Origin of the sequence: Trinickia sp. EG282A, assembly GCF_040965455.1 — a bacterium.
GTDB classification, from domain to species: Bacteria; Pseudomonadota; Gammaproteobacteria; order Burkholderiales; family Burkholderiaceae; genus Trinickia; species Trinickia symbiotica.
The window spans coordinates 57672-113588 of record NZ_JBFRCC010000008.1; the positions used below are offsets into that span (position 1 = coordinate 57672).

A 55917-nucleotide genomic window follows, 5' to 3' on the forward strand; every position below is an offset into this window, starting at 1 on the left:
AGGAGGAGGAAGCGTTCAAGAAGCCGATCCGCGACCAATACGAGCACCAGGGACACCCCTATTACGCGAGCGCGCGCCTCTGGGACGATGGGGTCATCGATCCAGCCCACACGCGCGACGTGCTCGGACTCGGTTTATCGGCCGCGATGAATGCGCCGATCGAGGAGACGCGCTTCGGCGTATTCAGAATGTGATGCCGGCGGCGCACTGGACAGTGCAGATGCAGTAAAAACGGCATTCGAACCACAGGACGTCAACGGCTGACGAATTCGGCAGGAGAGAATCGATGCAGTACGCCATGCTGGAAGTCGCGCTTTCCGAGCGCGTAGCGACGGTAACGCTCAACCGCCCCGACGTGCGCAACGCTTTCAACGAGGCGATGATTGCGGAACTGACCGACGCGTTCAGGCAACTCGACGCGCGCGACGACGTGCGAGCCATCGTGCTGGCGGCAAACGGCGCGGCCTTTTGCGCGGGCGCCGATCTCAACTGGATGAAGAAGATGGCGAGTTTCTCCGATGAGGAGAATCGCACCGACGCGAGGCGGCTCGCCGACATGCTCGCTGTCATCTATTGCTCGTCGAAGCCGGTCATTGCGCGGGTATCGGGGGACGCGTATGCAGGCGGCGTTGGCCTCATTGCCGCGAGCGACATCGTCGTTGCCGTCGATAGCGCCCGGTTTTGCCTTTCCGAGGCAAGGCTCGGTCTCATTGCGGCGACGATTGCGCCCTACGTCGTTCGCGCACTCGGCGAGCGCGCATCGCGTCGCTATTTCACGACGGCGGAGCAATTCGATTGCGCGACGGCGCTTCGCTTAGGCCTCGTTCACGAAGCCGCCACGACGGAGACGCTCGATGCAACGGTGCGGAAAATCGCCGCGACGCTTTGCGCGAACGGCCCACAGGCGGTGCGCGAATCGAAGCGGCTCGTGCAGGACATCGCGGGTCATGCGCTCGACGAAGCGCTGATCGACGATACGGCCGGACGCATCGCGCGCATCCGTGCGAGCGCCGAGGGGCGGGAAGGCGTGGCCTCGTTTTTGGAAAAACGCGCGCCTTCTTGGCGCGATTGATCCGAGACATCTCATGTTCAACAAGATCCTGATCGCGAACCGCGGGGAAATCGCCTGCCGCGTTGCCGCAACCTGCAAGCGGCTCGGTATCGCGAGCGTCGCCGTCTATTCCGACGCCGATGCGAATGCCAAGCATGTCGCCGCCTGCGATGAAGCGGTCCACATCGGCGGCTCGGCGGCCGCGGACAGCTATTTGCGCATCGAACGCATCATCGAGGCCGCGTTGCGGACGGGCGCGCAAGCCGTCCATCCCGGCTACGGCTTTCTTTCGGAGAACGAAGATTTTGCGCATGCGTGCGAAACGGCGGGGCTCGTCTTCATCGGCCCGCCCGTTTCGGCGATTGCGGCGATGGGGTCAAAGGCCGCGGCGAAGGCTTTGATGCATGCGGCGGCGGTACCGCTCGTGCCCGGCTACCACGGCGACGATCAGGACGCCGAACTATTGCGGGGCGAGGCCGACGAGATCGGCTATCCGGTGCTGCTGAAGGCGAGCGCGGGCGGCGGGGGAAAGGGGATGCGCGTCGTCGAGCGCGGTGAGGATTTCGCGGCGGCGCTGGCTTCGTGCAAGCGCGAAGCGGCGAGCAGTTTCGGCAACGACCGTGTGCTCATCGAAAAGTATCTGACGCGACCGCGCCACGTCGAGGTGCAGGTATTCGCCGATACGCATGGCGGCGCCGTGTACTTGTTCGACCGCGACTGTTCGGTGCAGCGTCGCCATCAGAAAGTGCTCGAGGAGGCGCCGGCGCCGGGCTTGTCCGACGAGCTGCGCCGCGCGATGGGCGAGGCCGCGGTGGCGGCGGCGCGCGCCGTCGAGTACGTGGGAGCGGGCACCGTCGAATTCATCATGGCGGACGGCCAGTTCTACTTCATGGAGATGAATACGCGGCTGCAGGTCGAGCATCCGGTCACCGAGATGATCACCGGACAGGACCTCGTCGAGTGGCAGTTGCGCGTTGCGGCAGGCGAGCCGCTGCCTTTGAGCCAAGATGAGCTCAGGATCCGAGGCCATGCGATCGAGGCGCGCATCTACGCGGAGAATCCATCGCGCGGCTTTTTGCCGTCCACGGGTACGCTCAAGTATCTGCGCATGCCGCAAGCCGTCGAGTTCACGATTGGCACGCCGACGCGAGCACCCGTGCGGATCGACAGCGGCGTACGCGAAGGCGACACGATCACGCCGTTCTACGATCCGATGATCGCCAAGCTGATCGTGCATGGCGTGGACCGGGACGAAGCGCTGGCGCGTCTTGCGCATGCGCTCAAGGATTGTGAGGCGGTTGGTCCGCAGACGAACGTCGAGTTCTTGCGGCGCGTCGTGGCAAGCGAGCCATTCGCCCGCGCGGACCTCGATACGGGCCTCATCGAGCGGCATCGCGACGCGCTTTTCGCACCCGCGTCGAGGCCGTTCAAGGAAGCGCTCGCGCTGGCGTGCGCCGCGTTGTTGACGCGCGAGGGCGGTCTGGCTCACGGCGCGTCGCCGTGGGATGCGTTGTCGCATTGGCGGCTCAATGGCCCGTACCGACAATCGATCGACTGGCGCGATGTCGAGCGAGACGAGGCGTTTGGTGTGGTCTACGTGCGCGACGGCGATGCTCGTTCGCTCGAGCATGCGCAATGGACCGAGCCGTTCGATTGGTGGCGCGGCAGCGAGCCGCATGCGTTCGGCGCGCATATCGGCGATAGCCGCGTGACGGGGCGCGTATTCGTCGACGATGACGTGTTTCATGTGTTTTGCCTGGGCACGTCGCTCGCGTTCGAATGGACGAACCTGCTCGCGCATGCGGCCGATGCGGAGCACGGCGAGGGACGCCTGACCGCTCCGATGCCGGGCAAAGTGATCGCGGTGCTCGTCGAGCCCGGCGCTGTGGTGGAGAAGGGCGCGCCGCTCATCGTCATGGAAGCGATGAAGATGGAGCATACGATCGGCGCGCCGGCCGCCGGCAAGATCGCGGAAGTGCTCTTCGCGGTAGGCGATCAGGTTGCCGATGGTGCGCAGTTGCTCGTCATGGAGATGGGCGAGTGAGTATCGAAATTAATCGCTGGCCAGCTGCTTCATCGGGGGCACGCCCCGCTTTGGCGATGTAGTCCTTAGCGGTCATGCTCATACGGGAATCCCTTCCCGAAGAATGTTCTTGATGAGAGCCGGGTTGCTGAAAAGCTCGGGGTGATCCCTCTCGTCTTCCCAAAGCGGCAGCGCCTAAAGCTACGGGCCGCGGCGCCGCAATCGCTCACCCCGCCACCAACCCGCGCTTTTCCAGCCATTCGCGATTGAACAACCGCGCAAAGTAAAGGCTCCCCCGGTCGCACAGCAACGTGACGATCGTATGCCCGGGGCCCATTTCGCGGGCAAGTTCGACCGCCGCGGCGACGTTGATGCCCGTGGATCCCCCCATGTACAACCCTTCTTCGCGCAGGAGGCGATAGACCATCGTCACGCAGGTCTGATCGTCCACGCGAATCGCGTCGTCGATCGGCGTGCCCTCGAGGTTCGCGGTGATTCGACTCGAGCCGATGCCCTCTGTGATCGAGTTCCCTTCCACCTTGATCTCGCCGGTCTTGACGAAGCTATAGAGCCCGCTGCCGTGCGGATCGGCAAGCACCGTCCTGATCGCCGCGTTTTGCTCCTTGAGGAACCGAGCGACGCCCGCGAGCGTGCCGCCAGTCCCCGTTGCGCAAACGAAGGCGTCTACCTTTCCGCCCGCGTCGCGCCATATCTCCGGCCCCGTCGTTTCGTAGTGCGCCTGACGGTTGACCACGTTATCGAACTGATTGGCCCAAATCGCGTTTTCCGTTTCGTCGGCCAAGCGACCCGCAATCTTCTGGTAATTGTTCGGATCTTTATAGGGCACCGCCGGCACGGGACGCACTTCAGCGCCAAGCACGCGCAGCAGGTCCATCTTCTCTTGCGATTGCGTTTCGGGAATGACGATGATGCACCGATAGCCACGTGCCGCGCAGATGTGAGCGAGGCCGATACCGGTGTTGCCGGCAGTACCCTCGATGACGGTGCCGCCCGGCTTCAGCGTGCCGCGACGCTCGGCATCTTCAATGATGAAGCGCGCCGCACGATCCTTGACCGAGCCGCCCGGGTTCATGAATTCGGCCTTGCCGAGGATCTCGCAGCCTGTTTCGGCGCTCAATTTCGCGAGGCGGATCAGCGGCGTATTGCCGACGGCGCCAACAAACCCATCGAGTACTGGCATGTGCGCTCTCCTTCCTTGAAGCCGATGAGGACCCTTCCAGAATAGGCCGGCTCCGGCGTCATTTGTAATGCTGCAAAAGCACGCCCAACGCCGCGAGCACGGCGAGAATCACGATGATGACCGGCGTGTTCAGCCGGCCCGCGATGAACGGCGCAGCGTGCCTGCGAATCGCTTTTACAGTGACGGGAATCCTCACGATAGCCTCCGATTACGGACGGGTGGGTGCGCTACCTGCTAGGCAAAAACCTCATATGCCCATCGCCCCATTAGAGGAGCCCCCACTATGCTGACACAGAAGACGAAAGATATCGTCAAGTCCACTGCACCGGTGCTTGCCGAGCATGGCTTTCCGATCATCCAGCGATTCTACGAGCGTCTGTTCGAGGCCCATCCCGAACTGAAGAACGTGTTCAACATGGCGCATCAGGAACAAGGGCAGCAACAGCAGGCGCTCGCTCGCGCCGTGTATGGCTACGCCGAAAATATCGAGGACGCGAGCAGTCTTACCGCCGTGCTGAAAAACATTGCAAACAAGCACGCAAGCCTCGGGGTGCGGCCCGAGCACTACCCGATCGTCGGCGAGCATCTGCTCGGGGCGATCAAGGACGTCTTGGCGAATGCCGCAACGGACGAAATCATTTCGGCGTGGGCGCAGGCGTACGGCAATCTCGCCGACATCCTGATGGGCATGGAAGCGGAGCTCTACGAGCGCTCCGGAACGCAAGTTGGCGGCTGGACCGGCTGGCGCACATTCGTCGTGCGTGAGAAGCGCCCTGAAAGCACCGTCATTACTTCATTCGTGCTCGAGCCTTCCGATGGCGGTGCAGTGATCAACTTCGAGCCTGGGCAGTACATCAGCGTCGCCGTCGAGGTTCCTTCCCTGGGGCTCCAGCAGATACGTCAGTACAGCCTCTCCGATATGCCGAACGGCCACACCTACCGCATTTCGGTGAAGCGGGAAAGCGGCGGCTCGAAGCCGCCGGGCTACGTGTCGAATTTATTGCACGATCATGTCAACGTCGGCGACAAAATCAAGCTGGCAGCACCGTACGGCAACTTCCATATCGATGTCGACGCGAAAACGCCCATCGTGCTGATCAGCGGCGGCGTCGGATTGACGCCGATGATCAGCATGCTAAAGAGGGCAATACAGGATCCTCATCGCCAGGTCGTCTTCGTGCACGGCGCGCGGAACAGCGGTGTCCACGCGATGCGCGACCGGCTGCGCGAGACAGCGAGGACCTACAGCAACTTCAGCTTGATCGTGTTCTACGACGATCCATTGCCGCAGGACGTCCAGGGAAAAGATTACGACTGGCCGGGGCTTGTGAACGTCGATTCCATCAAGAACGCGATCCTGTTGCCCGATGCGGACTACTACATCTGCGGCCCGATTCCGTTCATGCGGATGCAGCACGATGCGCTAAAGGGATTGAATATCCCGGAGGCTCGCATCCACTACGAAGTCTTCGGGCCGGATCTCTTCGCCGAGTAGAACGAAACTTTCAGCGATCAGGCGGACCAGCCAGTTCATGCCGACACTCGAGCTCGCCGGCCGGTCCTGCGACGCTCAGCCGAGCCTTTCCTTCAGGAAGGCGACCAGGTATGGCGTCGCGGCTGCCGCTACCGTCGAGGCGGTGGACGGGTCTATCCCCATTCTTTCGGCCAGGGACTCGGCGACACGCCCGGTGAGGACACCTTCTCCGCCTTCCATCAGCGATTTGAAGACGCCGTCGCCGCGGACGAGGCCCGCCGCAAATGCCGCGAAAAAGCTCTTGCCCGCATGCTCGCCCATCAATCCGCCGCTTTGCTCTTCGACGTGAGCGTGCGCCGTTTCGGCCGCTTGACTAAGCATTTGCTGCGCATCGTCGGCGTTGATACCCTGCGCCGTCAGCGCCTGGGTCGCCTGGCTTCCGTGCTCGGAAGAAAGAAACTCGGAAATCAGCTGCTGTGCGTCCATGGATCGCTCTCCTTTTGAGTTCGGCTTTAGGGCAGTGTCCGTGTCGGGGCAGCGGACAAGCGCAAGTATGCTACCAGCCGCGCATGCGTGAGCACAGCCGGCGGGACTCGACCTAACAAAAATTGACGATTTGCCAGCGTCGACACTGTCACGGGCCGATGAAGTAGACCTGCACCTCGACGTCGCCAGCCCATCCCCGAACATCCTGGTCATGGGCGCCGCCGCCAAATCACCGTCTGATGGAACGAACGACGCCGGAACAGGAACGCCGACTGCTACCGCTCGCATCGGTGAGTAGTTTTTCGTCATCCTCGGCGAGACGGGCATGCATCAACGGCAAAATGCAATGAGACCATGAGTTACGGAACGTTTCCGCACTGGCTATTCGGCCTTTCGATCGCGTCCATCCTGCTCGGTACGGCTTGTGCCATTGTCATCGTGGTCGACGAATGCAAGCGGCCGCAGAAAATGTGGATCATGAACGTCGTTTGGCCGCTGACCGCGCTGTTCGGCAGCGTCGTGTGGCTGGCGGCCTATTACGCCTGGGGGCGGCACGTATCGAGGAGCAACCACGGACGTGCCAAGCCCCCGTTTCCGGCCATGGTACTGAAGGGAACCAGCCACTGCGGCGCCGGCTGCACACTTGGAGACATCATTGCCGAATGGGCCGCTTTTCTGTTTCCGGTTCTGGCGGTCTGGTTAGGCTGGCACAGCGTGTTTGCGGAAAAGATGTTCGCAGTGTGGATCGCCGACTTCATCGTCGCGTTTTTGCTTGGAGTCCTTTTTCAGTACTTTACGATTCAGCCGATGCGCGATCTATCTCCCTGGCAGGGGCTACTTGCCGCCCTGAAGGCGGACATCGCGTCGATTACGGCATGGCAACTGGGTATGTACGGGTTGATGGCGATCATCCAGCTTTTATGGTTCATGCCGAGCTATGGGGGCATCGCCAAAGTCGCGAGCCCTGAATTCTGGTTCGCGATGCAGCTTGCCATGCTCGCGGGGTTCGCCACCAGTTATCCCGTGAACTGGTGGTTGATCCGCTCGGGCGTGAAGGAAAAGATGTGAGTCATAGCGCCCGCGAGCGCGCGGCGCGATACCTCGATGCAGTGAACGGCCAGGCGGCCTCTCGGTCGCTCAAGAAGCGGCGTTCAACAGCGCTCGCATGACGCGAACCACTCCGTCCACGACCTGCTGGACGTCGAGACCCAGTTGATTGCCGATCACGACTACTGGGGTGATCAATATCAAAGCGACGAGGAACTCTTTCATCGCTGCGCTCCGGTGCCACGCGTACGCCCGTCTGAAAAACGGGTGGTGCGCTAACGAGATAAAAACAGCTTTACCGATCGCGAGATCGAGTAAATCCCGCGAATCCGAAATTCAAGTAACGTATGAGAATGACGTTTTCAGCCGATGTCGCTGCGCACGAGCGCGATCGATTGTTTCGATCAGGACTCCTTAAAGCGTGGCCGTAAAACAGCATGAACCGTGCCATCGCCCCGGGATCGAGGCGCGGTCGACATTGGTCGCGATCCTGCCGCACGGGTGCGTGGGCTGCGCATCCAAGACGCTTCTGTTTTGAAACGTACAGAGCGGTGCTTCGAGTCGGGACTTTGGATCGCCTTGCCGCAGCGTGCTCCGGCCGGGGCATCAGAGCGGCGATGCAAGGAAAACGTATCGAACCTGAAACGGACATCCTTGGCCGTTTCTTCAAAAAAGCGCGCGTGCCATATTCAACCTACGGTATAAGTTATCGCTTTTACGACCAGCGCCACTCACGAAGGTGTTGAACCGAAAACGTCATGCTGACCACGCTCGCTATTTCCAACTACCGTTCACTGCGCGAATTGATCGTGCCGCTCGGCGCACTCAATGTCATCACTGGCCCGAACGGCAGCGGAAAATCGAACCTCTATCGGGCACTGCGTCTTCTGGCGCTGACGGCCAAAGGCGGACTCATCCCGTCACTCGCGCGCGAGGGCGGACTGCCGTCGACGCTGTGGGCCGGGCCCGAGCGGTTTTCACGCGCCATGCTCGCAGGCGAGCAGCCGGTCCAGGGGACGCGCCGCAAGGACCCCGTCAGTTTGCGCCTGGGCTTCGCGGGGGCTTCGTTCGGCTACGCAGTCGATCTCGGCTTGCCGATGCCGAGCAGTTCTCAGTTCTCGCTGGACCCCGTCATCAAGCGGGAGTGCATCTGGAGCGGACCGATCTTACGCCCGTCGGCTTTGCTCGTGGACAGGCAAGGCGCGACGATCCGTACACGCGATCAAAGCGGAGAATGGTTCACGGTTCCTCAGCCAGTCGCCAGCTTCGACAGCATGATGACCGAGTTCATGGACCCGAAAACCGCGCCGGAGATGATTGCCGTGCGCGAGCAGATCCGGTCGTGGCGCTTTTACGATCACTTCCGTACTGATGAGCAAGCGCCTACGCGTTTGCCTCAGATTGGCACCCATACCCCCGTACTTGGCGACGACGGCTCGGACCTCGCGGCCGCACTGCAGACGATTCGCGAGATCGGCGATGGCGCCGCGCTCGATGCATCGATCGACGATGCGTTCCCGGGCGCGCGCATCGGAGTGACCAACCACGAGGGCCGCTTCGAAATAACGATGCGTCAGCATGGGCTTTTGCGCGAGCTGAGAGGCGCTGAGCTTTCGGACGGCACGCTGCGCTATCTGCTGCTCGTCGCCGCGTTACTGACGCCACGGCCGCCGACGCTGCTCGTGTTGAATGAACCGGAAACGAGCCTCCACCCCGATCTTCTTCCGGCGTTGGCGCGCCTTATCGCGCAGGCGTCGGTACGGTCTCAGGTGCTGGTCGTTTCGCACGCCACGCGGCTCGTAGCCGCGCTCGAGCGCGAAAGCGAGTGCAGATCGATCGTGCTCGAGAAAGAGCTCGGCGCCACGCGCATCGTCGATATCGACGCGTTCGACTTGCCGCCATGGAAGTGGCCGTCGCGATAAACGGCGCCAACGGGCTGCGTTATGGCTCGTTCTCGGCCACCTTGCACTGATGATCGAGCAGCACTTCGGCCGAGCCCGTGCCACCGTCGATATCGGTGCCGCTATTCACGATCAGCCATCCGTCGTGCTGCGCCGAAGGTCCTGCGCCCGTGACGAGAATGGTCTGCGCGGCCATCGCATCGGGCCCTTGCTTGTCGCGCGCGACGATGTCGAACGGGTTGACGTCGAACGTCGGCCCGCTGACTCGCATGATGCGATAACGCGCACCTTCGATCGTGTCCCAGGCCCATCGATTCGGCGCATCGTTGCGATGACGCTCCAACGCCTCGATCGCGCTCGCACGCATGCAATCGATGTGAATGTGCAACTGTTCCTGCGAGCGCCGATAGGCGGAATTGATTTCGAGGCCGAGTCGATCGTCCGCGAGCGTTTCGCGATGAGCCGCTGTCAGCGAGGCTTCGACGAAGCCGCGGGACTTCCATGCGTCGGCCCAGTAGTTCGGCGCGTCCGGCGCGAGCACGAGCGGACTTTCCACGCCGGATATGCGATCGGTCGGTATCAGCAAGTGCTGCGCGATGCCGTTCCGGTCCTTGAGGATCGCATAGCGATGGCTGAGATCGACGCTCGAGCAGACGCCGGTCTTGTCCGTCGTTCGCGCGGCCGGCGCACAATCGAAATGAACGATCTGCCAAAGCGCGTTGGGGTCCGCCGCGGCAAGCGTCTCGCAGCCCGCAATCAGCAACGTGGCGCATAGCGCCAAGCGGCCGGCGCATGCGCGCACCCGTTCGTGCAAGCCGCGCATGCTATTTCCTCAGTATCCGCAGTGCGAACTTAGCGAGCCGCGGCACGAAGGTCGGGCGAAGCAGGCGCGCGTCATAGCCGCTCATGCGTTGTTCGTTTTCTTCGAGGCAGAGCTCGATGAGCTTGCGCGGAGTGATTGCTTCGCCCACCGCGGCGGCGCCCGTCGCCGCAAAATTGGCGTCGTGCGCGACACCTTCGGCGTCGATGCCTTTCGCGATGGCCACGCGCTCCCAGACGAGCAGAAACCAGACGCCGACGACGCGGGCAAAAAACCAGGGCCGTTTCCACCACGGCAGGTTGCGTCGATGCCAGGCAACCCAGTTCACGAAGAAGAGGATATGCCGCGCCTCTTCCTGAATGACGGGCTCGAACGTCTCGACGAGCGCATCGGGGAAAAAACCGGAAAGCTGGGCGGACCGGAACAGTCCGAATGCGAAAAAGCTGTCGATGCATTCGCTGAATCCTGTGACCATCCAGGCCCACTCCGCATCGCGCGGTGCGGGGTATTCGGGTTCCGGGGCGAGCTCGATGCCGTAAGCGCCGACGAGCTTCGACAACACGACTTTGTGACGCGCCTCTTCGGCGCCGCCGAGTTCAAGCGCCTCGCGCAAAAGCGGATCGCGCACGCTTGCCGCGTAGGTGGCAACCCGGACAGAGGCGCGGCCCTCGGTTTGGACCGCGATGTCCCAGATCGGCAGCGATGTGACGCGCGCCAGCGCGTCGGGCGGCAGTTCGGGCCAGGCGATTACGGCGGGCTTGTAAGGATTGTGCGTCTCGAGCAGCATGCGGCAAAACATCCGCTTGTGGGCCTGTGAGCCCAGCTTGATCGGTACCTTGTCGCCGACGCTCCAATGGCGCATCGCATAGTCGGCTGCTTCTTGTTCTTCGAGCGTGTCAGACATGGTTTTCGCGGAATGACAAGTGGCAAAAACGCGGCCATTTTGTCATAGAACGACTGTCGACGCCGGTCGGGCGGCCACCGGCACCGGCGCGGGTGGGAGCCGCCGGAAGGGCACGCGGCGCCTGCCGCCGCGCGGAACGGACGCGAATCTGTCGAATCGCGACACAGACGAGCCAGGCGCCAGACGTCGCAATACGCGAGTAAAGCCGCAAAGCCTTGCCAGGCGGCGCTCCCAGCCATTCGACCACGACCACGCTTGTCCGGACGTGTCGCATTTTCGCAAGCGTGCGTCGGAATTCGTCGGCTAAGTGGGGATTTTTCTAGCAACTATGTATGCACACTTTGCAGGTTCGCGCCTGCCGCAAGGAGACGGTAAAGATGAGTTCACCCAAGGTGCTGGTCGAAGGCCTCTTCAAGGTGTTCGGCAACAACCCGGGAGCCGCCCTGGACATGCTCAGCCAAGGTGCGACGAAGGATGAAATCTTCGCGCGCACGGGTCAGGTCGTCGGCGTTCACAACGTGTCGTTCGAAGTTCAGGAGGGCGAGATCTTCGTCCTGATGGGCTTGTCCGGTTCCGGCAAATCGACGCTGATTCGCCTGATCAATCGGCTCGTCGATCCCACGGCCGGAAAGATCGTCATCGACGGGCGCAATATCGCGACCGTGCGACGTTCCGAACTCACTGCGCTGCGCCGCAGAGATATGAGCATGGTATTCCAATCCTTCGCGCTGATGCCGCAGCGCACCGTGCTCTCCAACGCCGCCTTCGGGCTCGAGGTGGCGGGCGTCGGGCGCAAGGAGCGCGAGGCGAAGGCAATGGTGGTGCTCGAGCAAGTCGGTCTTGCCCCGTTCGCGCACAAGCTGCCGGCCGAGCTGTCGGGCGGCATGCAGCAGCGTGTCGGCCTTGCTCGCGCGCTCGCCGTCAACCCATCGCTGATGATCATGGACGAAGCATTCTCGGCGCTCGATCCGTTGAAGCGCAAGGAGATGCAGAACGTCCTGCTGCAACTGCAGAAGGACCAGCGCCGCACCATCATGTTCGTCTCGCACGATCTCGAAGAGGCGTTCAGGATTGGCAACCGCATCGCGATCATGGAGGGCGGCAGGCTCGTGCAGCTCGGAACGCCCCAGGAAATCGTCAGCAGTCCTGCCGATGACTACGTCCGCGCGTTCTTCGAGGGCGTCGATACGAGCCGCTACCTGACGGCGGGCGACCTGATGCAGACCGACGCCGTGCCGCTCGTGCGGCAGCTCGATACGGCCAGCGTGGCCGCATCGATGAATGGCAGCGCCGACTATGCGTTCGTGCTCGATGGCGAACGCAAGATTCGCGGCTTCGTGACGCGCGACGCGCTCGCCACGGCCGCGCCGAGTCTCGCGCAGATCGAAAGCATCCCGCGCGCCGCATCGCTCGAGCAGGTCGTCTCGCGCGTCATGGCGTATCCGCGCGCGCTGCCCGTCGTCGACGACGACGGTTGTTATTGCGGCTCGGTCGATCGTGCCGTCGTTCTTCAAGCGCTGACGCGCATGCGAGGTTCCCATGTCTGAACTGATTCCGCTCGGCAGCTGGGTCGATCAGTCTGTCCACTATCTGCTCGATCACGACAGCCGCGTCTTCGACGCGGTCGGCCGTGGCATCGACGGCCTCGCGGCGCTCGTCGAGCATGGCTTGCAGGCGATTCCGATGCCGGCGCTGATGGCCATTTTCATCGCTGTGGCGCTATGGCGCGTGGGCTGGCGCTTCGCGATCTTCACGACGCTTTCGCTGTTGCTGATTTTTGCTACCGGGTTCTGGGATCAGACCGTCGTGACGCTCGGGCTGACGCTCTCGTCGACCATCATCAGTCTCGTGCTCGGTATTCCACTCGGAATCTGGACGGCGAAGAGCAAGCATGTCGCGCTCATCGTGCGGCCGATCCTCGACCTCATGCAGACGATGCCGGCTTTCGTCTACCTGATTCCGGCCGCCATGCTGTTCGGGCTCGGCCGCGTGCCCGGCATCATTTCGACGGTTGTGTTCGCGATGCCGCCGGCCGTGCGCCTCACGAGCCTCGGCATCAGGCATGTGAACCGCGAGATCGTCGAGGCAGGGCAGGCCTTCGGCTGCACGCCGTGGCAGCTGCTCTACAAGGTCCAGGTTCCCAATGCGTTGCCGTCGATCATGCAGGGCGTCAACCAGACGATCATGATGGCGCTCTCGATGGTCATCATCGCTTCGATGGTCGGCGCGGGCGGGCTCGGCAACGACGTGCTCGCGAGCATTCAGCGGCTCGACATCGGTCTCGGCTTCGAAAGCGGCTTGTCGGTGGTGCTGCTCGCGATCATTCTCGACCGTATTACCGAGAGCTTCGGCCGCACGCCCGGCACGGCGCCCGCGCCTCGCTTCAAGGGATTGCGCAGCGTGATGCGCCTGCGCCCCGCGCAATCGCAACAGCCCGCGGCTTGAGCCCGAGCACGGACGGAGCAAGCATGACGCCGGAGAACCTCATCGCGGACGAAGCGGAAGCGCAAGCCGAAGCCCAAGCAGAGGCGGCGAAGCCGGCCACCGTGCATTTCGGTTTTCTGACGCTGCCGAGCTTCTCGATGATCGCTTTTACGAGCGCCGTCGAAGTGCTCAGGATGACTAACTATGTCAGCCGGCGGACGCACTACCGCTGGTCCGTGATCTCGCCCGACGGCGTGCCCGTCTCGGCGAGCAACGGGGTGACGGTGACGCCGACGCAGACGCTCGAGCAAGCGGGTGTTCCCGACGTGCTGATCGTATGCGGCGGCACGCAGATCCGGCAGTCGGTGGATCAGCGCGTGCGCAGCCTGCTCGCGTATCTTGCGGCGCGCGAGGTTCCGCTCGGCGCGATCTGTACCGGCGCCTACGCGCTGCTGAGCGCCGGATTGCTCGACGGCTATCGCTGCACCGTACATTGGGAGGACATGTCGGCGCTGCACGCCGAGTTTCCGAACGTGAAGTTCAGCGACGAGCTGTTCGTGATCGACCGCGATCGCTTGACCTGCACGGGCGGCACGGCGCCGCTCGACCTCATGCTCCATCTGGTCGGCCAGCGGCTCGGCCAGAATCTCGCCGCGCAAGTCTCGGCCCAATTCATCCTCGAGCGAATTCGCAGTGCGTCCGATCATCAGCCGATTCCGGTCGATGCGCGCATCGGCTTCTCGCGCGCGGAGCTGATCGAAGTCGTACGGCTGATGGAGGCGAACATCGAAGAGCCGCTGTCGCTAGAGGAGCTCGCTCGCCTCGTGCAGCTCTCGCAGCGTCATCTGCAGCGGATGTTCAAGCTCTATCTCGACGTCTCACCGACGCATTACTACCTGTCGCTGCGGCTGCGTCGCGCGCGCGATCTGTTGCGGACGACGGATGCTTCGATCGCCGAGGTCACGAGCGTCTGTGGTTTTCAATCGGCGTGCCATTTCAGCAAGGCCTATCGCGCCCAGTTCGGCCATGCGCCGAGCCGCGAGCGTCGGCAGGAGCACTGAGTTTAAAGAGCCGCTGCGACGCGTCGGATGCGAGGACGAGGACCGCTATTGCGGGATCGCGTCGGCCGCGGCGTCGTCCAATCCCGCTTCGGTGAAGCCTTCGGCATCGCCAACCGCGACGCCGGCACGTTGCTCGCGATACATCACGGGCGGCATCCCGAACTGCTTGCGGAATTCGCGTCCGAGGTGAGAGGCGTCGGAAAAACCGCAACTCGACGCGATGTCGGCCACCGTCCGGTCCGAGCTCGTCAATAGCCAGGCTGCCGTGCGCAGCCGGACGTGCTTGGCAAACGTCTGAGGACTCTTTCCCGTTTCCGCCTTGAAAAGACGCTCGAGCTGTCGCGGCGAAAGGTCGAGCTTGGATGCCAGCTCGTCTAGCGGCAGCGCGCGCCCGACATACTGTTCCATGAGCAGGATCGCGCGCTTGACCTTGGGGTGCGTGGCGGGTGCGATGCCGGGCGGGTGGGGCTGCGGCGCGTTGCCCTTTTGCATTTCGCCAACGAGCAGAATGCGCAGCGCCTTTTGCACAGTGGCGTGGTCGAGGTGCCGCAGCAGGATCGCGGCCGCGACGTCGATCGACGCGCGCCCGCCCGAACACGTGATCCGCCGCCGATCGATCACGAAGAGCCGATCGGCGACGAGCGCATCGGCATCGGCGTTCGGGAAGCGCTCGATGAAATCCCAGTAGTGGAACCAGCTCACGCAGACTCGGTGACCGTCGAGCACGCCGGCCCGCATGAGCGCAAAGACGCCGGTGCAGATGCCGACGATCGTCGTATTGCCGCGCGCGGCGCGACGGATGAATTCGAGCGTTTCGTCGTCGGCTTGCGGAACCGAATGCAGGAGGCCGCCCACGACGACGACGTAATCGAACGGCTCCGCTTCGTCGTACGTTTCCCACGGCGTCACCTGGATCCCGCAGCTCGCGCGCACGGGCGCAAGCGTCTTGCCGACCACGCTCCAGGCGCAGCGGACGGGCTTGCTGAAGTCGCTGTCGTCGGCGGACAGCCGCAGCATGTCGACGAAACCCGAAAACGCCGTCAACGTGAAATTCGGCATCAACACGATGCCGAAGCGAATGCGCGCCTTCGGGACAGGGGAGGAAATCGTCGGTGACGGATCGACAGCGTTCATGTGATGCAAAAAATTCGGGCGGTAAGTGTGCCGTGGAGATGAGCGTCGCCGATCGCGCTTCCCCGGATTTGCGGTTTTCCGTCGCGGATCATAGCGAAAGCGGCCGCGATCGGCCATTGGCGACGCTCTTGGCGACGGCATCCCACGGCGATGCCGTTTTTGTTCTATCTGGCCATTCTACGCTTTGGTGTACTTGAGTCCATCGGTGATGGCGATGGCGGTCGAGGCGGAAGGAGACTCTTCGATCGTCCGAGCCGGCAGCCGCCATCACACCCTTCAAGGACCGTGCGTCAAGTACGTCAAGAGAGGCAGTCCCCCATGAACGTCAGCGTTTTCGACCTCTTCAAGATCGGCATCGGGCCGTCGAGCTCGCATACGGTCGGGCCGATGATCGCCGCCTGCCGCTTCGTCTCGCACGTCGAGGATGCGAATCTGCTCGGCTATGTGCGCCGCGTCAAGGCGGAGCTCTATGGATCGCTCGGTGCCACCGGCAAAGGTCACGGCACGGACAAGGCCGTCCTGCTCGGGCTCGAAGGCCATTTGCCCGATGCGATCGATCCGGACCTGATCGAGCCGCGCCTCGCCGAAATTCGTCGGACGAAGTCGCTTCGCCTGCTGAACCGCGTGGATATCCGCTTCGACGAGAAGGAGGACGTCGCGTTCTACCGGCGCCTGCTGGGCGGCACGAACGTCGTTCACTCGAATGGCATGCGGTTTCAGGCATTCGATGAGCACGGTCAACTGCTCGTCGAGAAAGAGTATTACTCGATCGGCGGCGGGTTCGTCGTCAATCGGGACGGCGATCGCGTCAATGGTGTGCGCGCCGCGGCGGAGTCGCCGTACCCGTTCCGGACCGGCGACGATCTGATGCGCGCTTGCCGCGAAAGCGGATTGTCGATCGCGCAGGTCACGCTGCGCAACGAGTGCGCGACGCGCACGCCGGCCGAAGTCCGCGAAGGCTTGTTGACGATCTGGCGCACGATGGCGCGCTGCGTCGAGCGCGGTTGCCAGATCGAGGGCGAGTTGCCGGGGCCTATGCGCGTCAAGCGCCGCGCGGCCGAGCTCTCGAAGCATCTGCGCGCGCGCACCGAGGAATCGCTGCGCGATCCGCTGTCGATGCTGGACTGGGTCAACCTCTACGCAATGGCCGTCAACGAGGAAAACGCCGCGGGCGGGCGCGTCGTCACGGCGCCGACCAACGGGGCGGCAGGGGTCATTCCGGCTGTCTTGCACTACTACGTGAAGTTCGTGCCGGGCGCCAACGAGGACGGCATCGTCGAGTTCCTGCTGACCGCCGCGGCGATCGGAATCATCTACAAGGAGACGGCCTCGATATCGGGGGCCGAAGTCGGCTGCCAGGGCGAAGTCGGCGTGGCCTGTTCGATGGCCGCGGCGGCGCTCGCGGCGGTCATGGGCGGCACGCCGCAGCAGGTCGAGAATGCCGCCGAAATCGGCATGGAGCACAACCTCGGCATGACCTGCGATCCCGTCGGCGGCCTCGTGCAGATTCCCTGCATCGAGCGCAATGCGATGGGGGCGATCAAGGCGCTCAACGCATCACGGATGGCGTTGAAGGGAGACGGCCATCACTATGTCTCGCTCGATTCCGTCATCAAGACGATGCGCGAGACGGGAGCCGATATGAAAACCAAATACAAAGAGACGTCGCGCGGCGGGCTCGCCGTCAACGTCATCGAATGCTAAGCAGTGCGTAGGACCTGAGAGATACGAATCACACACGCAACGACGAAACGTCGCTGTATCGACACAAGGACGAACGGAACCCATCGCCATGAGCCGCTTTTCGATATTCAGCCTGGTGCGCAACGGCATGTCATACCACGAGAACTGGGATCGCCAATGGCGCAGCCCGGAGCCGAAGCGCGAATACGACGTGGTGATCGTCGGCGGCGGCGGGCATGGGCTCGCGACCGCCTACTACCTCGCCAAGGAGCATGGTCTGCGCAACGTCGCCGTCCTCGAGAAAGGGTGGCTCGGCGGCGGCAATACCGCTCGCAATACCACGATCATCCGCTCGAACTACCTGTGGGACGAATCGGCGGCGCTCTACGAAAAGGCGATGAAGCTCTGGGAAGGCCTCTCCCAGGACCTCAACTACAACGTGATGTTCAGCCAGCGCGGCGTGATGAACCTCGCGCATACGCTGCAGGACGTGCGCGATACGCAACGGCGCATCAACGCGAACCGGCTCAACGGCGTCGACGCGGAGTGGCTCACGCCCGCGCAGATCAAGGAAATCGAGCCGACCATTAACCTGAATAGCCGCTACCCCGTGCTCGGCGCATCGTTCCAGCGGCGCGGCGGCGTTGCGCGTCACGATGCGGTGGCATGGGGCTTCGCGCGCGGCGCGGATGCGCGCGGCGTCGACATCATTCAGAACTGCCAGGTCACGGGCATTCGACGAGAAGGCGGCGCGGTCGTCGGCGTCGATACGGTCAAGGGCTTCATCAAGGCGAAGAAGGTCGCCGTAGTGGCGGCCGGCAACACGACGACGCTCGCCGATATGGCCGGCATTCGCCTGCCGATCGAAAGTCATCCGCTGCAGGCACTCGTGTCGGAGCCGATCAAGCCCGTCGTCAATACAGTCGTGATGTCGAACGCGGTGCATGCGTACATCAGCCAATCCGACAAGGGCGATCTCGTCATCGGCGCCGGCATCGACCAATACACGGGCTTCGGCCAGCGCGGCAGCTTCCACATCATCGAAGGCACGTTGCAGGCGATCGTCGAGATGTTCCCCGTCTTCTCGCGCGTGCGGATGAACCGGCAGTGGGGCGGCATCGTCGATGTGTCGCCCGATGCCTGCCCGATCATCAGCAAGACGGACGTGAAGGGGCTTTACTTCAACTGCGGATGGGGAACCGGCGGCTTCAAGGCGACGCCGGGCTCGGGCTGGGCCTTCGCTCACACGATCGCGAACGATGCGCCGCATCCGCTCAATGCGCCGTTTGCGCTGGACCGGTTCTACACGGGCCACCTTATCGACGAGCACGGCGCAGCCGCCGTCGCTCACTGATGCACTAGGAGACCGAAATGTTGCTGATCGAATGTCCGTGGTGCGGTCCCCGTGCCGAATCCGAGTTCTCGTGCGGCGGTGAAGCCGATATCGTGCGTCCGGCCGAGCCCGACAAGCTCTCCGATCGCGAGTGGGGCGATTACCTGTTCATGCGCAAGAATCCGCGCGGCGTGCACCGCGAGCAATGGATGCATGCGCAAGGATGTCGCCGCTGGTTCATGGCCACGCGCGATACGGTCACCTACGCGTTCCAGGGATATGAGACGTTCGGCGGCGCGAGCGCCGGGCACGCCGCAAAAGAGGGCAAGCAATCATGAGCAGTCAGAAAGACCGCCTCGGCGCCGGCGGCCGGATCAATCGCGCCATCCCGCTGACCTTCACGTTCAACGGCCGCACTTACCAGGGTTTTCAGGGCGACACGCTCGCGTCGGCGCTGCTCGCGAACGGCGTTCACTTCGTCGCGCGGAGCTGGAAGTATCACCGGCCGCGCGGCATCGTGACGGCCGGGGTCGAAGAGCCGAATGCCATCGTGCAGCTCGAGCGAGGCGCCTATACGGTACCGAACGCACGCGCGACGGAGGTCGAGCTCTATCAAGGGCTCGTAGCCACGACGGTCAATGCGGAGCCCTCGCTCGAGAACGACCGCATGGCGGTCAATCAGAAGTTCGCGCGATTCATTCCCGCGGGGTTCTACTACAAGACCTTCATGTGGCCGCGCAAATGGTGGCCGAAGTACGAGGAAAAAATCCGCGCCGCGGCAGGTCTCGGCAAAGCGCCTGACACGCTCGACGCCGATCGCTACGACAAGTGCTTCGCGCATTGCGACGTGCTCGTCGTGGGCGGCGGGCCGACGGGCCTCGCGGCGGCGCACGCGGCGGGTCTTTCCGGCGCTCGCGTCATTCTGGTCGACGACCAGCGCGAGCTCGGCGCAAGCCTGCTGTCGTGCCGCGCGCAGATCGACGGCAAACCGGCGACGCAATGGGTCGAGAAAATCGAGGCCGCGCTTGCGCAGATGCCCGACGTGAAGGTGCTTTCGGGCGCCACGGCGTTCGGCTACCAGGACCACAACCTCGTGACGGTCGCGCAGCGCTTGACCGACCATCTGCCCGTATCGATGCGCAAGGGCACGCGCGAGTTGGTCTGGAAGATCCGGGCCAAGCGCGTGATTCTCGCCACGGGCGCCCATGAGCGTCCGCTCGTTTTCGGCAACAACGACTTGCCCGGCATCATGCTGGCGTCGGCCGTGTCGACCTATATCCATCGATATGGCGTGCTGCCGGGGCGCGAAGCCGTCGTCTTCACGAACAACGACGACGGCTATCAAAGCGCGCTCGACCTGGCGGCCAGCGGGGCGAAGGTGACGGTCGTCGATCCTCGCGCGAAAACCGACGGCTCGCTGCCGGCGACGGCGCGGCGTCACGGCCTGAAGGTCATGAGCGGTGCCGTCGTCGTCGCGGCGCATGGGAATCGGCGCGTGGCGTCGGTCGATGTCGCTTCGTTTGCCAACGGCACCGTCGGCGCCCAGGTGGCTACGCTCGCATGCGATCTCGTTGCCGTGTCGGGCGGATGGAGCCCGGTGCTCCACCTTTTCGCGCAATCGGGCGGCAAGGCTCACTGGAACGACGAGAAGGCGTGCTTCGTGCCGGGACGCGGCGTTCAAGCTCAGGTCAGCGTCGGCGCCGCGGCGGGCGAATTCAGTCTCGCACGCGGTCTGCGCTTTGCGATCGACGCGGGCATCGAAGCCGTGCAATCGCTCGGATTGAAGAGCGCGCGCCCCACGGCACCGCAGATCGCAGAGATCAAGGAGACGCCAATATTGCCGCTCTGGCTCGTCGGCAATCGCGAGCAAGCGACGCGCGGCCCGAAGCAGTTCGTCGATTTCCAGAACGACGTATCGGCGGCCGACATTCTGCTCGCCGTGCGCGAGGGCTTCGAATCGGTCGAGCACGTGAAGCGCTATACGGCGATGGGCTTCGGCACCGACCAGGGCAAGCTCGGCAACATCAACGGCATGGCGATCCTCGCGAGCGCGCTCGGAAAGACGATTCCGGAGACGGGCACGACGACGTTCCGCCCGAACTACACGCCCGTCACTTTCGGCGCGATCGCGGGCCGCGAGATCGGCGACTTCATCGATCCAATCCGCAAGACCTGCATTCACGAATGGCACGTCGAGCATGGCGCGGCATTCGAGGACGTCGGCAACTGGAAGCGGCCCTGGTATTACCCGCAGGCCGGCGAAGACCTGCACGCGGCCGTGGCGCGCGAATGCCTTGCTGTGCGTAACGGCGTGGGCATCCTCGACGCATCGACGCTCGGCAAGATCGACATCCAGGGGCCGGACGCGGCGAAGCTGCTGAACTGGGTCTATACCAATCCGTGGTCGAAGCTGGAAGTCGGCAAGTGCCGCTATGGCCTCATGCTCGACGAAAACGGCATGGTGTTCGACGACGGCGTGACGGTGCGTCTCGGCGAGCAGCATTACATGATGACGACGACGACGGGCGGCGCCGCGCGCGTGCTGACGTGGCTGGAGCGCTGGCTGCAGACGGAATGGCCCGACATGAAGGTGCGGCTCGCATCGGTGACCGACCATTGGGCGACCTTCGCAGTCGTCGGGCCCAAGAGCCGCAAGGTGCTGAAGAAAGTCTGCCAGGACATCGACTTCGCGAACGAGGCGTTTCCGTTCATGAGCTATCGCGACGGCACAGTCGCGGGCGTCAAGGCGCGCGTGATGCGCATCAGCTTCTCGGGCGAGCTCGCCTACGAAGTCAACGTGCCGGCCAACGCGGGCCGTGGCGTGTGGGAAGCGTTGATGAGCGCGGGCGAGGAGTTCGGCATCACGCCTTACGGCACCGAGACGATGCACGTGTTGCGCGCGGAGAAGGGGTACATCATCGTGGGCCAGGATACGGACGGCTCGATCACGCCATTCGATCTCGGCATGGGCGGGCTCGTTGCGAAGTCGAAGGACTGTCTCGGCAAGCGCTCACTCACGCGTTCCGATACCGTCCGCGAAGATCGCAAGCAACTCGTAGGACTCCTGACCGATGACGCTTCGTGCGTGCTGCCCGAAGGCGGCCAAATCGTGGCGGCGGGCGTGAGGACGCCGCCGGCGGAACAGGTGGCGCACGAGCCGGTGCCGATGCTCGGTCACGTCACGTCGAGTTACCACAGCCCGATCCTCAAGCGTTCGATCGCACTCGCGGTCGTGAAGGGAGGGCTGGGCAAAATCGGGCAGAAGGTGTCGATCGATCTGAACGGCAAGACCGTCGAGGCGACGATTTCGAGCCCCGTGTTTTACGACACCGAAGGAGTGCGTCAGCATGTGGAATGAGAACAGGAACGATGCGGTCGCGCTCGAAGGGCGCACGCGGCTCGAGTCGCCGCTCGTGGGCGCACAGGATCTGCTCGCCGCGCATCAGGCGTTGAAATCGAAAGCGTTTCGTCTGCGCGAGCGGCCGTTTCTCGAGCTCGTGAACGTGCGCGGCGACGCGGGCGACGCCGCGTTCGCGAGCGCCTTCGAGAAGGTGATCGGCACGCGCTTGCCGGTGAAGTCCAATACGGTGGCGCAGGCGAGCGACTACGACGTCCTCTGGCTCGGCCCAGACGAATGGCTCGTGCGCTCGATCGAGCCGCGCGCGTCCGATCTCGAGGCCAGGCTCGAGGCCGCGTTCGTCGGTACATTCGCGACGGCCGTCGACGTCGGCAGCGGCTATACGGTCCTCGAAGCGAGCGGCGAGCGTGTGCGCGACGTCATTTCGCGCGGATGCCCGCTCGATCTGCACCCGCGTGTGCTCGCGCGCGGCCAGTGCGCGCAGAGCCACTACTTCAAGGCGTCGATCGTGCTCGTGCCGACGGCGGATGACACGTTCGAGATCGTCGTGCGCCGCAGCTTCGCCGATTACTTCTGCCGCATCGTGCTCGACGCCGCGCAGCCGCTGCTTTAATCAAGACGGCGCGACCCGTCCATCGTTGCGGACTCCGAAGCACGCGCGCGAGATGACGATTATCCTTTGAGATTCAGCCCGACGAGGGCTGCATCTCGGAGGAGTCGTCATGGAATATTGCAAGCTCGGCCGCACTGGCCTGACTGTTTCGCGCCTGTGTCTCGGCACGATGACCTTCGGCTTTCAAGTCGAAGAGGAGATGGCCGGCCGAATCATGCAGACGGCCGCCGACGCGGGCGTGACGTTCTTCGACACGGCCGATGTCTATCCGCTCGGCGGCGGCGAGTCGCGCGTCGGCGCGACCGAACAGGTCGTCGGGCGCTGGCTGAAAGGAAAGCGTCATCGCTTCATCCTGGCCACGAAAGCGGTCGGCGCAATGGGGCCATCCCCTTGGGACAAAGGCGCGTCGCGCAAGCATCTGCTCGATGCGATCGACGCGTCGTTGCAGCGGCTCGGCACCGATTACGTCGATCTCTACCAACTCCATTCCGACGATCGCGAAACGCCGCTCGACGAGACGCTCGAAGCGCTCGATACGATCGTGCGCTCGGGCCGCGCCCGCTATATCGGCGTATCGAACTTTCTGGCGTACCGGCTCGCATTGGCGCTCGGACGCGCCGACACGCTGCGGCTCGCGCGCTTCGTCTCGGTGCAGCCGCGCTATAACCTGCTCTTTCGCCAGATCGAGCGCGAACTGCTGCCGCTCGCCGAGGAGGAAGGGCTCGGCGTCATTCCTTACAACCCGCTTGCGGGTGGCTTGCTGACGGGCAAGCACAAGCGCGAGGGGGCACCGCCCGAAGGAAGGTTTACGCTCGGCACCGCTGGAAAGATGTATCAAGAGCGTTACTGGCACGAGCGCGAGTTCGCGACGGTCGAGGCTTTTCAGCAGGCGGCGCGGGAGGCGAACGTTTCTCCGGTAACAGCCGCCGTGTCCTGGGTTCTCTCGAACCCCGCGATCACTTCGGCGATCATCGGAGCGAGCCGGCCCGAACAATTGGGCGATTCGCTCGCGGCGGCCGATCATAAACTCGATCCGGCGTTCAAGGAGAAGCTCGACGAGCTTTCGCACGAATATCGCTTTGGCGACGCATCGCGTTGAACGCGTCGCGTGCCGATGGGTGAGCGGCGCGGCGTAGGCGCCGCGCTCGTTCGCTCACTCACTCACTCACTCACTCACTCACTCAGCGGTTACATACTGCTGTCTGCGTTCGGTGGAATCGGGCCGCGGTGTTTCAGCCGCCACCGACCGCATGCGCCGCGCCTCATCGATCGGGCTCAAGCCGAAGAAGCGCTTGAACTCGCGGCTGAACTGCGAGGCGCTTTCATATCCCACGTGCGCCGCCGCGGTACTGACATTGAGACCATCTTGCGCCATCAGAAGGCGCGCGTGGTGGAGCCGGGTCGTCTTCAGATACTGCATCGGCGAGGTCGCCGTCACGGCCTTGAACTGCGCATGAAACACGGCAAGACTCATCCCGGCTTCGCGCGCCAGGGTCTCGACGTCGAGATCGTTGCGGTAATCCGAATGAATGCGCCGCAACGCTTTCGCGATGCGCCCAAAATGATTCTGCTGCGTAAGCGCGATCCGAATCACGTCGCCTTGCGGGCCCGTCAGCACGCGATAACAAATCTCGCGCAGGATCGAGGGGCCGAGAATGCGCCCATCCGACGGTGAAGCGAGCGCTTCGAGCAATCGGAGGACGGCATCGCCGAGCGGCGGGTCGATCGGCGTAGCGTAGAAGGCGCGCGGCTCGCCGTGCAGCGGACCGCGCATATCGTTGAGCGCGATCAGCAATTCGGCGACGACGGTCAAATCGATCTTGATCGAGATTCCGAGCAGCGGCTCCGCTTCGCTTGCCTCCGTTTCGCATTCGAATGGCAGCGGCACCGCCATGACGAGGTAATGCCGCGCATCGTATACGAACGTCTGTTCGCCAACGAATCCGCGTTTGCGGCCCTGGCAGATGATGACGATGCACGGGTCGTACATCACGGGGTTGCGCGCAAGGGGATGGTTCACGCGCATGAACCTCACGCCGTCGACGTCCGATTGCGTGAAGCCCTCGGCCGGCGCCAGCTTGCCGAGCAGCTCGATCACGCGGGGTTGAGCCATATCGACGAGACCCATGTCAGAAGAGGAATGGTTCATGTCCGGCAGCCTGCCTTACAAGAGGATCAGGCTCGAAATCTAGCACCAAACGCATGGCCATGCAGAAACGGCAGAGAAACAGGCAAGCCTTCGATAGGTTCGGGTATTCCCGAGGCGGGGTCGACTTGCCTAGCATGGGAGTTCTTTTGCTGAACCCTTCATTCCGAGGACTGATCATGTACAAGACCTATGGATACGCCGCCAGCGACGCCCGCTCGCCGCTCGCTCCGTTCGAATTCGAGCGCCGCGCGCTGCGCGAATACGACGTGCATATCGACGTGATGTATTGCGGCGTTTGCCATTCCGATCTCCATCAGGCGCGCAACGAATGGAGCAATTCCATTTATCCGGTCGTGCCAGGTCATGAGATCGTCGGCCGCGTCAAGGAAGTCGGCCCCGGCGTCACGCGCTACAAGGTTGGCGACCTCGTCGGCGTAGGTTGTCTCGTCGACTCCTGCCGCACCTGCGCGAGCTGTGCCGAAGGATTGGAGCAGTATTGCGAGAACGGTTGGGTGGGCACTTACAACGGAGCCGACCGCGTCACGGGCGAGATCACGTTCGGCGGCTACTCCACGAAGATCGTCGTCGATGAGGCTTTCGTGCTGCGCATCCCCGACAATCTCGACCCGGCCGCTGCCGCACCACTTCTGTGCGCGGGCATCACCACGTACTCACCGCTGCGCACCTGGGGCACTGGGCCCGGCAAGAAGGTAGGCGTCATCGGCCTCGGCGGGCTTGGTCATATGGGCGTGAAGCTTGCCAGCGCGATGGGCGCGCACGTGGTACTGTTCACGACGTCGCCGTCGAAGATCGAGGATGCGAAGCGTCTCGGCGCGCATGAAGTGGTGATCTCGAAGGATCCCGAGCAAATGCGCGCGCATCTGAACAGCTTCGATTTCCTGCTGAATACGGTCGCCGCGCAGCACGATCTGAATCCGTTCATCGAGCTGCTCAAACGCGACGGCACCATGACGCTCGTCGGCGCGCCGGAGCACGATCATCCGTCGCCGCAGGTGTTCGGCCTCATCATGAAGCGCCGGCGAATCGCGGGCTCGTTGATCGGCGGCATCGCCGAGACGCAGGAAATGCTCGATTTTTGTGGCAAGCACGGAATTACTTCGGACATCGAAACGATTCCTATGCAGAAGATCAACGAGGCGTACAGCCGCATGTTGAAGAGCGACGTCAAGTATCGCTTCGTGATCGACCTCGATTCGTTACGACAATAGGGCGGGAAACCACATGGCGACATTGAACATCAACGGCCAGGTTCACAAGCTCGAGGTGCCGGACGATATGCCGCTGCTGTGGGTGCTCCGAGACGTCGTCGGGCTCACCGGTACGAAGTTCGGCTGCGGCATCGCCCAGTGCGGCGCGTGCACCGTTCATCTCGACGGCACCGCGGTGCGCTCGTGTGTGTTGCCCGTATCGGCCGTCGCGGGCAAGAAGGTCACGACGATCGAAGCCGTCGGCGCGACTCCCGCGGGCCGGAAGATCCAGGCGGCCTGGCGTGAACTCGATGTCGTCCAATGCGGTTATTGTCAGTCGGGCCAGGTGATGTCGGCGGCATCGCTGCTCGCGCAAAATCCAAAGCCGAGCGATGCGGATATCGATACGGCCATGTCGGGCAACATCTGCCGCTGCGGTACATACCCCCGGATTCGTGCCGCCATCAAGCATGCGGCGCAGGAGGTCTGACATGTCTCGAGGATTGCTCGAAGCGTTCAATTCGAACATTGCTAGTCCGCAGGCAGGTCAGGAAGGCGAGGGGGCAGTGTCGGATCGACAGACGGGGATCTCGCGCCGTTCGTTTCTGAAGTTCGGCGTGACGATAAGCGCAGCCGCAGGCGGCGGGATGCTGTTGGGTTTCAGTCTTCCTGCGGTCGCGGCCGAAGGGAACGCGGGCTGGGCACGGAAGTCGGTGATCGGCGGCGACGCATCCGACGAGCCGAAGGGCGGCGTCTTCGCGCCCAATGCGTTCATTCGCATCGACCGCAACGGGATGGTGACGCTCGTCATGCCGAAGGCCGATATGGGGCAGGGCGTCTATACCTCCATCCCGATGCTGCTCGCCGAAGAGCTCGAGGTACCGCTTTCGAGCGTGACGCTCGACCATGCGCCGCCCGACGACAAGCTCTATGGCGACCCGCTGCTCGGCGGCGGGCAGATCACGGGCGGCTCGACGTCGATACGCTATGCATGGCAGCCGATGAGGCAGGCTGGGGCGACAGCGCGCGTCCTGCTGGTCGCGGCCGCGGCCGAACGTTGGCGCGTCGATCCGGCGTCGTGCCACGCTCAGGCCGGCCAGGTCGTGCATACGGCGACGGGCCGCCGCATCGGCTACGGCAAGCTCGTGGATGCGGCGGCGAAGCTGCCGCCGCCGCGCGACGCGCCGCTCAAGAAGCCCGAGGCGTTCACGCTGGTCGGTAAGCCGACCGACCGGCTGGATTCGGCCGAGAAGGTGGACGGTGTCGCGCGTTTCGGTATCGATACGCGCTTGCCGGGCATGCGATACGCGGTGATCGTCAACAGTCCCGTGCTCGGCGGTACGCTCCAAAACGTCGACGATACGCGCGCGAGGAAGGTGCCGGGCGTGCAAGACGTCGTGAAGATCGACAACGCTGTCGCCGTCGTCGGTGCGCATACATGGGCCGGCAAACAAGGCGCGGCGGCGCTCGACATCAAGTGGAACGACGGGCCGGCCGCCAAGCTCTCGACGCAGCAGATCGCGAGCGATCTTGCCGTAGCGGCGAAGCGCGATGGCGCCGTGGCCCGCAAGGAAGGCGACGTCGGCAAGGCGTTCGGGGCGGCGGCGACCCGCGTCGATGCCGTCTACGAGCAGCCCCTTCTCGCGCATGCGACGATGGAGCCGATCAACTGCACGGTTCATGTGCGGCCCGACGGCTGCGACGTCTGGGTCGGCACGCAGGTGCCGACGATCGCGCGTGCCGCGGCGGCCAAGGTCACGGGACTGCCGCCGGAGAAAATCGCGATTCACAATCACTTCCTCGGCGGCGGATTCGGCCGCCGGCTCGAAGTCGATGCGATCGTTCAAGCGCTCAAGATCGGCAAGCAGGTGGACGCGCCGGTGAAAGTCATCTGGACGCGCGAGGAAGACATTCAGCACGACATGTATCGGCCGTGCTACTACGACAAGATTTCAGCCGGGCTCGACGCGAACGGCAAGCCGATTGCATGGCAGCATCGGGTCGTCGGCTCGTCGATCCTCTCGCGCTTCGCGCCCGCCGTGATGAAGAACGGCGTCGACCCGGATGCGGTCGAAGTGGCGGCTGACTTGCCGTATGACCTGCCGAACCAACTCGTCGATTATGTGCGGCAGGAGCCGGGCACCGTGCCGACGGCATTCTGGCGTGGTGTTGGCGCGACGCGCGGGACCTTCGTGGTCGAGAGTTTCATCGACGAGTTGGCGGCGCATGCGAAGACTGATCCCGTCGAATATCGGCGCGCGTTGCTGACCCATTCCCCGCGCGCGGCAAATGTGCTCGACGTCGCAACGCGTGCGGCGGGATGGGCGAACCCACTGCCGCCGGGGCAGGGCCGCGGCGTATCGGTGATGCATGCCTTCGGCAGTTACTTGAGCATGGTGGCGGAGGTCACCGTCAACAAGGACGGTGAGGTCACGGTCAATCGCGTCGTTTGCGCCGTCGATTGCGGGATGGCCGTGAACCCGAAAACGATCGAAGCGCAAATGGAGGGCGGCGTGGTATTCGGCATCACGGGCGTGCTCTGGGGTGAGATCACGATCAAGGATGGCCGCGTCCAGCAGAACAATTTCACGGACTACCGGATGCTGCGCATCAACGAGACGCCGAAGATCGAAGTGCATCTCGTGCAAAGCACAGAGGCGCCTGGCGGTATCGGCGAAACGGGCACCGCCGTGTTGTTCCCGGCAATTACGAATGCGATTTTTGCCGCGACCGGTAAGCGTGTACGTAAGCTCCCGGTCGGCACGCAATTGAAGACTGCGTGAGCGCGGATCGAGGGAAGTGCATGACTGGACTCCGTGACGCGACTTTCCGGCGCGCGCCAGCGCTTGACGGCGTGCCGTCCCGGTTTGCTATCAATGCTTGCATTCTACGCACCATGTGCTATCATTGATAGCATCTGGAGCTTGGAGTAGATGATGGCAAATCTTCTAGTGAGAAACGTGGACGACGGACTTGTCCAAAGCTTGCGCGAGCGCGCAGCAGCACACGGTCGCAGCGCGGAAGCGGAACATCGCGAAATTCTGGCAAAGGCATTGCGTGCGCCGCGGCGCAAGACCTTCGCCGAGGTGTTGATGAGCATCCCGAATGTCGGCGCCGATGCCGATTTTGCACGTGTGGATGATGGAGACGCGGCGAATGTATTTGGTTGACACCAACGTCATCAGCGAAGTTCGGAAGCGAGAGCGAGCGGACAAGGGCGTAATGGCCTTCTTCCGCGAGGCGGCAAAGGATGACGTCGATCTCTATCTCTCTGTGGTGACGATTGGTGAACTGCGCAGAGGAGTGGAGATCATTCGGCACCGCGGCGACAAGGCGCAGGCAACGCGGCTCGAAAATTGGCTCGATGGCGTGCTTCGTGAGTTTGACCAGAACATTCTGACTGTGGACGAGGAAATCGGGCAGCTGTGGGGTCGCTTGCGTGTCCCTCACCCGCAGCACGCGCTGGACAAGTTGATCGCCGCAACTTCCTTGATTCACGACTTGACCGTGGTGACGCGGAACGTCGATGATTTCGCTGGCACGGGTGCCCGAGTCCTGAATCCGTTCACAGCGTAGAACTGATTCGGAGCGGGCGCGAGCATCTCGGACATGAATGCACCGTTTGCACGGCCGTTCACGCAGCTGTACGCAGGCCAGCGCGGACGCGCTTTCTTCGCTCTTCGAGTCGTCTACCGTCCGGCGACGAATGCGTAGACCCTGCCGTCTCCGGCAATGTAGAGCCGCCCATCTCCGGCGATAGGCGTCGCGAAGTGCCGTACGTTCGGGATGCGGTCCTGCGGACCGCCGCCCGTAAAGACCGGTTGCCCGTTGTCCCCGCGGAAACCGTGTAGCTGGTCATCGCCATCCGCGCCCGCGATCCATACGATTCGATCGGCTTTGCCATCGCTCGTCGTGCTGATCGGGCTGCCGGCGCCGTTCAGTAATGCGCACCAGGCGATACTCATCCCGCCGCGAGAGGCATTGGCGACTCGTAGCGCGATTAGGCCGGTTCCCCGCCGGTCGCGGGGGCAAACCGCGCCATTGCCGTGAAACGCAAGATAGACGCCATCCGGCTCGGTATACGAGGTAGGCGCGTTGAGAATCAACTCTTTCGATACTTTCAGCACCTCGAGCGCACCACCAACGCCGCCGAGATTCTCGCGATCGAGCAGATAGGCTTTGCCGTCCTTGCCGAGCGCGACGATCAAATGCTTTCCGCCAACCTCGATCGGCATGGGATTGACGCCGCCGAGGTCGAGATCTTCGTCATCAAGTTGCTGCCAGTCCGCAGGCGCGAACGAATCGCGCGGACTCGTCGAGCGCTTCAGATCGGGCGCGAGACGGATGATCGCCTCGCCGTCGGCCCAACTCCGACTGCCCTCCGTATTGCCGGTCGCGACGAAGAGCGCCCCGTCCGCGGTTGCAATGCCGCCCGGCGTCCAGATACCGCCTTTGCTTCCTCGCGTTTCCCAGGCAGCGAATACGCCGGGCTTGTCCAACTGCAGCCCGACGACCATGCCGTGGTAGTCGCCGCAGTCGCCAAAATAACCGCCGTACGGCACGAACAGGTGGCCGTCGAGAAGGACCAGTGCGCCTCGCTCGCCCTGAAAGCGCGAGTTGAATGCCATGCCTCGATCGCGCAAGCTCGCGGCGATATCGACGGGCCAGCCCGGCAGCACCGCGCCATCGCGCAGCGAAAGCCCATACACGAGATGCCGCGGCTCGCCATTGCGCGTCACCATGGCGTCGAGGTAGAGCGCGCCTGCCGCCGGATCGATCACCGGCGTGCCCGTGATGCCGACCGGATCGATATTGCCGCATTGCAGCGCTGAGCGTGAGACCGGTGCGCCGAGCGCGGCGCGCCAGACTGGGTGACCGGTCGTTGCGTCGAGCGCATAGACGGAGTTGGATTCGGTCGCCACGATGACCAGACCGTGTGCGGCGCCGGGCGGATGCCAGAAGAGCGGCTGCGCATAGACGTGTCCGTCGACACGGCCGTCGAAGCCGGCGTCGCGATGCAAGTGCTGGGCCCTTTGCCAGGTTAGTCCCGGAACGACGTACTGCCCGCTTCGGTTGTCGGCGTGGTGGTAGCCGAGAACATTGTCCGCCTGCTGCGACCATGCCGCTCCGCAGTAGGCGTACCCTGTGAACAGCATCATCAGAAGGCGCAAGGCCAGCGTAACGTGCCTTACTTGGCGGTATGCTTTCGATCGACAGAGCGTCATCAAGGACTCCTCCGTATCAATGCTTACCTCACCGCGACGCCTCTGATAATACAGCGCTACGTCTGCATCCCCTCAAGGGCGCAAATTGTGCCAGCAGGATGAGATGCACCAAGGCATCGACTTTTTGAAGATTCGCTTGCCCCTGAAGCGATCGATGCTCGAAGACGGGACTGTCCGCCTATCGATGGCTGGGCCGAACGACTTCAGAAAATGATCGAAATGTCGATCCATCCCGCGCTAGCCCTCGGCCAGGATCTGTCGAATAGCTTGCTCGAACGCGTCCGCCGGTTGTCCGCCCGTCAAGAGATAGCGACGATTGAAGATGATCGACGGCACCGACTGAATACCCATTGCTCGAAACTCTTCCTCTTCGGCGCGGACTTCATCGGCATAGTCCCCGCCTTCGAGTATGTCGCGCGCCTTCGTCGCGTCGAGCCCCACGGCTTGCGCCGCTTCGACGAGGACATTGTGGTTGCTCGGGTCCTTGCCGTCGCCGTGATAGGCCTGCAATAGGGCTTGTTTCAACGGCAATTGCTTGCCTTCGATGCCCGCCCAATAGAGGAGACGATGCCCGTCGAACGTGTTGTAGACGCGATTGCGCTCGCCGAACTTGAAGCCGACGCTCGCGCCGCGCTCGCGGATCATCGCTTGCGTCTCCGCTATCTGTTGGGGCGTGCGTCCGTATTTCTTGCCGAGATAATCGACGATGGCTTCGCCGCCCGGTCCCATATCAGGATTCAACTCGAACGGATGCATGACGACCTCGGCATCGACGGCGTCGCCGAGACGCGAGAGCGCGAGCCGAAGCGATGACAGGCCGATCGCGCACCACGGGCACGCGATGTCGGAGACGAAGTCGATTCTGAGCGGTTGGTTCATTCGATTCCCCTAGCGATTCAATCAGCGGCAGCCGCGGCCATCGCGTCGCGGACCGCTGCGCCGATTTCGAAAGAGTGTAACCGCGCGGCGTGATCGTAGATTTGTGCGGTGAGGATCAGCTCGTCGGCCTGCGTTTGCGCGATGATCGATTCGAGTCTGGCGCGAACTGTTTCCGGGCTGCCGATCGCCGCACAGGACAGCGAGTGCTTGACGCCGGCAAGTTCGAGCTCCGAGGCTTCGAGCCGATCGACGGGCGGCGGCAACTGCCCGGGCGTACCCCTTCGCAGCGCGACGAATTGCTGCTGCAACGAGGTGAAGAGCCGTGCCGCCTCGGCGTCGGTATCGGCGGCGAACAGGTTCACGCCGACTATTGCGTAGGGCTTGGCGAGCGCCGCCGAAGGACGAAACTGAGAGCGGTAGACCTCGAGTGCGGTCAGCAGATAGTCGGGCGCGAAATGCGACGCAAACGCGAACGGCATGCCGAGTGCCGCGGCGAGCTGAGCGGAAAAGAGCGACGACCCCAGCAACCAGATCGGCACGTTGAGCCCGGCGCCGGGTACCGCGCGCACGCGCTGCCCCGCGACAGGCTCGGCAAAATACCGCTGCAGTTCGACGACGTCGTCGGGGAACCGCTCGGCGCTGCCGTGCAGATCGCGACGCAGCGCGTGAGCGGTCGTCTGGTCCGTGCCCGGGGCGCGGCCGAGGCCCAGATCGATACGATCCGGATAGAGCGAGGCGAGTGTGCCGAACTGCTCCGCGATGACGAGCGGCGCGTGGTTCGGCAGCATGATGCCGCCCGAGCCGACGCGGATCGTCTTCGTGCCGCCCGCGACGTGCCCGATCACGACCGCGGTTGCCGCGCTCGCAATGCCAGGCATGTTGTGATGCTCGGCCAGCCAAAAGCGACGATAGCCCCAGCGCTCGACATGCTGGGCGAGATCGAGCGTCTGGCGAAAGGCGTCGGCCGGGGTTTTGCCGACGGGCACGGGGGAAAGGTCGAGTACCGAGAACGGGATCATCGTTGTTGGGCGCGTCACGGACGGTCCATGCAAAGTGAGCCGCGATGGAAAATCGTGGCGGGCGATGGAAAGACGAAAGAAGGTATTGTGCCAAGGCACCCGCGCGGCCGCTGGCGGCGAAAAAGAAGCCCTGAAAATCACAGGGGCTTTCAGAATAGCTCTGCTTAAACGCTACCCCGAGCTCGACAAGCCGGAACTGTGGGCGCTCGCCGCGTGACAAGCACCTGCAATGAGCGAATTTGCGTTTGCCTTGGCTGTTCTTCCTCAGCACAGACTTCAACCTATGACGGTCGCATCAGACGCAGGCGCACGGGCACTGCGCCGGAAAGACTGGGGAGGCCGCCCGAACACGCGAACAAACGCCTCGCGCATTCTCCGAAGATCGGAGAAGCCGCTTGCAACGGCAATTTGATCGATTGTGTGCCGGCTCTCTTCCAGCATGAGCCGTGCTGCCTCAAGACGCAGTCGCTCCACCGCCTTTGCTGGCGTTTGGCCCGTCTCCTGGCGAAATGCGCGGGTAAACTGCCTTGGGCTCAGCCGCGCGACCTCTGCCAAACGCTCGATTGAAAGCGGCTCCGAGAGATTTTGCCTGGCGTAGGTCAGCACGGCCTGAATGCGATCGGATTTTGGTTCGAGTTCGAGCAACGCCGAGTGCTGCGACTGTCCGCCTGTGCGTCGATGATAAACAACAAGGTTGCGCGCAACCGCTCGCGCGACGTCGGCGCCGAGATCATTTTCCACCAGTGCCAGTGCGAGATCGATGCCCGCGGTCATTCCGGCCGAGGTCCAGATCGGTCCATCAGCGATAAAAATCCGGTCGTCATCTACCGTGATGGAGGGAAAACGCGTCCGCAGATCGTGCGCGTAGTACCAATGCGTGGTCGCCCGGCGGCCGTTGAGTAATCCCGCCTCGGCAAGCACAAATGCTCCAGTGCAGATCGAAGCGGTGCGCCGTGCTGTTTCGGCGCTCCGGCGCACGTACTGCAATACGCCCGGTGGCGGCCCAACATCAGCCGGATTGCTGCCAGGAAATATGAGCGTGTCGAATACCCGATCGCCAATCGCCTCGGTCAACACGCCCAGGCCGCTCGAGGCGCGTATGCAGCCGCCTCTCTCCGAGACAGTGAACAGTTCATAGAAAGGTTTGCCCAGTTCTACGTTGGTGAACTCGAATACCGACTGCGCAGCGAGCGCCATCGAGTAGAAGCCGTCAAACACCACAAACGCAATGGTCGGCATGGCTGCCTCCTGAATCCGGCGCGTCCTGAAAACGTAGTTTATACGTCCTTTCGGCCATTTAAGCTTGACCGTATAAATATCCGTGAAGAGCACGGATCGAATTCAATTGCTCTGACGACATTCAAGCAAACCACTCATTTAAATGATTACCTAAGAGGTACCCATGAAGACAACTGGCAATACGATTTTCATTACCGGTGGCGGCTCTGGCATCGGGCGCGGCCTTGCCGAAGCTTTCCACCGACTGGGCAACCAGGTCATCATCGCCGGACGGCGCCGCGCTTCTCTCGACGAGACCATCTCAGCGAACCCCGGCATGGAGGCGATCGAACTTGACATTACCGACCCTCAAAGCATCGCGTGGGTCGCCGACGAACTCCTCGCTCGGTGGCCGTCTCTGAACGTGCTCATCAACAACGCAGGCGTCATGCACATCGACGATGTTGCGGGAGCCGTCGATGAAGCGCTACTGGCATCGACTCTCAGCACCAATCTAATGGGTCCCATCCGCATGACCGGTGCGCTTGTCGAACACCTCAAGGCGAAGGACGACGCGACCATCGTTAATGTCTCTTCCGTCCTCGCATTCGTCCCAATGGCAATGGCGGGTGTCTATTCATCGACGAAGGCCGCCATCCATTCCTACACGCAATCGCTGCGGTACAAGCTCAAGGATACGTCAGTGCGCGTGGTCGAAATTGCACCCCCCTGGGTTCAGACCGACCTGTTGAACAGCAGGAACGAACCGCGTGCCATGCCACTCGATCCGTATATCGAGCAAACGATGCGTGAACTGAGCACTGAAAAAATCGAGGCACTGGTAGAGATCGCCCGGCCGCTGCGCAACAACGTCGGTCCAAATGAGGCCGCGTTCGTCACCCAGTTCAACGACAAGTTCGCGTCCTGAGCTGCCCTGCTCTCGCATTTGGAAGAGGAGGAGACACTCGATGCCGAATGATATCGACAGGCGTCGCCGACGCTTCATGGAAACGGCAGCGGTCTTTCAGCAAAGGTCCAAAATCATGTCTCTCGAATTTTCGTCGCTACGTTCGCCCGTCCGTCTTCGTATCGTTGCGTGCGGCCTTGCGCTGCTGGCGTCTGCTGGTTTTACGTCGTCATCGATCGCCGCCAACGAGTCGTCAGCGGCCGCGTCGCAAGAGAACACGGCGATTCGTCCGTTCCATGTGCATGTCTCTGATGCGCAGCTTGCCGACCTGCGCAAACGCATCGCAGCCACGCGGTGGCCTGACAAGGAAACGGTCAATGATGATTCGCAGGGCATCCAGTCGTCGCGCGTGCAGGAACTCGTTCGGTATTGGGGTACTGGCTACAACTGGCGCAATGCCGAGGCTCAGCTCAATTCGCTACCCGAGTTCGTTACAACGATCGATGGAGTCGATATCCAGTTCATCCACGTTCGCTCGCGCCATCCCAACGCTTTGCCGATCATTCTCACTCACGGATGGCCAGGTTCGATCTTCGAGTTCATCAAGGCGATCGGTCCGCTGACCGACCCGACTGCTTACGGCGGCCGCGCGGAGGACGCGTTCGACGTCGTCATTCCGTCAATTCCTGGCTATGGCTTTTCTGGCAAGCCAACGGATCTGGGCTGGGGTCCGGACAGAACTGCGCGCGCATGGGATGTGCTGATGAAGCGGCTCGGCTATACACACTACGTTTCCCAAGGCGGCGACCACGGCTCGGTCATTTCCGATGCGCTCGCACGTCAGGCGCCGAGTCGCCTGCTGGCCATTCATCTCAACATGCCTGCAACCGTACCTGGCGATCTCATGAAATCGATCCTCGGCGGTGACCCAGCGCCCCACGACCTATCGGCTCCCGAACGCAGTGCCTACCAGTCGCTGAGTACTTTCTTCGGCCGCAATGCCGCTTACGGCGCGATGATGGTCACGCGTCCGCAGACCATTGGCTATTCGCTGTCGGATTCTCCTGCGGGCCTGGCTGCGTGGACCTATGAAAAAATTGCGCAGTGGAGCGATAGTGATGGCGTGCCCGAGCGTGTACTGTCGAGGGACGAAATCCTGAACGACATCACCCTCTACTGGCTCACGAACACGGGTGCAGCGTCTTCGCGCTTCTATTGGGAAAACAACAACAACAACTTCAGCGCTGACACGCAAAAGACGCGCGAAATCAAGGTGCCTGTGGCCATCAGCGTATTCCCACATGAGATTTACCGGGCGCCGGAAAGCTGGAGCAAACAGGCGTACCCCTCTCTGTACTACTACCACGAGGTCGACAAAGGCGGGCATTTCGCCGCTTGGGAACAGCCACAGCGCTTTGTTGAAGAGCTTCGTGCAGCGTTCAGGCCAGTACGACAATCACTTTAAAGAGATTAAAGAGATCTCCCCACCCAGCGCCGCTTTAAGCGGAGTGCTCAGATTGGCGATAGCGCGAGGACGCAGGCCGTAACGCGCGTTACTCGCCGAACAAACTACCGGCAGAGATTCCTGGTCGCGGGTAAGCATGCAATCGAAGAATGAATATCCCGTTTAAGTCGCATAAACGTAGCTTAATTTCAGGTAGACACACGTATGTCAAACGATATCTCATCCCATACTCCATCTCGACGCCGCTTCATCGGGGCGGCGGCTGCAACCGTTGTTGCCGCCCCACTGAGCCGGATCGCTTTCTCAGAAGAGAATCAGGCTATAACGAACGTTGCGCGAGCGGCGCACGGTGATGACAGTGCGCTTCGTCCACTCCGCGTGCATGCGCCGGAATCGCAGCTTGTCGATTTGCGGCGGCGAATCAGATCAACCAGGTGGCCTGAGCGGGAAACGGTGGCCGACGCATCGCAAGGTGTTCGACTCGAGACCATGCAGAAACTCGCCCGTTACTGGGCGACCGATTACGACTGGCGAAAAGTCGAAGCGAGGTTAAACGCCTTGCCTCAATTCGTGACTGAGATCGACGGGCTCGACGTTCATTTCATCCACGTACGATCGAAGCATCCGAATGCGTTGCCCGTCATCATTACGCACGGATGGCCGGGATCGATCATCGAGCAGTTGAAGATCATCGATCCGCTGACCAACCCGACAGCCCATGGCGGGAAGGCGTCGGACGCTTTCCATGTCGTGATTCCGTCGCTGCCGGGCTACGGATTCTCAGGCAAGCCGACCGTGACGGGCTGGGATCCTGCTCGCATTGCACGCGCCTGGATCGTTCTGATGAGGCGCCTCGGCTACGCGCGATACGTCGCGCAAGGAGGCGATTGGGGCAATGCCGTCACGGAGCAGATGGCATTGTTGGCGCCGCCTGAATTGCTCGGCATTCACACCAACATGCCCGCTACCGTACCCGATAACGTTGCTGAGGCACTCAAAGTGGGGGCGCCCGCACCGTCGGGGCTTTCCGCCGCAGAGCACCACGCGTTCGATCAACTCGACTATTTCTATAAACATGGTCTGGGCTACGCGCTGGAGATGGCGAACCGGCCACAAACGCTGTATGGAATCGAAGATTCGCCGGTCGGCCTGGCCGCCTGGATGCTCGACCACGACGCCAGCAGTCAGGCGCTCATCGCACGCGTCTTCGATGGGCAACCTGAAGGTCTTTCACGAGATGACATCCTCGACAACGTCACGCTTTATTGGCTCACGAACACGGCAACCTCGTCCGCCCGGCTGTATTGGGAAAACAAGCTCAACTTCTTCGAGCCGAAGCACGTCGCTATTCCGGTGGCCGTCAGCGTCTTTCCGGATGAGATCTACGCTGCCCCGCAGGGCTGGACAGAGAGGGCCTATCCGAAACTGATTCACTACAACCGTCTGCCCAAAGGCGGACACTTTGCAGCATGGGAGCAGCCGCAAGCTTTCTCGGAAGAGGTTCGTGCGAGCTTTCGGTCGCTACGCTGAACGCAGAGGTGCAGACCACACGGTGCCAACGCCAACGCCGATACGTCGCTGGCGGAGCTCGATGCACGTCTTGTTGCGGAAGGGGCGAATCTCACCGTTCTCGAGATGAGATCCGCAGGAGATCTGTTGTTCCGTCAGCAAGATGATGGCGTTTGGCTAGCGAGCCCGGTTCAGGTCTACCTCGATCTCTTGCGGGCCGAGGGGCGCGCCAAGGAAATGGCTGAACACCTGCGCAAAGAAAGGATTGGCTTCTGATGACCAAGCCCACGGCACTCGATGGCTATAGCGATCAATATACGCGGGATTGCGAACGCGTTCTCGTAACGCTGCTGCGCGGGCTTGGGCCTTGGAAAGAGTCGGTTTACCTCGTCGGCGGTCACGCGCTTGACGACCGCCCGGTTCACTGGCGGGACCCACTAGGACCGCGAGATCGATTCGATCTTCCACCATGTCTCGCGCGAACTCCGAACGAACGAGACATGCCGGCGATCGATCGACCGCGCGGGCTCCAAAGATCACCCGGCATGCCGGATGTGACCTCTACGGTGCATCCGATGCAGCTGATCGTAATCGCCGGAGATATCCTTGTTCGTGTAGTCCCCCATCAGCCAAGCTGCGACCAGACTGAATATCGCGCAGATGAGGATATAACCCGCGATCGCGTAACCCGAATGCGAGTAAGCGAAAATCGCGGTGGCGATGAGCGGCGCCGGGCCGCCCGCGATGACCGAGGCGAGTTGATAACCCATCGACGCCCCGCTGTACCTCAGGCGCCCCGTGAACGACTCAGCGATCAGCGCCGCTTGCGGACCGTACATCATCGAGTGCGGCACGAGCGACAACACGATGGCGAGGAAGATCCAGCCGGGGCTTTTCGTTCCCATCAGCGCGAAGTAGATGAAGCCGAATATGCCGACAGCGGCCGCGCCGATCATGTACATGCGGCGCCGCCCGATCACGTCGGACGCATGACCGAAGAACGGTATCGTGAAAAACTCCACGACCGAGGCGGTCAATACCGCGGTCAGTAGCAGATTGCGCGATGCACCAAGCGTCGAGATGCCGTACGTGAAGACAAAGGCCGTATAGATATAGAAGGGCGCCTGCTCGGCCATGCGAGCGAAGGCCGAGAGGAGCACATCCCTTGGTTGGCGCCGCAAGACCTCGAGCATCGGTGTCTTCTCGATGCGCTGCTCAGCCAGCAGCCGCCTGAAGACCGGCGTTTCGAGAATATTGAGCCGTATGTAAAGGCCGATGGCGACGAGCACGATGCTGAGAATGAATGGCACTCTCCAGCCCCAGGTGACGAAGCTTTTTCCCGAAATCGTACTGACGACGAGGACGGCGAGATTGGCCAGGAACAGTCCCGCCGGCACGCCGAACTGAGGCCAGGAGGCGGCGAAGCCGCGATGCGCGCTGGTCCGCGTCCATTCCATCGACATCAATACCGAGCCGCCCCATTCTCCGCCGACGCCGACACCTTGAATAAAGCGCAGAGCCGTGAGGATGACGGCGCCCCAGATGCCGATGGAGGCGTAAGTCGGGACGAACGCCACAGCGAACGTGGCGAGGCCCATCAACAGCAGCGTGACGATCAGCGTGGCCTTGCGGCCGATGCGATCACCGTAGTGTCCGAAAATCGCCGCTCCGACGGGCCGTGCTACGAAGCCGACCGCATAGATCAGAAACGCCTCCAATGTCCCGACGAGCGGGTCCGATTTCGGAAAATAGAGCTTCGCGAAAATGAGGCCGGTGACCGTGCTGTAGAGGAAAAAGTCATACCACTCAATGGTGGTGCCGACGGTGCTGGCGATGACGGCGCGGCGCAATTGACGCCGGGCGTCGTCATCGGAAAGGGGCGCACCCCCGGGTTGCGAGGTAGCCATATTGGATCTCCGACGACGATAGTCGTAAATCCAATATAGGCGATTTGCATAGTGACGACTGGCGCCGGCACCGTCGAGAGGTTCCGCGTTTGCCCTTATACGAGAAGACCTTTGAGCTTTACCTCGCTATTTGCGACGTACTTCCGGCGCCACAGCTATGCCCTGCACATACGTGCAAACCCCATTTATCTGACGAAGCTCCGGGCCGGCCCGAATCCATGACGTCAGACCTCGATGAGAATTCGTCCGCCCTCGACCTTCGCCGGGTAGGTCTTGAGCTTCTCGCACACCGGCGCGCAGAGCGGGCGGCCGTCGCGCACGTCGAAACGGCCGTTGTGCTTCGGGCATTCGATCACGTGCCCCATCACGAATCCGTCGCTCAGGTGCGCGTGCTCATGTGTGCAAAGTCCGTCGCTGGCGTAGACGTCGCCGTCGACTCGATAAATGGCATACGTGCGGCCCGCATAATCAAAGCGCATGACATCTTCGTCTTCGATGTCGCCCAACGCCGCCGCGTCGATCCACTGCGTCATGTTTCATCTCCTCCCCGAGCTTTCAGCCCAGGTGATGTCGTCGTCGCTTCAGGCCTGCGCGGCAGTGCGCGGAGCGCCTGGCACAGGTCGTTTTACGTGGTATGAAGGATCCCGCGTCTGCCGGATCAGCGCCGGAATGATCTCCGCGTAGGCCGCGAGCGTGCTGCCATAGCGTGGGGGCATGTCCGCTTTCACCACCTCGTGCAACCGCGGCAGTGCGTGGAACGGAACCATCGGAAACATATGATGTTCGACGTGATAGTTCATGTTCCAGTAGAGAAACCGGAACAGCGGATTCATCATCACCGTCCTGCAGTTGAGGCGATGATCGAGCACGTTTTCGGGCATGCCGGCATGCTGGGTCAGGCCGAAGTACAGATAGAGCCAGGCGCCGTAGAGGCTCGGCAACCCGATATAAAGGAGCGGAAGAAAGGTACGGAAGTAGCCGCACGCGGCGATAACTACGGCATGGATCGCAACGGTAATCCGCGCTTCCCGGATGACTTTCGGCCATTCCGACTCAGGCACGTAGGTCCGGGCCTCGTCGTCGATTCGACCGAATGCGGCGGCCAGCATCTTCGGCAACTCGTTCGAGACGTGCTTCAGCGCCACGACGTTGAGCGCAATCCCGAGCCAGTCCGTTGGCCGAGGCGATGCGATCTCAGGATCGCGGCCCACGACGAGCGTGTCCGTATGATGGCGCGCATGACTCCAGCGCCAGACCGTTGCGCGACGAAAAATCTGAAACGAGGCGACTTGATAGAGCGCGTCGTTCATCCACCTCGTCTTGAACGCGGTACCGTGCCCGGACTCATGCCAGCGTGAATCGGCGGGACCGCAATACAGCGTGCCGTAGAGGAAGAATGCCGGAATCGCCCAAAGCGAATGGGCATGCCACGCGAACCAGGCCAGCACGCCACTGAAGACGATGGCCGCATACCAGATCACCGTGTCGCGTATCGCGGCCGCATCGCTGCGCTGCATCAACTGCTTCATGAGGGGACGCGGAACGGCGCACTTGTACCACTCGGCGTTGACGAGGCCGGCGGCTCGCGCGCGTTCGCCTGCCCCGCCGATGAGCCGGTAGGCCGCGTATCGCGACGCGGAGGAAGCCGTGCGTGAGCGAGTCTCCGTATCAGGCACCCGTGTCTCCTTGATTTGTTTGAATTGCTTGTTCTTGCTGTCCGAACGTGTGATCAAGTTAGGCGAGAAGCGCTGGTCGCTCAACCCGAATATTGACGAGATTTCGTCAAAGCTCTACGTTACGACTTCGGCGCAGATCACAGCATCAGCGGAGGAGAAGCGGTGTCGGAAGCAGGTCAGCCCAAATGGAGAAAGCGGACCGCACGCTTCGTCGAGATCGCCGAGCTTGCGGGCGTCAGCACGACGACGGTCGACCGCGTGTTGAACGAGCGCGGCAGCGTGTCGCCCAAGACGCGCGAACGCGTCGTCGCGGCCGCGCGAAAGCTCGCGTTGCCGCGCCTTTTGCCCGACACGCATCACGGCCTGATCCATATCGACGTGCTCGTGCCCGATAGCAATGCGCCGTTTTTTGCCCGCCTGCGTCAGGCGCTACAGCGCTCTATCCAGATGCTCGACAAGCGAGTCGTCGTGCACGTCGTGCCGATGTCGGGCGCGGATGAAGAGCGAATTCCGGAGATCGTCGGCCGCTCGCGCTACCGGCGCGCGGCACTCGTCGTGACCGCGCGCGATACGCCGCGTGTGCGCGACGCGCTGGCGGCGGCGATCGCGCGCGGCGAAGCGGTCGTCACGATGGTGACCGATATCGCGGGTATCGACAGGGCCCACTATGCGGGTATCGACAACCTGCGCGCCGGCCGCACCGCCGGGTACTTCGTGGGGCGTCTCGCCAAGCAGCCGGGCAGGGTCTTGTTACTGCCGGCGCGTATGGACTATCGGGCCCATATCGATCGCATCGAAGGGTGCCGCATGGAGCTCGCCGAGCGCTTCGCGCACCTCACTTGCGAGGTCGAGCCCACCGAGACGCGCGATGAGGATGACCAATGCTATCGAGCGGTCAGCGCCGCGCTCAAGCGCGGAGAGCTCGTCGCGATCTACAACACAGGCTACGGCTCAGCGGGGATCGAAGCGGCGCTGCGCGGATTCGGCGGCGCGGGAAAGGTGGTGTGGGTCGGGCATGAAATGCTCGACCGGCATCGCGACTACATCGAGGCCGGCCTCATGGATATCGCGATCGATCAGGACCCGGACGGGCAGGTGATATCGGCCCTGCAGCACGTTCTGTACGCGTGCCGCGTGGTCGACGAAGCCCCGCCCGCCCAGCCCGTCGAATTCCGCTTATTCTGCCCGGCTAACGTCAGGGCCAGTCCTTATCTGCAGTGCTGAGCGATTGCCGCCGAACGTTCGAGCGAATTACCCTCGCAGCACGCGCGCATGATGCACGATGTGATCCGCGATGAACGTCTGGATGAAGAAATACCCGTGATCGTAGCCCTCGTGACGACGCAGCGTGAGCGGCTGTCCCGCTCCCCGGCAGGCTGCTTCGAACACGTCCGGATAGAGCTCGCGTTCGAGAAACGGGTCCGCCAGCCCCTGATCGACAAGGATTCCCTGATCGAAGCGCCGCGAGGCATGCGCGACGAGCTCGCTCGCGTCGTACGCTTTCCATGCTTCGCGGTCGGCGCCGAGATAGCCGCTGAACGCCTTTTCGCCCCAGGGGCAGCGCATTGGCGCGGCGATCGGCGCGAACGCCGATACCGATCGATAGAGGTCAGGATTGCGCAGCGCCAGCATCAGCGCCCCGTGTCCACCCATCGAGTGGCCGAAGATGCCGACCCGTGCTCCGTCGATGGGCAGGTTCGACGTGACCACGTCGCGCAGTTCGTCGCGCACGTACGTGTACATCCGATAGTGCTTCGACCACGGCGCCTGGGTCGCATCGACATAGAAGCCGGCGCCCACCCCGAAATCCCACGAATCCGTTTCGCCCGGCACGCCGGCGCCGCGCGGGCTCGTGTCCGGCGAAATGAGCGCGAGCCCGAGCTCGGCGGCGAAGCGTTGCGCGCCGGCCTTGATCGGAAACGTCTCATCGGTGCACGTGAGACCCGCCAGGTAGAACAATCCGGGCACGCGTCCTGCGCTAGCCTGCGGCGGCAGGAATACCGAAAAGCGCATCGGCAGGCCGATCGCCGCCGAATTGTGCCGGTACATCCTTTGCACGCCGCCGTGGCAGGCATGTTCCTCAACCAGATCCAACATCGCTTGCCTCCTTCGCCAGCTTCAATAGAGCACCACGGAACGGATCGATTCCCCTTGCTTCATGAGGTCGAACCCTTCGTTGATCTTCTCGAGCGGCAGCGTGTGCGTGATGAGGTCGTCGATGTTGATTTTGCCTTCCATGTACCAGTCGACGATCTTCGGCACATCGGTGCGGCCGCGCGCGCCGCCGAATGCCGAGCCTTTCCATTGCCGGCCCGTCACGAGCTGGAACGGCCGCGTGCTGATCTCTTCGCCGGCCGCCGCCACGCCGATGATGAACGACTGGCCCCAGCCCTTGTGCGTGCACTCGAGCGCCTGGCGCATCACCTTGGTGTTGCCGATGCATTCGAACGAGTAGTCCGCGCCGCCATCGGTCAGCTGAACGATATGGTCGACGATGTTCTCGACCTCGTTCGGATTGATGAAATGCGTCATGCCGAACTTCTTCGCAAGCTCGACGCGCTTAGGGTTGATATCGACGCCGATGATTTTGTCCGCGCCGACCATCTTCGCGCCTTGGATCACGTTGAGCCCGATGCCGCCGAGGCCGAAGACGACGACGTTCGAGCCCGCCTCGACCTTCGCCGAGTAGACGACGGCGCCCACGCCCGTGGTGACGCCGCAGCCGATATAGCAGACCTTGTCGAACGGGGCATCCTCGCGGATCTTCGCGACCGCGATTTCGGGCACGACGATGTAGTTCGAGAACGTCGAGGTGCCCATGTAGTGGAAGAGCGGTTTGCCGTCGAGCGAGAAGCGCGAAGTCGCATCGGGCATCAGGCCTTTGCCCTGAGTCGCGCGGATCGCCTGACAGAGATTCGTCTTGCGCGAGAGGCAGAACTTGCACTGGCGGCACTCGGGCGTATAAAGGGGAATGACGTGGTCGCCTTTTTTGAGCGTGCCGACGCCCGGCCCGATATCGACGACGATGCCCGCGCCTTCGTGGCCGAGAATCGCCGGGAAGAGGCCTTCCGGATCAGCGCCCGATAGCGTGTAGTAGTCGGTGTGGCAAATGCCCGTTGCCTTGACCTCGATCAGCACTTCCCCGGCGCGCGGGCCTTCGAGCTCGACTTCCTCGATCGTCAGCGGAGCGCCCGCCTTCCATGCGACGGCTGCTTTCGTCTTCATCCTCTTATATCCTCGATTGATCGGTTGCCAGGCCCCCTCGAGGGGGGCGATTACGATAACTGATTTACTGCCGGTTGCCAAAGTTTCGTCAATGGGGTGTCACGGCGGTCAGCGCATCATCGACGAGCTTGACGACTGCCGCTTGCTCCCTTTCCGGCGCGAATAGGGGCGCTCGCTTGGCACATTGTCGTTCCAGCTCCGTCAGAAACGCTCGATCGCGGCTCGCTCGATCGAGCAGGCGCGCTAGTTCTTCATGATCGCCCAACGTGAAGTATCCGCTGTAATCGCGGCCGAGCATGCCGACGTTGCCTGGAATGCGGCTCGCGAGGACGGGCACGCCCGCATTCACGGCCTCGATGATCACGTTGGCGCCGCCTTCCATGACGCTTGCGACGACCAGCGCGCGCGCGGCGGCGATATGCCGTAGCGTCGCGCCGTGGGGCTGCTCGGCGAGCCAGACGTATCGCGGCGTCCCAGGCCAGGCCCGCGCTTGCAACGCCTCGGCCGCGAGCCGATATTCGTCGGCGAGCGCGCGGCCGATCTGAATCAGCCGCACGGACGAATCGTCGGGCAGGCAATCCAGCGCACGCATGGGCGTCAGCGGATCTTTCTCGGCGCGCATATGGCCTACCATGACGACGTCGAAAGTCCGGCGTTTGCGCGCCGCTGGCGGGTGCGTCTTAGGCGCGGGCGCGGACTGATAGATGACGCGGCACTTGACTCGATGAGGCGAGGCAAGTTCGGTCAAGCCTTCATGCTGCAGTACGACGAGATGCGTGGCAAGATCGAGCGAGCGGCGGGCCGATTCGTCGGAGCGAATGTCGCGGTAGAGATCGGTGCCTGTCAGCACGACGACGAGCGGACGATCCGGGCAGGCCTCGGCGAACGCGGCGATGGAGGAGGCCGAGCGCCGCGCATGCAAGGCGATCAGACAGTCGGGCGGCGGCTTGTGAGCGTGCTCGGTCGGCGGCCATTCCGCCGTGAGTGAAATTCGATAAGCAGTGCCGAGAAACTTCGACCATCGGTGCGCCGTCTGCCAGTTGCCATTGTTGGCACTGCGCAACGCCGGGCTGACGATGGCGACTTCGGCGACTGGAGAACTCATGACTTTACGAGTCGATGGCATCGCGGCAAGGAAGCTGAACAAATCGCAACTGGACGCGGCGTTCGTCGACGCTCACTGGTCGACCTGGGCCGTCCTGCAGGATCTTACGCCTGCGCAGCTGCAGGTTCCCTACGACCGCGGCATCAACCCACCACTATGGGAGTATGCGCATATTGCCTGGTTCACTGAACATTGGGTACTGCGCGATCCCCGGCGCGGCCCCGATGGCCGATTTGCGGCCACCCGTCCGTCCATACTCGAGCACGCCGACCGCTGGTACGACTCGATGCGCGTTGCGCACCGCGACCGCTGGCACCTGGACCTGCCGTCGCAGGCGGAGGTTCTCGAGTACGCGGATACGGTGCTCGAGCGTGTGCGAGGCGCGCTTGCCGCGGCCGCGGAGACGGACGAGGCTCTCTATTATTTTCGGCTTGCCCTGTACCACGAGGACATGCACGCGGAAGCCCTGACCTATATGCGGCAGACGCTCGACTATGCACCGCATAAGCCTCTCGCTCTGGCGACGCTCGATGATGACGTCGCCGCGGGCATGCGCGAGGTCGCTATCGGCGGCGGGGTGTTCGAGATGGGCGGCGCGAGCGAGGAAGGGTTCGTTTTCGATAACGAGAAATGGCGGCATCCGGTCGAGATTGCGCCGGCGCATATCGATCGTCAATGCGTGAGCAACGCCGAATTCGCCGAGTTCGTCGAGGCAAACGGCTATCGCGACGAGCGCTGGTGGTCCGAAGACGGCAAGGCGTGGCTGAAAGACACGGGGCTCAAGAGGCCGTTGCGATGGCGCGAATCGGAAGGCGACGCTACCGGGCATTGGGAGCACCGTTGGTTCGGGCAATGGGAGCCGCTTCCGCTTTCGCTTCCGGTCTGCCACGTCAACGCGTACGAAGCGGAAGCGTTTTGCCGCTGGCGCGGCCGCCGTCTGCCCACCGAAGCGGAATGGGAGTATGCCGCCTGCAATGGAGCCATCGAGTGGGGCGAGTCCGTCTGGGAATGGATGGCCGACAGCTTCGAGCCGTATGCGGGCTTTTCGGCGGATCCGTACGACGCGTATTCGGAACCTTGGTTTCATACGCATCGCAGCGCACGCGGCGCGTCGTTCGCCACGCGCGATCGGATGCGCCATCCTCGCTATCGAAATTTCTATCTGCCGCACCGCAATGACATTTTCGTGGGATTCCGGTCTTGTCGTTGATCGACGGCTGGCGGCTCGGGTCGCGAGATCTGGGGCTGACTTAGCGCTGGCGTGCAACGGACGAAGCTTGTCGCTTCCTCACAGCAGCATTCGCACTTTTCGTACGCACTCGTGCTCGTCGATGAGGTGGTCGGTGCGGGAGGTCCACACCGCGTCGAGCGCAGGCCTGACGAGGTCGAGTTCGGTCGATATCACTTCCTCGCGCCGAAAGCGTTGGCGGTTCGTTGCCTGAGCTTCGACGATTGCTTGATCTTGTCGCAGAACGCGACGCAAAAACGGCCACGCGAAGAGGCTGATGCCCCAGCGCGGCGCCCATCTGTTCTCGACATGCAGCGTTCCGTGAACGCGCGTCAGCGATTCGCCGATCGGGGAGAAGTGAAGGGTGAAATACAACGCGCTGCCGTTGCGGTATCGATATTCCAGTTGCGCGGTGCCCGCGGCGGCCGCATCGAAATAAGCGCGCTCGACTTCGCGAGGCGATTCGAATAGCCGATAGAGCAGACCGCTCTGATCGGCATGGCCGTGATAGTCGACTTGCAGCGAGCCCGCCGAACGGGAGACTGTCGCCTCGGCCGTGCGGCGGTGACGGGGGCTGCGCACCAGACCCCGGTGCACGAAATGGGTATGTTGCGCATCGAGAAAATTTTCGAGCGCATCGATTGCGCGACCCTTCCACGTCGATTGCCAGACGAAACGCTGTGCCTGTGCCGCGGAACGATGCACGAACGCGGGTAGCGCATTCGATTGGGTTTCCTTGGGGCCTTCACCATCGAGCCTCACCCACACCAGGCCGTCGAACTCCATCACACTGGCTGAGCCCACTCTCGCGAGCGGCAAGGGCGTCTGAGGCGCAAGGCCCGGGACGGCTACGCACCTGCCGTCGGCGTCGAAGGTCCAACCGTGATAAGCGCATTGCAAACCGCTTGCGGTGAGGCAACCGGCCGAGAGCGGGACGTGGCGATGCGGGCAGCAATCGTCGAGCGCAAATAGCGTGCCGTTTGTCGTGCGTGCAATGACGAGTGGCCGGTCGAGCAGCGTGACCGCGAGTGGTTTTTCCCGGACTTGCCGCGAGCGGGCGACAACAAACCAACTGCTTTCGAGTGAGGTCGGCCAATGGTTCATGGATCAAAGCTCGAAGCGCTGCATGATTGGTACGCCGATTCGTGTCGTCAGGGCTCTTAGCGCGCCGAGCGCTCGGCGCATGGGTTGCGGAAGATGCTCCGCAAAAACCGCACTGTATTCGATCGCCGGCTTGCCGCCTCGCAGGCGCTTGAACTGCGCGGCGCCCGCGCTGAGATTCAACGTGCCGCTCCGATGCATCGTGGTTTCCAGCACATGAGCCATGAGCAGACGATACAGTCCTGCCGATCGCGGCCAGGCGGTGTCGTATCCGACGATGGGTGCGGTCAAAAGCGGCCCCTGCGCGAAAATGCCGATCACGGCGAGCAAACGGCCGGAACGGTCTCGGAACCCGGTCAGCTCGAGCAGCCCTGCACGATGCCATGCTCTGAGGAACGCAGCTGTATAGCGAGGATTGAGTTTCGAATACTTGTCGATGTAAAGCTGCGCGTAGAGGCTTTCGCTTGCGACGAAGTCGGCGTCGCAAAACGCGCTGCCGTCGACTCGCTCGAGAGGCGTCGAGCGCAGCAGTTTCAGGTCTCGCCGCAAGTTCTGATGATCGGCCGCGCATCGCTCGATGTCATCGAACAAATACACTTGGCGGGAAGGAACGAGCTCGAATCCGGCCGCGACTAGCGCATGCAGCCAGTCGGCATGCTGCACGAAATTGAGCGAGCGGAACCAGATCGCGTGATTTGGCCAGCGCGCTTTCAACGATTCGCGGGCCTGGGAGAAGTCGATGCTGTCGGTCGACGGATAAAGATTCGTGCTGAGAAGCCAGTTGTTGATCGAGACGGCCCGATCGAAGCCGTTTGCGCGCAACCAAAGATCGGCCAACCTGATGACGCTCGAGAGCGGCCACGCCAGCCACTTCGGCAACAGGCGCCGCGCTTCTTCGAGGGCGTAGCGGCTGTAGGTGGTGAGCGGTGAGGAGACCCAGGCATTCTCTTGATCGACATGGTTGACGACGACTGGGAACGGCAGGTCGGCGAGTTGGATCGTCTCGACGTTCGCATCGATATTGACGACGTATTCCTGGGTCGGCGCGCCGGTATGAAGCGCGGCAAAAGCCTCAGCCGACGCAAGGAAACGCCCGCGCGGAGCGTAGCGGCATTCGCTCATGGCTCGGGCAGCGCCTCGCCGTCCCATTCGATGTCTTGCGTTGCAGCTTCACGCATGTTGCAACGCTGCGCGAGCGCAAGCCGCGCATACGATGCGAGGTCGAGCAGCGCACCGCCGATCGGTCGACGATCGCGCGCGATGCCGATGACATCGAGCCCGCTTCGATAGTCATGAACCCAGCGGCGCAGATCGTGCCGCTTCAACGCATCGATCAGTCCTGCCGTCAGCATGACGGCGCTTACCATTCTCGCTGTTGGCGACGAAGGTTCGATGCAGGCATCGAGCGTACCGTCGAGCCCGGCGGGAAGCGGATCATCGAGTGAGAAAAGATGACAGCCGCTCGTCGCACGCGGGTTGCATTCGAGCACGCTTAATTTGCCGTCGACATGCTGGATCCAGTCGAACGACAATTGACCCGTGAAATCGAGTTTTCTCGCGAACGATGCGACGAAGCCACGGATCGCTTCGATGCTGGCCGGTTCGAAATAAAAGCTCGAACTCGTTTGCATCCGCCAAGTGGGGCGATAAAGACTGTGAGCGACGAGCCGCCCTTTGTCCGCGACGCTGTACGAGCAGTACTCGGTGCCGGTCTGATACGTCTGAGCGACCCATCGGCCCAGTGGCGCGAGCTCGGGCGCATCGTCCGGAATTCCATTCCGATAGAGCCGCACGTGAACGCCGAATCGCGAGAACTCCGGCTTCAATACAACGGGTCTCGTCCCGGCCCAGGCACGCGCCTCGCCGATCGATGTCACCGTCGATGACCACGGGACTTCGACGCCGCACCCTTGCGCGAGAGAAAGGAAGCGCCACTTGCTATGGATATCGCGCAACTTGTCGAAATCGTCCGCGAGTACGCGCACCTCTTGCGGCAAGCTTTGTCGAAAGCGCGAGACGAAAAAGACTTCCTCGCAGGTGGGCACGACCAGCTCGATGGCATGGCTGCTGCAGGCGCGCGCAAGATCTGCGGCGAATCGCGCCGGCTCGTGACGGGGCGACGCGACGCGCAGCGTCGTCTTCACGGCCCGGGAAGCACCGCTGATCGAGCAGGAAATGCTGTCCGCGACCGTGACGGTCCAGCCTTGATGCGCGAAGCGACGCGCGTGATCCAGCGCGACCGGTGCTCGCCCTCCGAGTATCAGAACGTTGCGCGTCATGGCGTTCCTATGTCGAATGCGTCTTGTCGAACTGACTCGCCGATGGTCGCGTGACGCAAACGATCCGTCTGCGCTTGGCGGCGTTCGCGCGTGCTTCGAGGGTCGCTCGCCGCCAAGCGGGCGGCGTCATGCCCTGCATGACGATCAATTCGTCGATCGCCTGGCGCACCGATGCGAACGCGGCTTCTTCACCTTCTACCGCCAGATGCAGGGTTACATTGTGCTGCGCGAGAGTGTAATCGACGACGCAATCGGCGTGTCGTGCTATCGCATGCCGAACGGCATCGGGAAAGAGGGGCATCAGGCGCCCCGTGGAGGACGAGGGGAGCCAGAGCACATCATCGACGCGGCCATCGATGGCCGCCAGCGCGCGCGTGACACGCCCGCATCGGCATGGCTCGCTCCGCAATCGCAAGATGTCGTCGAGACGATAGCGGACGATCATCTGCGTTCGCCGCGTGAAGTCCGTGATGATCGGGACGAACCGCGTCCGCGTCTCGTCGAGCCATTCGGGCTCGATATGGACGAACTCTTCGTTCAGATGCAACGATCCGTGCTCGCATGTGTAAGCGAGGAAACCTTCCGTGCACTGGTATAACTGGTGCACCGGCTTGCCATAAGCTGCGCGGATTCGCCGCTCGTCATCGGGCTCGAGAACCTCCGCGACGGAGATGACTTTGCGCGGCTGCAGCGGCAAGCGGCCGTCGAGCGACTCGCTCGCGAGCCAGGCCAGAACGCTGGCCGGCGCGACGAGGACGTCCGGATCGAATTTCGCCAATGCCCCCGCATGAGTATGCGCACCCGATTGCAAATCGAAAAATCGGAAGTCGATGAACCGACTTCTCAGCGTCGTGTAAAGCGCGCTGTTCGCACGCAGGAAAAGCGCGACACGCAAAGGTGCCATTCTTCGCACGAGGCATCCGAGCAGATCGCGGTCCAGCGTCCGCGCGAGCAGGATGCCTGCCCATGTCGCGCGCTCGTCGGCGCTCGCGAGGAAGACGCCGGGGCGTCCTTGGGTGCCGCTCGATAATCCTGCCGTGAGCGACGGATCGAAGCCGGTCGGCGGCGGTTGCCCGGTTTCGGCGGCGCGCGCCGCCGCTAGGGCGTTTTCGAGCTCGATGCCGCGCGCGTTGAATCCGGAGAAGTGTTCGAGCATCGTTTGCTTCTCGACGATGGGCAGCGATGTCAACTCGCTGACGCGCGCCTCTCGATAGAAGGCCGCCTGTGTCAAGGTGGTCGAGACAAACGCATCGAGTCGGCGGCGTTGCCATTGCTCGAGCGAAGCGCGATTGCGGAATCGCAAGCCATATCGCGTGCGGATGAACGCCCGCACCATGCGCACGAACTCAGCGGGCCTCATCGCTCAGTCGCTTCCATGTCGATTCGCAATGCGATGGCACCATCATGAGGCTGTCTTGTCGGGCCAGGACTTGCCGAAGGGCGGCGAACGTCGAGAGATATTCCCGCTTGTCGGCAAAAAGCCGCGACGCGATCCACGTCGGCGCGCGGTCGCGCCTGAGCGCATCGAGCGACCAGCACGCGTCCGCGACGAGAAAAACGGTGCGTGCTTCGGTGGTTTTGAAGAGCAGCCCGAGTTGGCCCGCCGTATGACCGGGCAACGGCACCCCGGTCAGACTCGCGTCACCGAGCAGATCGAAGCCGTATCTGAATGGCCGCATCGAATCGGGCAACGCGACTCGCGGGCAATCGTCGACATAGGTCAACGTCATGTCGAACCGATCGGGAAGCAGCATACGGAGATAGCCGCGACGCAACCCGCCGATGCGCGATGCCCGGCGCATGGCTTCGACTTCGGCTCTCATGACGAAGATCTTTGCCCGCGGATAGTCGCCGATTCCCGCAATATGGTCCGCATGCAGATGTGAGACGAACAGATGCTTGATATCGTCCGGCGCAAAACCGTGAAGCCCGAGCTGCGTTGCCAGCGATTCGCCGGGGTTGAGCGACACCGGCGTGACGAGGCGGTATAGACGCTCCGGAAAGCGTTTGGTCGCGGCAAAGAAGGCATCGCTGTACCCCGTATCGAACAGCATCGGGCCGTGCCGCGGATGAATCAGCAGGCCCGCTAACGCGGGAAACGGAACGGCGGCGAATCGACCGCCTCGTTGAGCGATGCACTCGGGATGCGAGCAATGTCCGACCTTGAGAAGGCGAAAACCGATCTCCGTGCTCATCGATCGTCCTTTTGGCGCGCGGCAGCGGCGAACCACGCGGCCGTGCGCGCAATGCCGACGTCGAGCGGGACGCGCGGCACGTAGCCGAGCAATATGCGCGCACGCGTCAGATCGAGCGTTTGCGAAAACGCCAGCAGTCCCGCCGAATAACGCGTGATCGGGGGCTCCCAGTCCGGCCGGAGCCGCGCTGCCCGTTCGAGAAGCGCGGCTATCGCATCGAGGAGCGGATAGGGAACGCGGCGCACGCGGAGCTCCAGTCCGAAGGCTCGCCCGAGCTTCGCGAACATGTCGTGCACTGTCATCGGTTCGCCGTTGCTGATGTTCGCGACGGCGCGTTCGATATCGGCTCCGAGCGCCAGCATGACGGCATCGACGACGTTGTCGACATAGGTCAGATCGATCAATGCGTTGCCGCCTCTCATCAGCGGCAATCGCGATACCTTGGCGACACGGAAGATGCGCGGAAGCAGCGTGGCATCCCAAGGACCGAAGATCGCTCGCGGGCGCAGCACGATAACGGAATCGATCTGCGCGCGCGCGACGAGGTCTTCCGCGATTCCCTTGGTTCTCGCATACTCGTTGACAGGCGGCGGCAGCGGCTCCTCCTCCCGAATGCCCAGGCGATCACGAAAATCGAAGTAGAGGCTCGGCGTGGAGATTTGAACGAGACGGGGGATGCGCCGGGCTTCGCATGCGCCGACAACCTCGCTCGTAGACGCAACATTGGCGCGCTCGAACGCTTCGCGCCGGCCCCAAGGCGACGACAGCGCGGCACAGTGGATGACCGCATCCGCATCGGCTGCCGATTCGGCCAGCAATGTCGCGCTTTTCGTGTCGCCATGCTCGAGCATGACGAAACGAGTTTCGAGGTCGTGCCGCTCGGTGCCGGCCAGGACATCGGCCGCGTGCTTCGGATTTCGCCCGGTGAAGACGACGCTATGGCCCGAAGCGTTCAGTCGCCACACGATATGGCGTCCGAGGAAGCCGGTTCCACCGGTTACGAGCACGCGCATCTTCAATACACCATGACCATGCCGCCTATCGTCACGCCGGCGCCTGAGCCGAGGAGCATGAACGTCTCTCCGCGCTGCAGCCGGTTGTCGGCGATTGCATGATGTAAGGCGGAGGGCAGGGAGGCCCCGACTTGATTGCCGAAATCGGCGAGGATATCGACGATTCGCGCTGCATCGATGCGCAACCGCTTGGCGAGATGATCGAGCGCGAGGCGGCTCGCCTGATGCGGGATGACGAGACGAACCTGATCCAGCTTGACCATGGCGCCGTCGAGCAGGTCCGACATCAGCCGTGGGAGTTCGCGAGAGACTATCCGAAATAGGCGCGGCCCGTCCATATGGAACAGCGTGAGAGGCATGAAGTCGACGTCTGAGCGTGCGGGATGGTAGCGTGAGCCGCCTGCTTTGATATGGCAATGACTCGCGCTTTCGGCGTGCGTTTCGATGTGCGACGCGAGGATGCATGATGCCTCGTCGGGCCTGCTTTTGCGGACGATGGCGGCTGCCGCGCCGTCGCCGAAGATGGCGGATTCGCCGAGCGTCGACCAATCGAGCGAGAATGTCGCGATATCCGCCGATACGATCATCACGTTGCGATAGCGGTCACAGCCGACGAGATAGCTGATCGTATCGAGCGCAACCAGAAACGACAGGCAGCTGGCGCCGATATCGAATGCGGCGATATGCCGTGCGCGATTGCCGAGTTCGTTGAGAATCATTGCGGCGTTATAAGGCAACGCTTGATCCATTGTCGCCGATGCCGCAACGAGGCAATCGATGTCGCGCCATTCGAGACCGGCGCGAGCCAGTGCGTCAGCGCAGGCTTTGGCCGCGAGCGAGGCGGCGCTTTCGTGTTTGGCGTACCGGCGCGCGTGCACGCCGTAGCGCTCGAAGACCGTGCCGATCGGCAACCCGAAACGCCGATCGATCGCTTCGCTCGTCAGCACATTTTCGGGAACAGCGACGCCCGTGCCGCAAATGCGAATGTGACGTCGTGAGTGTTTCAAATGGTCTCCTCTCCATCGATGCCATTTCCGATGCCGCGACCGTGTTGACTCCCATCGGAGATACGCCTGTCAGGCCGCCGGTCGCCTTGCGTCCGTGCCGGTCATGAGCGCACATTCTAGCGTGTCCGCCCAAGCTGGCACGCGGTCTGCTGACCTTGAGGATTGCACCTGTCATCCCGGAGAAAGATCATGTCCGCCAGCACGGAACCGAGCGTCTATAAAGTCACCGAAATCATCGGCACGAGCCCGACGTCCTGGGAGGATGCGGCGAAAAACGCCGTCGAAACCGCCGCCAACTCGCTGCGCGACCTGAGAGTCGCCGAAGTTTGTAAGCTCGATATGAAGGTCGATAACGGCAAGGTGGTCGAATATCGCGCCAGAGTATCCCTGTCGTTCAAGTACGAGATCTGAGAAGTTCGTTCAAGCGGCGGCGTTCAGCCCGGCGACGTTGCGTCGCCGAGCCCATGGCTCGATGCACGCGCGCCGTCGCAAGCGGCGCGCGTGCCCGGGTCATAAGGTGCTGTCGAAGTCCCGCAACTGTCGCTCGGCCTCGTCCCGGGCAATCCCATAGCGCTCCTGGATTCTACCGACGAGATACTCGCGGTCGCCGTCGGCCACTGCGAGGTCGTCATCGGTTAGCTTCCCCCACTGCGCCTTTAGCTTGCCGGACAGCTGTTTCCACTGGCCCTTGATCTTGTCTTCGTTCATCGTCTGCTCCCTGGGTCGACATGAGGACAACATCACACAGCAACTCCCGTGCCGCCGATTATCGCTAATCACCTCCGGAGGCGATGACCGACTGTGCCGAGATATGGTGTTCGCGCGTGACGAGCACCGCCACGGCGAGCGCTGCGGCATAGGCGATCGACACCAGAAAGTACGTGTATTGCAGGCCGACGGCTTGGCTTAGCCAACCGCCGAGCGCGATGCCCGTGATCGACGAAAACTGCGTTGTGCTCTGCGCGACCCCGATCAGATGTCCCTGGCCGCGGCTTCCCGAAGCATGCGAAATCAGCGACATCAAGACGGGTGTCGTTGCCGCGAGAAGCACTCCCCATACGAAATAAATGGTGGAGAAAACGCGAATGT

At 62.7% G+C, this 55917-nt stretch carries 54 protein-coding genes and 1 pseudogene (2 of these 55 running past the window's edge); 28 read left to right on the plus strand and 27 right to left on the minus strand.

Annotated elements, in window-relative coordinates:
• The 3 genes from AB4Y31_RS28875 to AB4Y31_RS28885 all read left to right on the plus strand — a co-directional run.
• Positions 1 to 194 carry the 3' end of a carboxyl transferase domain-containing protein gene (locus tag AB4Y31_RS28875; protein WP_368676982.1) on the plus strand. It extends 1414 nt beyond the left edge of the window, so only the last 194 of its 1608 coding nucleotides appear in the window; its start codon lies beyond the left edge, outside the window; it ends in the stop codon at positions 192 to 194.
• A 92-nt stretch (positions 195 to 286) separates the two neighbouring features.
• Positions 287 to 1072 carry an enoyl-CoA hydratase/isomerase family protein gene (locus AB4Y31_RS28880; RefSeq protein WP_368676983.1) on the plus strand — a complete coding sequence of 262 codons (786 nt, stop codon included), beginning with the start codon at positions 287 to 289 and terminating at the stop codon, positions 1070 to 1072.
• A 13-nt stretch (positions 1073 to 1085) separates the two neighbouring features.
• Positions 1086 to 3095, plus strand: coding sequence for an acetyl-CoA carboxylase biotin carboxylase subunit (locus tag AB4Y31_RS28885; RefSeq protein ID WP_368676984.1), 2010 nt, complete (start codon positions 1086 to 1088; stop codon positions 3093 to 3095).
• A gap of 205 nt (positions 3096 to 3300) precedes the next feature.
• Here AB4Y31_RS28885 and AB4Y31_RS28890 read toward each other — a convergent pair whose 3' ends face one another.
• Positions 3301 to 4275: a cysteine synthase A gene (locus AB4Y31_RS28890; RefSeq protein WP_368676985.1), complete on the minus strand. Its 975-nt coding sequence runs from the start codon at positions 4273 to 4275 to the stop codon at positions 3301 to 3303.
• A gap of 58 nt (positions 4276 to 4333) precedes the next feature.
• Entirely contained in the window at positions 4334 to 4471 is a 138-nt protein-coding gene (locus tag AB4Y31_RS28895) for a hypothetical protein (RefSeq protein ID WP_018441998.1), read from the minus strand.
• A gap of 87 nt (positions 4472 to 4558) precedes the next feature.
• On the opposite strand from AB4Y31_RS28895, the gene hmpA reads away from it, so the two are divergent.
• Positions 4559 to 5770 (plus strand): NO-inducible flavohemoprotein, encoded by a 1212-nt coding sequence (gene hmpA, locus AB4Y31_RS28900; protein WP_368676986.1) that lies wholly within the window; start codon positions 4559 to 4561, stop codon positions 5768 to 5770.
• 75 nt (positions 5771 to 5845) lie between these two features.
• On the opposite strand, the gene AB4Y31_RS28905 is transcribed toward hmpA, so the two are convergent.
• Positions 5846 to 6235 carry a hypothetical protein gene (locus AB4Y31_RS28905; RefSeq protein ID WP_018442000.1) on the minus strand — a complete coding sequence of 130 codons (390 nt, stop codon included), beginning with the start codon at positions 6233 to 6235 and terminating at the stop codon, positions 5846 to 5848.
• A 477-nt stretch (positions 6236 to 6712) separates the two neighbouring features.
• Here AB4Y31_RS28905 and AB4Y31_RS28910 point away from each other — a divergent pair, with 477 nt between their 5' ends.
• Complete coding sequence (locus AB4Y31_RS28910) at positions 6713 to 7303, plus strand: DUF4396 domain-containing protein (protein ID WP_368676987.1); 591 nt, start codon at positions 6713 to 6715, stop codon at positions 7301 to 7303.
• Positions 7304 to 7372: 69 nt separating this feature from the next.
• Here AB4Y31_RS28910 and AB4Y31_RS28915 read toward each other — a convergent pair whose 3' ends face one another.
• Positions 7373 to 7507: a hypothetical protein gene (locus AB4Y31_RS28915; RefSeq protein ID WP_368676988.1), complete on the minus strand. Its 135-nt coding sequence runs from the start codon at positions 7505 to 7507 to the stop codon at positions 7373 to 7375.
• A gap of 533 nt (positions 7508 to 8040) precedes the next feature.
• Between AB4Y31_RS28915 and AB4Y31_RS28920 the strand changes: the two genes are divergently transcribed.
• Positions 8041 to 9204, plus strand: coding sequence for an AAA family ATPase (locus tag AB4Y31_RS28920; RefSeq protein WP_368676989.1), 1164 nt, complete (start codon positions 8041 to 8043; stop codon positions 9202 to 9204).
• Positions 9205 to 9223: 19 nt separating this feature from the next.
• Here AB4Y31_RS28920 and AB4Y31_RS28925 read toward each other — a convergent pair whose 3' ends face one another.
• Together AB4Y31_RS28925 and AB4Y31_RS28930 are read right to left on the minus strand one after the other, a co-directional pair.
• Positions 9224 to 10006 carry a CDP-diacylglycerol diphosphatase gene (locus tag AB4Y31_RS28925; RefSeq protein WP_368676990.1) on the minus strand — a complete coding sequence of 261 codons (783 nt, stop codon included), beginning with the start codon at positions 10004 to 10006 and terminating at the stop codon, positions 9224 to 9226.
• A 1-nt stretch (position 10007) separates the two neighbouring features.
• The gene (locus tag AB4Y31_RS28930) at positions 10008 to 10907 is read right to left on the minus strand and encodes a ferritin-like domain-containing protein (RefSeq protein WP_368676991.1); all 900 of its coding nucleotides are present in this window, start codon (positions 10905 to 10907) and stop codon (positions 10008 to 10010) included.
• Positions 10908 to 10996: 89 nt separating this feature from the next.
• On the opposite strand from AB4Y31_RS28930, the pseudogene AB4Y31_RS28935 reads away from it, so the two are divergent.
• From AB4Y31_RS28935 to AB4Y31_RS28945, 3 genes and pseudogenes are all read left to right on the plus strand, one after another.
• Positions 10997 to 12454, plus strand: a pseudogene (locus AB4Y31_RS28935) (glycine betaine/L-proline ABC transporter ATP-binding protein); the annotation flags it as partial.
• Positions 12447 to 13352: a choline ABC transporter permease subunit gene (choW, locus tag AB4Y31_RS28940; protein ID WP_018441988.1), complete on the plus strand. Its 906-nt coding sequence runs from the start codon at positions 12447 to 12449 to the stop codon at positions 13350 to 13352. The pseudogene AB4Y31_RS28935 and the gene choW, both read left to right, overlap by 8 nt.
• Positions 13353 to 13375: 23 nt before the next feature.
• Positions 13376 to 14392, plus strand: coding sequence for a GlxA family transcriptional regulator (locus tag AB4Y31_RS28945; RefSeq protein WP_368676992.1), 1017 nt, complete (start codon positions 13376 to 13378; stop codon positions 14390 to 14392).
• A 45-nt stretch (positions 14393 to 14437) separates the two neighbouring features.
• On the opposite strand, the gene AB4Y31_RS28950 is transcribed toward AB4Y31_RS28945, so the two are convergent.
• The gene (locus tag AB4Y31_RS28950) at positions 14438 to 15526 is read right to left on the minus strand and encodes a GlxA family transcriptional regulator (RefSeq protein ID WP_368676993.1); all 1089 of its coding nucleotides are present in this window, start codon (positions 15524 to 15526) and stop codon (positions 14438 to 14440) included.
• Positions 15527 to 15844: 318 nt separating this feature from the next.
• Between AB4Y31_RS28950 and AB4Y31_RS28955 the strand changes: the two genes are divergently transcribed.
• The 6 genes from AB4Y31_RS28955 to AB4Y31_RS28980 all read left to right on the plus strand — a co-directional run bounded on the left by AB4Y31_RS28955 (position 15845) and on the right by AB4Y31_RS28980 (position 23612).
• The gene (locus tag AB4Y31_RS28955) at positions 15845 to 17230 is read left to right on the plus strand and encodes an L-serine ammonia-lyase (RefSeq protein WP_368676994.1); all 1386 of its coding nucleotides are present in this window, start codon (positions 15845 to 15847) and stop codon (positions 17228 to 17230) included.
• 88 nt (positions 17231 to 17318) lie between these two features.
• On the plus strand, positions 17319 to 18563 hold the full coding sequence (locus AB4Y31_RS28960; protein WP_368676995.1) for a sarcosine oxidase subunit beta family protein: 1245 nt from the start codon (positions 17319 to 17321) through the stop codon (positions 18561 to 18563).
• Between the two features lie 17 nt (positions 18564 to 18580).
• Entirely contained in the window at positions 18581 to 18880 is a 300-nt protein-coding gene (locus AB4Y31_RS28965; RefSeq protein ID WP_018441983.1) for a sarcosine oxidase subunit delta, read from the plus strand.
• A complete protein-coding gene (locus AB4Y31_RS28970) occupies positions 18877 to 21900 on the plus strand; it encodes a sarcosine oxidase subunit alpha family protein (protein ID WP_368676996.1) in 3024 nt (1007 codons plus the stop codon). Before AB4Y31_RS28965 ends, AB4Y31_RS28970 begins: the two co-directional genes overlap by 4 nt.
• Complete coding sequence (locus AB4Y31_RS28975; RefSeq protein WP_368676997.1) at positions 21890 to 22513, plus strand: sarcosine oxidase subunit gamma; 624 nt, start codon at positions 21890 to 21892, stop codon at positions 22511 to 22513. Before AB4Y31_RS28970 ends, AB4Y31_RS28975 begins: the two co-directional genes overlap by 11 nt.
• A gap of 109 nt (positions 22514 to 22622) precedes the next feature.
• The gene (locus AB4Y31_RS28980; RefSeq protein WP_368676998.1) at positions 22623 to 23612 is read left to right on the plus strand and encodes an aldo/keto reductase; all 990 of its coding nucleotides are present in this window, start codon (positions 22623 to 22625) and stop codon (positions 23610 to 23612) included.
• 78 nt (positions 23613 to 23690) lie between these two features.
• Here AB4Y31_RS28980 and AB4Y31_RS28985 read toward each other — a convergent pair whose 3' ends face one another.
• On the minus strand, positions 23691 to 24662 hold the full coding sequence (locus AB4Y31_RS28985) for an AraC family transcriptional regulator N-terminal domain-containing protein (protein ID WP_368676999.1): 972 nt from the start codon (positions 24660 to 24662) through the stop codon (positions 23691 to 23693).
• Positions 24663 to 24838: 176 nt separating this feature from the next.
• Between AB4Y31_RS28985 and AB4Y31_RS28990 the strand changes: the two genes are divergently transcribed.
• The 5 genes from AB4Y31_RS28990 to AB4Y31_RS29010 all read left to right on the plus strand — a co-directional run bounded on the left by AB4Y31_RS28990 (position 24839) and on the right by AB4Y31_RS29010 (position 29446).
• Entirely contained in the window at positions 24839 to 25891 is a 1053-nt protein-coding gene (locus AB4Y31_RS28990; RefSeq protein ID WP_368677000.1) for an NAD(P)-dependent alcohol dehydrogenase, read from the plus strand.
• A 13-nt stretch (positions 25892 to 25904) separates the two neighbouring features.
• Positions 25905 to 26360, plus strand: a complete 456-nt coding sequence (locus AB4Y31_RS28995; RefSeq protein WP_368677001.1) for a (2Fe-2S)-binding protein — start codon at positions 25905 to 25907, stop codon at positions 26358 to 26360.
• Position 26361: 1 nt separating this feature from the next.
• Positions 26362 to 28653, plus strand: coding sequence for a molybdopterin cofactor-binding domain-containing protein (locus AB4Y31_RS29000; RefSeq protein WP_368677002.1), 2292 nt, complete (start codon positions 26362 to 26364; stop codon positions 28651 to 28653).
• 153 nt (positions 28654 to 28806) lie between these two features.
• Entirely contained in the window at positions 28807 to 29040 is a 234-nt protein-coding gene (locus AB4Y31_RS29005) for a hypothetical protein (RefSeq protein ID WP_026229908.1), read from the plus strand.
• Positions 29027 to 29446 (plus strand): type II toxin-antitoxin system VapC family toxin, encoded by a 420-nt coding sequence (locus AB4Y31_RS29010; protein WP_020566337.1) that lies wholly within the window; start codon positions 29027 to 29029, stop codon positions 29444 to 29446. The genes AB4Y31_RS29005 and AB4Y31_RS29010 overlap by 14 nt, the downstream gene beginning before the upstream one ends.
• Positions 29447 to 29559: 113 nt before the next feature.
• Here the strand turns inward: AB4Y31_RS29010 and AB4Y31_RS29015 are convergent, their stop codons facing one another.
• From AB4Y31_RS29015 to AB4Y31_RS29025, 3 genes are all read right to left on the minus strand, one after another.
• On the minus strand, positions 29560 to 31095 hold the full coding sequence (locus AB4Y31_RS29015) for a PQQ-binding-like beta-propeller repeat protein (protein WP_035469030.1): 1536 nt from the start codon (positions 31093 to 31095) through the stop codon (positions 29560 to 29562).
• A 237-nt stretch (positions 31096 to 31332) separates the two neighbouring features.
• Positions 31333 to 31974: a DsbA family oxidoreductase gene (locus tag AB4Y31_RS29020; protein WP_368677003.1), complete on the minus strand. Its 642-nt coding sequence runs from the start codon at positions 31972 to 31974 to the stop codon at positions 31333 to 31335.
• A 17-nt stretch (positions 31975 to 31991) separates the two neighbouring features.
• On the minus strand, positions 31992 to 32993 hold the full coding sequence (locus AB4Y31_RS29025; protein WP_368677058.1) for an LLM class flavin-dependent oxidoreductase: 1002 nt from the start codon (positions 32991 to 32993) through the stop codon (positions 31992 to 31994).
• Between the two features lie 64 nt (positions 32994 to 33057).
• On the opposite strand from AB4Y31_RS29025, the gene AB4Y31_RS29030 reads away from it, so the two are divergent.
• Positions 33058 to 33210, plus strand: coding sequence for a hypothetical protein (locus tag AB4Y31_RS29030; protein WP_368677004.1), 153 nt, complete (start codon positions 33058 to 33060; stop codon positions 33208 to 33210).
• Between the two features lie 59 nt (positions 33211 to 33269).
• Here AB4Y31_RS29030 and AB4Y31_RS29035 read toward each other — a convergent pair whose 3' ends face one another.
• Positions 33270 to 34232, minus strand: coding sequence for a GlxA family transcriptional regulator (locus tag AB4Y31_RS29035; RefSeq protein ID WP_368677005.1), 963 nt, complete (start codon positions 34230 to 34232; stop codon positions 33270 to 33272).
• Positions 34233 to 34395: 163 nt separating this feature from the next.
• Between AB4Y31_RS29035 and AB4Y31_RS29040 the strand changes: the two genes are divergently transcribed.
• The 4 genes from AB4Y31_RS29040 (at position 34396) to AB4Y31_RS29055 (ending at position 38368) form a co-directional block, all read left to right on the plus strand.
• Positions 34396 to 35139, plus strand: coding sequence for an SDR family oxidoreductase (locus tag AB4Y31_RS29040; protein WP_368677006.1), 744 nt, complete (start codon positions 34396 to 34398; stop codon positions 35137 to 35139).
• A 115-nt stretch (positions 35140 to 35254) separates the two neighbouring features.
• The gene (locus AB4Y31_RS29045; protein WP_368677059.1) at positions 35255 to 36583 is read left to right on the plus strand and encodes an epoxide hydrolase family protein; all 1329 of its coding nucleotides are present in this window, start codon (positions 35255 to 35257) and stop codon (positions 36581 to 36583) included.
• Between the two features lie 204 nt (positions 36584 to 36787).
• Positions 36788 to 38113: an epoxide hydrolase family protein gene (locus AB4Y31_RS29050; protein ID WP_368677007.1), complete on the plus strand. Its 1326-nt coding sequence runs from the start codon at positions 36788 to 36790 to the stop codon at positions 38111 to 38113.
• Positions 38114 to 38239: 126 nt separating this feature from the next.
• On the plus strand, positions 38240 to 38368 hold the full coding sequence (locus tag AB4Y31_RS29055; protein ID WP_368677008.1) for a hypothetical protein: 129 nt from the start codon (positions 38240 to 38242) through the stop codon (positions 38366 to 38368).
• Positions 38369 to 38628: 260 nt separating this feature from the next.
• Here AB4Y31_RS29055 and AB4Y31_RS29060 read toward each other — a convergent pair whose 3' ends face one another.
• From AB4Y31_RS29060 to AB4Y31_RS29070, 3 genes are all read right to left on the minus strand, one after another.
• Entirely contained in the window at positions 38629 to 39999 is a 1371-nt protein-coding gene (locus tag AB4Y31_RS29060) for an MFS transporter (protein ID WP_018442238.1), read from the minus strand.
• 224 nt (positions 40000 to 40223) lie between these two features.
• The gene (locus tag AB4Y31_RS29065) at positions 40224 to 40532 is read right to left on the minus strand and encodes a non-heme iron oxygenase ferredoxin subunit (RefSeq protein WP_368677009.1); all 309 of its coding nucleotides are present in this window, start codon (positions 40530 to 40532) and stop codon (positions 40224 to 40226) included.
• 48 nt (positions 40533 to 40580) lie between these two features.
• A complete protein-coding gene (locus tag AB4Y31_RS29070) occupies positions 40581 to 41675 on the minus strand; it encodes a fatty acid desaturase family protein (RefSeq protein WP_368677010.1) in 1095 nt (364 codons plus the stop codon).
• A 162-nt stretch (positions 41676 to 41837) separates the two neighbouring features.
• On the opposite strand from AB4Y31_RS29070, the gene AB4Y31_RS29075 reads away from it, so the two are divergent.
• The gene (locus tag AB4Y31_RS29075) at positions 41838 to 42899 is read left to right on the plus strand and encodes a LacI family DNA-binding transcriptional regulator (RefSeq protein WP_368677011.1); all 1062 of its coding nucleotides are present in this window, start codon (positions 41838 to 41840) and stop codon (positions 42897 to 42899) included.
• Between the two features lie 27 nt (positions 42900 to 42926).
• Here AB4Y31_RS29075 and fghA read toward each other — a convergent pair whose 3' ends face one another.
• The 3 genes from fghA to senB form a co-directional block, all read right to left on the minus strand.
• Positions 42927 to 43772, minus strand: a complete 846-nt coding sequence (fghA, locus tag AB4Y31_RS29080) for an S-formylglutathione hydrolase (protein ID WP_368677012.1) — start codon at positions 43770 to 43772, stop codon at positions 42927 to 42929.
• A 21-nt stretch (positions 43773 to 43793) separates the two neighbouring features.
• Entirely contained in the window at positions 43794 to 44900 is a 1107-nt protein-coding gene (locus AB4Y31_RS29085; RefSeq protein ID WP_368677013.1) for an S-(hydroxymethyl)glutathione dehydrogenase/class III alcohol dehydrogenase, read from the minus strand.
• An 88-nt stretch (positions 44901 to 44988) separates the two neighbouring features.
• Complete coding sequence (gene senB / locus AB4Y31_RS29090; RefSeq protein WP_368677014.1) at positions 44989 to 46005, minus strand: selenoneine biosynthesis selenosugar synthase SenB; 1017 nt, start codon at positions 46003 to 46005, stop codon at positions 44989 to 44991.
• On the opposite strand from senB, the gene senA reads away from it, so the two are divergent.
• Entirely contained in the window at positions 46004 to 47215 is a 1212-nt protein-coding gene (gene senA / locus AB4Y31_RS29095) for a selenoneine synthase SenA (protein ID WP_368677015.1), read from the plus strand. The genes senB and senA overlap by 2 nt on opposite strands.
• Positions 47216 to 47293: 78 nt before the next feature.
• On the opposite strand, the gene AB4Y31_RS29100 is transcribed toward senA, so the two are convergent.
• From AB4Y31_RS29100 to AB4Y31_RS29130, 7 genes are read right to left on the minus strand one after another with little or no spacing between them, the layout of a single operon-like run.
• The gene (locus AB4Y31_RS29100) at positions 47294 to 48337 is read right to left on the minus strand and encodes a Rieske 2Fe-2S domain-containing protein (protein ID WP_368677016.1); all 1044 of its coding nucleotides are present in this window, start codon (positions 48335 to 48337) and stop codon (positions 47294 to 47296) included.
• Between the two features lie 3 nt (positions 48338 to 48340).
• A complete protein-coding gene (locus AB4Y31_RS29105) occupies positions 48341 to 49456 on the minus strand; it encodes a GNAT family N-acetyltransferase (protein ID WP_368677017.1) in 1116 nt (371 codons plus the stop codon).
• Positions 49453 to 50613, minus strand: coding sequence for an ATP-grasp domain-containing protein (locus AB4Y31_RS29110; RefSeq protein WP_368677018.1), 1161 nt, complete (start codon positions 50611 to 50613; stop codon positions 49453 to 49455). Before AB4Y31_RS29110 ends, AB4Y31_RS29105 begins: the two co-directional genes overlap by 4 nt.
• A gap of 7 nt (positions 50614 to 50620) precedes the next feature.
• Positions 50621 to 51973: a F390 synthetase-related protein gene (locus tag AB4Y31_RS29115; RefSeq protein WP_368677019.1), complete on the minus strand. Its 1353-nt coding sequence runs from the start codon at positions 51971 to 51973 to the stop codon at positions 50621 to 50623.
• The gene (locus AB4Y31_RS29120; protein ID WP_368677020.1) at positions 51960 to 52808 is read right to left on the minus strand and encodes an MBL fold metallo-hydrolase; all 849 of its coding nucleotides are present in this window, start codon (positions 52806 to 52808) and stop codon (positions 51960 to 51962) included. The genes AB4Y31_RS29115 and AB4Y31_RS29120 overlap by 14 nt, the downstream gene beginning before the upstream one ends.
• Positions 52805 to 53821, minus strand: a complete 1017-nt coding sequence (locus AB4Y31_RS29125; protein WP_368677021.1) for an NAD-dependent epimerase/dehydratase family protein — start codon at positions 53819 to 53821, stop codon at positions 52805 to 52807. Before AB4Y31_RS29125 ends, AB4Y31_RS29120 begins: the two co-directional genes overlap by 4 nt.
• Before the next feature lie 2 nt (positions 53822 to 53823).
• Positions 53824 to 54828 carry a 3-oxoacyl-[acyl-carrier-protein] synthase III C-terminal domain-containing protein gene (locus AB4Y31_RS29130; RefSeq protein WP_368677022.1) on the minus strand — a complete coding sequence of 335 codons (1005 nt, stop codon included), beginning with the start codon at positions 54826 to 54828 and terminating at the stop codon, positions 53824 to 53826.
• Positions 54829 to 55017: 189 nt separating this feature from the next.
• On the opposite strand from AB4Y31_RS29130, the gene AB4Y31_RS29135 reads away from it, so the two are divergent.
• Positions 55018 to 55239 carry a dodecin family protein gene (locus AB4Y31_RS29135; RefSeq protein ID WP_368677023.1) on the plus strand — a complete coding sequence of 74 codons (222 nt, stop codon included), beginning with the start codon at positions 55018 to 55020 and terminating at the stop codon, positions 55237 to 55239.
• Between the two features lie 99 nt (positions 55240 to 55338).
• Here the strand turns inward: AB4Y31_RS29135 and AB4Y31_RS29140 are convergent, their stop codons facing one another.
• Positions 55339 to 55536, minus strand: coding sequence for a CsbD family protein (locus AB4Y31_RS29140; RefSeq protein ID WP_018442224.1), 198 nt, complete (start codon positions 55534 to 55536; stop codon positions 55339 to 55341).
• Between the two features lie 64 nt (positions 55537 to 55600).
• Positions 55601 to 55917 carry the end of an MFS transporter gene (locus AB4Y31_RS29145; protein WP_368677024.1) on the minus strand. Its footprint extends 937 nt past the window's final position, so 317 of the gene's 1254 nt are visible here — the last part of the coding sequence; the start codon falls outside the window, past its right edge; its stop codon occupies positions 55601 to 55603.

Coding starts and splice junctions, on each gene's coding strand:
- AB4Y31_RS28930 (WP_368676991.1), bottom strand. CDS start 10,907: ATGTCTGACACGCTCGAAGAACAAGAAGCAGCCGACTATGCGATGCGC.
- AB4Y31_RS28980 (WP_368676998.1), top strand. CDS start 22,623: ATGGAATATTGCAAGCTCGGCCGCACTGGCCTGACTGTTTCGCGCCTG.
- AB4Y31_RS28965 (WP_018441983.1), top strand. CDS start 18,581: ATGTTGCTGATCGAATGTCCGTGGTGCGGTCCCCGTGCCGAATCCGAG.
- AB4Y31_RS29110 (WP_368677018.1), bottom strand. CDS start 50,613: ATGACGCGCAACGTTCTGATACTCGGAGGGCGAGCACCGGTCGCGCTG.
- AB4Y31_RS28960 (WP_368676995.1), top strand. CDS start 17,319: ATGAGCCGCTTTTCGATATTCAGCCTGGTGCGCAACGGCATGTCATAC.
- fghA (WP_368677012.1), bottom strand. CDS start 43,772: ATGTTGGATCTGGTTGAGGAACATGCCTGCCACGGCGGCGTGCAAAGG.
- AB4Y31_RS28905 (WP_018442000.1), bottom strand. CDS start 6,235: ATGGACGCACAGCAGCTGATTTCCGAGTTTCTTTCTTCCGAGCACGGA.
- AB4Y31_RS28910 (WP_368676987.1), top strand. CDS start 6,713: ATGAACGTCGTTTGGCCGCTGACCGCGCTGTTCGGCAGCGTCGTGTGG.
- AB4Y31_RS29135 (WP_368677023.1), top strand. CDS start 55,018: ATGTCCGCCAGCACGGAACCGAGCGTCTATAAAGTCACCGAAATCATC.
- AB4Y31_RS28995 (WP_368677001.1), top strand. CDS start 25,905: ATGGCGACATTGAACATCAACGGCCAGGTTCACAAGCTCGAGGTGCCG.
- AB4Y31_RS29000 (WP_368677002.1), top strand. CDS start 26,362: ATGTCTCGAGGATTGCTCGAAGCGTTCAATTCGAACATTGCTAGTCCG.
- AB4Y31_RS29100 (WP_368677016.1), bottom strand. CDS start 48,337: ATGAACCATTGGCCGACCTCACTCGAAAGCAGTTGGTTTGTTGTCGCC.
- AB4Y31_RS28985 (WP_368676999.1), bottom strand. CDS start 24,662: ATGAACCATTCCTCTTCTGACATGGGTCTCGTCGATATGGCTCAACCC.
- AB4Y31_RS29060 (WP_018442238.1), bottom strand. CDS start 39,999: ATGGCTACCTCGCAACCCGGGGGTGCGCCCCTTTCCGATGACGACGCC.
- AB4Y31_RS28945 (WP_368676992.1), top strand. CDS start 13,376: ATGACGCCGGAGAACCTCATCGCGGACGAAGCGGAAGCGCAAGCCGAA.
- AB4Y31_RS29020 (WP_368677003.1), bottom strand. CDS start 31,974: ATGAACCAACCGCTCAGAATCGACTTCGTCTCCGACATCGCGTGCCCG.
- AB4Y31_RS29015 (WP_035469030.1), bottom strand. CDS start 31,095: ATGACGCTCTGTCGATCGAAAGCATACCGCCAAGTAAGGCACGTTACG.
- AB4Y31_RS29085 (WP_368677013.1), bottom strand. CDS start 44,900: ATGAAGACGAAAGCAGCCGTCGCATGGAAGGCGGGCGCTCCGCTGACG.
- AB4Y31_RS28955 (WP_368676994.1), top strand. CDS start 15,845: ATGAACGTCAGCGTTTTCGACCTCTTCAAGATCGGCATCGGGCCGTCG.
- AB4Y31_RS28990 (WP_368677000.1), top strand. CDS start 24,839: ATGTACAAGACCTATGGATACGCCGCCAGCGACGCCCGCTCGCCGCTC.
- AB4Y31_RS28970 (WP_368676996.1), top strand. CDS start 18,877: ATGAGCAGTCAGAAAGACCGCCTCGGCGCCGGCGGCCGGATCAATCGC.
- AB4Y31_RS28915 (WP_368676988.1), bottom strand. CDS start 7,507: ATGAAAGAGTTCCTCGTCGCTTTGATATTGATCACCCCAGTAGTCGTG.
- AB4Y31_RS29045 (WP_368677059.1), top strand. CDS start 35,255: ATGTCTCTCGAATTTTCGTCGCTACGTTCGCCCGTCCGTCTTCGTATC.
- AB4Y31_RS29040 (WP_368677006.1), top strand. CDS start 34,396: ATGAAGACAACTGGCAATACGATTTTCATTACCGGTGGCGGCTCTGGC.
- AB4Y31_RS29115 (WP_368677019.1), bottom strand. CDS start 51,973: ATGAGGCCCGCTGAGTTCGTGCGCATGGTGCGGGCGTTCATCCGCACG.
- AB4Y31_RS29035 (WP_368677005.1), bottom strand. CDS start 34,232: ATGCCGACCATTGCGTTTGTGGTGTTTGACGGCTTCTACTCGATGGCG.
- AB4Y31_RS29025 (WP_368677058.1), bottom strand. CDS start 32,993: ATGATCCCGTTCTCGGTACTCGACCTTTCCCCCGTGCCCGTCGGCAAA.
- hmpA (WP_368676986.1), top strand. CDS start 4,559: ATGCTGACACAGAAGACGAAAGATATCGTCAAGTCCACTGCACCGGTG.
- AB4Y31_RS29125 (WP_368677021.1), bottom strand. CDS start 53,821: ATGCGCGTGCTCGTAACCGGTGGAACCGGCTTCCTCGGACGCCATATC.
- AB4Y31_RS29105 (WP_368677017.1), bottom strand. CDS start 49,456: ATGAGCGAATGCCGCTACGCTCCGCGCGGGCGTTTCCTTGCGTCGGCT.
- senB (WP_368677014.1), bottom strand. CDS start 46,005: ATGAGTTCTCCAGTCGCCGAAGTCGCCATCGTCAGCCCGGCGTTGCGC.
- senA (WP_368677015.1), top strand. CDS start 46,004: ATGACTTTACGAGTCGATGGCATCGCGGCAAGGAAGCTGAACAAATCG.
- choW (WP_018441988.1), top strand. CDS start 12,447: ATGTCTGAACTGATTCCGCTCGGCAGCTGGGTCGATCAGTCTGTCCAC.
- AB4Y31_RS28890 (WP_368676985.1), bottom strand. CDS start 4,275: ATGCCAGTACTCGATGGGTTTGTTGGCGCCGTCGGCAATACGCCGCTG.
- AB4Y31_RS29120 (WP_368677020.1), bottom strand. CDS start 52,808: ATGAGCACGGAGATCGGTTTTCGCCTTCTCAAGGTCGGACATTGCTCG.
- AB4Y31_RS28885 (WP_368676984.1), top strand. CDS start 1,086: ATGTTCAACAAGATCCTGATCGCGAACCGCGGGGAAATCGCCTGCCGC.
- AB4Y31_RS29065 (WP_368677009.1), bottom strand. CDS start 40,532: ATGACGCAGTGGATCGACGCGGCGGCGTTGGGCGACATCGAAGACGAA.
- AB4Y31_RS29010 (WP_020566337.1), top strand. CDS start 29,027: ATGTATTTGGTTGACACCAACGTCATCAGCGAAGTTCGGAAGCGAGAG.
- AB4Y31_RS28950 (WP_368676993.1), bottom strand. CDS start 15,526: ATGAACGCTGTCGATCCGTCACCGACGATTTCCTCCCCTGTCCCGAAG.
- AB4Y31_RS28880 (WP_368676983.1), top strand. CDS start 287: ATGCAGTACGCCATGCTGGAAGTCGCGCTTTCCGAGCGCGTAGCGACG.
- AB4Y31_RS28920 (WP_368676989.1), top strand. CDS start 8,041: ATGCTGACCACGCTCGCTATTTCCAACTACCGTTCACTGCGCGAATTG.
- AB4Y31_RS28925 (WP_368676990.1), bottom strand. CDS start 10,006: ATGCGCGGCTTGCACGAACGGGTGCGCGCATGCGCCGGCCGCTTGGCG.
- AB4Y31_RS28975 (WP_368676997.1), top strand. CDS start 21,890: ATGTGGAATGAGAACAGGAACGATGCGGTCGCGCTCGAAGGGCGCACG.
- AB4Y31_RS29005 (WP_026229908.1), top strand. CDS start 28,807: ATGGCAAATCTTCTAGTGAGAAACGTGGACGACGGACTTGTCCAAAGC.
- AB4Y31_RS29050 (WP_368677007.1), top strand. CDS start 36,788: ATGTCAAACGATATCTCATCCCATACTCCATCTCGACGCCGCTTCATC.
- AB4Y31_RS29140 (WP_018442224.1), bottom strand. CDS start 55,536: ATGAACGAAGACAAGATCAAGGGCCAGTGGAAACAGCTGTCCGGCAAG.
- AB4Y31_RS29030 (WP_368677004.1), top strand. CDS start 33,058: ATGGAAAGACGAAAGAAGGTATTGTGCCAAGGCACCCGCGCGGCCGCT.